This window comes from Nocardia sp. CDC159, from assembly GCF_023740735.1.
GTDB classification, from domain to species: domain Bacteria; phylum Actinomycetota; class Actinomycetes; order Mycobacteriales; family Mycobacteriaceae; genus Nocardia; species Nocardia pulmonis.
This window is the reverse complement of record NZ_JAMRXH010000005.1, coordinates 456,595-504,252: the sequence shown is the minus strand read 5'-3', so window position 1 is coordinate 504,252 and position 47,658 is coordinate 456,595. Positions and strand designations below refer to the sequence as shown.

Genomic DNA, 47,658 nt, shown 5'->3' with positions numbered 1-47,658 from the left:
TTCAACCGGCTCAAACAATTCCGGGAGCTGGCCACCCGCTACGCCAAACGCGCCGCCTACTACCAGGCCGAACTCACCATCGCCGCCATCATCCTCTGGCTGCGATGACTTACAGGACACGCCCTAGGCGGCCTGCGAACGAAGGGCCCCGGCCGCACGGCCGGGGCCCTTCGACAGCTCATCCGTCGATCGCGCGGTGATGTCCGGATTCCAGCGCCTTGGCCGCGCGGCGCTCGTCCCACCGGCTGGGCTCGTCCTTGCGGCGCGGCGGGCGATCGTTGGCGATGAGCACGGCCATCCACGGCAGCGGGATGGAGACGCCGATGATGAGCAGGGAGATCACCCAGTTGTGCCAGATGCCATAGGCGATCGCGGCCAGGATCAGGCACGGGATGCGGAAGCCCATGAGCAGCATGTACCGGCGCACCCGGGCGCGATGCTGCTCGTCCAGCGACGGCGCCGCCTCGGTGATGAGAACGGGGTCGGACGCGCTACCCGGAAAATACCCCGCACCCCGCTCGTTCGCCGCGGTGGTCGGCCGGTGTGGCCGCGGAACAGAGCCGGGGGGTCGGATCTCGAATTCGGGACGAAGCCCGTCGTCGCGGCTCTCGGCATCGGGGGCATCGCCGTCACGCTGCATGCTCCCGAGTCTTCCACTCCCCAGCATCGAACGCACACGGGGTCGCGGCGGGATAGCAGATGTTTGGCATTATTGATGGGTGAGCACCGATACCCTGGTTCACCCGGATACGACCACCGACGAGACGACCGACAGCGATATCCCCAAGTACTTCCACTATGTGAAGAAGGACAAGATCGCCGAGAGCGCCGTCATGGGCACCCATGTGGTGGCGCTGTGCGGTGAGGTGTTTCCGGTCACCCGCTCCCCGAAGCCCGGCTCGCCGGTGTGCCCGGAGTGCAAGCGCATCTACGAGACGCTGCGCAAGGAGTAGGCCATTTTCCCTGGTCACAAAGTTTTCGCCGGTTGACCACTGACCTGAAGTGTAATTTTGGTGCCACTTTGGTCAGGTAACGCCGGGGACGATGAACCCTGCATGTTCCGTCGCACCCTGCGAACTCCTGGCCAGCCTGGTCCCGACGCCGATCGCGCACGGTGATCACGACGGCTCGGTGTCGCACCCGTCGACCTCGGGACAAGTAATCACACAGCTGCTGGTTCGGCGGAACGTTTGGTGATCTCGGTGACGTCGTCGGCGGTGACGGCGAGGACGCGGGCGGTCGCGAGGTCGAAATACAGGCCCGACAGCCGCACTCCGCGCTCGGTCAGCGCCTGTCGCATCAGCGGGTGGTGGCGCAGGGTTTCGAGTTGTACCGCGACGTTCACCATGCTCAGCTGCGCCGGTTCGGCGAAGCCGGCGGCCGCCGCGGCTGCCGCGACGGGGTGTCCGGCTCGGTAGTGCTCCAGGGTGAGTTGGGCGTGGGAGAGCCAGTTGTCCAGGGCCGGTTCGCCCGAGCCGCCGTCGAGCAGTGCTTGTATCGCGCTGCAGTCGGAGTGCCCGCATACCACCACGTTTCGGACGTTCGGCTGTTTCAAGGCCAGGGCGAGCGCCGCCTCCACCGAGGCGTCGGTCCCGTCGGCGGGGACGAGGTTGCCGATATTGCGGACGGTGAACAGGTCACCGGGGTCGCTGTGGGTGATCACATTCGGTGCGATGCGGGGGTCGGCGCAGGTGAGGAACAGCGAGTTGGGCTGCTGCCGATCCCGGGGCGCATCCGGAGGTGGCGGTACGGGTGGGGCCTGGCTGTGATCGGCGGTCCCGGCGTCGACGGTGCGTTCGTGGTGTCGTCCCAACACTTCGTCGATCAGCCTGCGGGCGCGGCCGCGGCGCGGCGGGCCGGTGAGCGCGTGTTCCATGCGGGCGGGTCCGGTCTCCACGAATTCCACGGCGCCGCCCGCCTTTTGGTGTTGGCTGGCCCAGTCGTGAATGGCCTCGTAGGCGGCGTGGTCGAGGAAGTCGACGGTCAGTTCGACCAGGACATCGGCGCGGGCCGGGACCTCGGCGAAGGCCTTGGACAGTCGCGGCAGGGCCAGGAAGGTGCAGGTGCCTTCGATGCTCACGATCCATCGGTCGGTGCCGATGACCGGACCGGCCGTTATCGATACGTGCACCACCCGCCACAGCAGCAGGATGAACGCCAGCGCGAGTCCGATGATCACGCCCTCGAGGAGATTGAGGAATACCACGCCGAGCATGGTCACCGCGTAAACGGCCAGGTCGCCGGTGCGGTGGGCGAGTTTGATGTGTGCGATTTTCACCAGTTGGATACCGACCACGATGAGCAGACCGGCCAATGCCGCTTTCGGTATCTGCTCGACCACGCCGACGAGAGCGACGGAGAACACCAGCACCCAGACCCCGTGCAGGAACGCCGATGCTCGGCTCTTGGCTCCCGCGGCCACATTGGCCGAGCTGCGGACGATCACACCGGTAACCGGCAGACCGCCGAGCAGACCGGAGGTGACGTTGGCCGCTCCCTGGGCCGTGAGCTCGCGATCGAAGTTGGCTCGCCGCCCGGTGTGCAGCTTGTCGATGGCCACCGCCGACAGCAGGCTTTCCACGCTGGCGATCAGTGCGATGGTCAGCACGGCCAGCGCCACCGCGCCCCAGTCGCCGCGGGGAAGTTCCGGCAGGCCGATCGCGTCGAACAGCGAGCCGCTGATCTGGATACGCTCCGGATCGCCGGGCACGACCAGCGACAGCAGAGTGCCGATCAACACCGCGACCAACGGCCCCGGCAGCACGCGGATGCGGCCGGGCACATACCGCCAGCCGAGCATGATCGCAATGACCACCAGTCCGATGAAGAAGGCGGTACCGTGCAAATTCAGCAGCTGGCCGGGTAGCTGGGTGATGTTCTCGAAAGCCGTGCTGTGCGAGGTACCGCCGAGCAGGACATGCACCTGCTGCAAGGCAATGGTGACACCGATGCCGGCGAGCATCGCGTGCACCACGACCGGGGCGATCGCCAGCGCGGCGCGTGCGATACGGCTGAGCCCGAACACGATCTGCACCACGCCCGCCGCGGCGAAGATGAAACCGGACATCTTCCAACCGAATTGGTGAATCACCTCCGCAACGACCACCGTCAGCCCCGCCGCCGGACCGCTGACCTGCAGTACCGAACCGCCGAGTAGACCAACCACGAGCCCGCCCACCGCCGCGGCGATCAGACCGGCCTCCACCGGCGCGTCCGAGGCGATGGCGATACCCAGCGACAGTGGCAGGGCGACGAGGAACACCACGATCGAGGCGGGCAGATCGTAACGGGCGATCGAGGAAAGCCGCTCCGACCAGGACGGCCCCGGCTGCCCGGTCGAAGGTGGCGGCGTATCGGCGACGGTGGACATATCTCTCCCTTCACAAGAACGGACTCGAACCCCCCGGCGGATCGAACATGTTCCGGGCGACGAAATCAGCTGTGGGACAGCATGATTCGCAGTCCGCAGGAAGTCGGTGTCGGGCTGGTTGTCCACGGTGACGAGGGTCGGGTGGGAACGGTGTGGCTGGACATATCTCTCCTTCACCGCACCGGGGCAGCCGGTTCGGCGCAACATGCACTGGCAACGAATGGGGCTAGCACAGCTGAAAAACGAGACGACATACAAGCTTCGTCCTGGGGCCCACGCGACGGGGCCCCGTCCAAGGGTAAAGACCGGGAAAAATCCGTGGAAAGTGAGTGATACGGAAGCTCAGAGTTCGCTACCAAATTGTGACCACTAACAAGATCACTTTTCGTTCGAGCCGCCTTGGGCCGCTCGTCGACGCGGCAAGAGCCGAAACACGTTGCCCAAGAGTCGAATGGCTGCGGCGGCGGGCACGAGGCTCCGTCCGCTCGTGGGCGGATCGCTGCGGACAGATCGAGCGAGAGAGGTGTTGCCGCGACCGGCGCCTGAATCGCCAGCCGCCGTGTTCGTCGACCGCACCGCCGGGCACGTCGTGGACTTCCCGGTCCTGGTTCATCGAGTGCGGACCACTCGTGCCGCGAATTGTATTGAGTGGCAGCGGCATCCGGTGCCGGTGGAACGATCCGAGTGCATGATCGCAAGCCGGTTTAGGTCCGCCTTGAACCGGATCTAATCCAATTCGGCCGCCGCGGCGGTGAACTCTACGATTCGGTACTGATCGGAATTGGATCAGAAACGAGTACGGAGATCGTAATAGTGGTGGTTACCTCCATCGAATTGCCCAATTCCCAGGGGACGGGGCGGTGTCGATGAGTGCGATGTCGAAGATTCGGAAAACGTGGCGGGGCTGCACCGGTCGGCGATCGCGGGCCGCGCTCGGTGCGGTATGCGTGGTGGCGGTCGTCGCGGGCGGTGTGACGGCCGGTTCGGCCGTCGCCGAGCCGGACCGGGCCGCGACCGGAACCGTGCGCTCGCCGAACGGTCGGTGGCCGGTCAATCTGCGGTCCGGGCCGAGCCTGAAGAGTGCGAAGGTCGGCCGGGTTCGGGACGGTGGCCGGGTCACGATCGTGTGCACGGCTCGCGGTGACCGGGTCGAGGGCCGGTGGGGCGCCACCGATGTGTGGGACAAGCTCGACAGCGGCCGGTGGATCAGCGACGCGTTCGTCGATACCGGAACCAACGATCCGGCGGCGCCCGACTGTTCGGGCGGCGATCCCGAGCCGTCGAAGCCCGAGGAGCCGACCGGGCCCGATGAGCCGTCCAAGCCCGACAAGCCGACCAAGCCCGATGAACCGACCAAGCCCGACAAGCCGACGATACCCGAGGACCCGGCAAAGCCGACCCCGGGCGCGGGTGAGGGCGAATCGGCATGGGAGAAGCAGGTCCTCGACCTCGTCAATGCCGAGCGGCGCAAGAAGGGCTGCCAGCCGATGCGCATGGACGATCGGCTGACCCGGGCCGCGCGCCTGCACAACCAGGAAATGCGAGACCGGCGGTACTTCAACCACATCAGCCCCGACCGCAGCCACCCCTATCCCGAGCACCGGGCGAAGGCGCAGGGCTACCAGGGCGAGGTCTCGGAGAACATCGGCATGGGGCAGACCTCTCCGAAGGAAATCATGGACGGCTGGATGTTCAGCTCGGGTCACCGGGAGAACATGCTCAACTGCTCCTGGAAGTCGGCCGGAGTCGGCGCCCTGAAGGGCAACTCCCGCCGCGGCTCCCTGCTCGACACGGGGCCGTGGTGGACCATGATGTTCGGCGCACGCTGATCACCGGACGCGGGCCGTAGCGGCTGACTAGGCCGGTACGGCCGCGGTCCGTCGGCCGGTGTCCGGTCGGCGAATCCGGCGGATGCGGTCGAGCAGATCGAGCAGCGGGCCGGTCATGACGGTGGCGATCACCGCCATCACGGTCAGCGCCAGGAACATCGGGGCCGTCAGAATGCCCGCGCTGTACCCCATTTGGAGGACGATCAGTTCGGTGAGGCCGCGGGTGTTCAACAGCACCCCGACCTGTGCTGCCACGTAGCGGGATTCGCCGCCGAGGCGGGCGCCGAGATAGCCGCCGCCGATCTTTCCGGTCACCGCCAGCACGGTGGTGAGGATCAGCAACACCCAGGGGGTCGACGCCGCGGTGCCGGCGACGACGGTGACGCCGGTGACCACGAAGAACACCGGCACCAGCAGTCGGCCCAGTCCGCTGACGCGCGCCGCCACGGCCGCCCAGGGCGACGAGTCACCCGCAGGAATCGCCAGGCCGAACAGCACCCCGGCCAGAATCATCGACAGACCCAGCCGCTCCGCCGCCTGGGTCGAGCCGACGGCCGCCGCGGCCACGGCCACCGCGCCCAGTCGCGGGAACCGGGTCGCCCACGCACCCGCCCACTCGGTGCGCAGGACGAATCGCAGCAGGATCGCGGCCATGACCGCCGCGACCATGATCGCCGCCACCCGCAGCAGACCCGCCGCACTACCCGTGCCGAGCCCGATCGCGGTGGACAGCAGTAGCCATCCCACGGCATCGAGGGCAACCGCACCGGTCAGCGCGAGCCGTCCCACCGAGGTGGTCGTGAGACCCCGATCGGCCACGATGCGGGCCAGTACCGGCGCGGCGGTGATCGACAGGGCCACCGCGACGAACAGCACGAACGCGGCCGTCGGCGCCGATCCACGCAGCCGCGAATCCGACATCGCCACAACACATCCGGCCAGTAGCGCGCCCAACAGCAGCGAGGGCACCAGCGCGCCGAAGACCACCCACGACACCGTGCGCCGCGCGAGCCCACCCGGCCCACCCCGCAATTCGTGCGTGAGCCGCATCAATACCAGCGCCAGCCCGGCCTCACCGGCGAATTTCAATGCGGTCAGCACCTCGCCCGGCAGCAATCGGTCGAACGCGTCCCCGCCTACCACCGCATGTACCACGGGCCCGATCAGCAGACCCGCGGTGACCTCGCCGATCACCTCGGGCTGCCGGAGCCGCCGTGCGGCGGCCCGGCCGAGCCAGGCCAGCGCGAGAACACCGGCCAGACATCCGAGGACATGCGCGACAACCAGCACAGCGCTGCCCGAATACATCGGCTGCGTCCTTTCGCTTATCCGGCGAACCGAGCGGATTCGGCCATGAGGTCGTACATCACCTCGGTGGCCCCCGCGGCGATGGTGGCGCCCGCGGCATCCCGGAAAACCCTGGCGGGCACCGAATTTCGCTCGTAACCCCGCGCGCCGTGATATTGCAGGCAGACGCGGGCGGCCCGGGCGGCCAGCTCGGTCGCCCGCAGCTTCGCGGTCGAGGCGGTGAAGGTGTCCAGTCGTCCGAGGCTGTGTAGGCGGGCGGCCTCGTAGACGTAACCGCGCACGAGTTCCAATTCGCCGGCCAGCTCGGCCAGGCGATGGCGGATCACCTGATGGGAGGCGAGCGGCGCACCCTTGATCACCCGCGCGCGGGCATGGCCGTCCAGCAGTTCCAGGCAGTGCCGTGCACCGCCCAGGGCCAGCAGGGCGGCCACGAGCCGCTCGAAGTCCAGCGCCCGCATGATGTGCAGCAGGGCGCGGTCCTTGCGCCCGAGCAGGTCGTCGTCCGCAACCGCCACCCCGCGCAGGTCGATCGCCGCGATGCCCGCGCTGTGCCAGCCCAGCATCGGCAGCGGGGAGCGCGTCATCGTCTCCTCGTCGGCCCGCACGATGAACAACGACGTGCCCGCCAGCGCATTCGACAGCTCACCGGTGCCGGTCCGCGCGAGGGTGATCAGGAGGTCCGCGTTCAGACCGTTGGCCACCGGGCTTTTCGTGCCGGTCAGCCGATATCCCTCGGCCGCCGGGTCGGCCCGGGTCGCCAACTCCCGCAGGTCCGAACCGGATTCGGGCTCGCTGATCGCCAGCGCCACGACGAGACGTCCCTGCCGGAGTTGCTCACCGTACCGATGCCGCTGGTCCGGCGTGCCGAACAGCGACAGATAGGACGCGGCCATATAGGCGTGCACCGCGATGGCGGCCCGCACCCCCGCATAACCGGTCCGGCCCAATTCCTCCAGCAGGACGGCGCTGCGCAGGAACTCCGGTCCCGACAATCCGATGCCGAGCAGACCGCGGGCGCCCAGGGCCTGCCACGCCGCACGGTCGATGAAGCCCTGGTCCTCCCAGCGGTCGGCGTGCGGGAGGACGATCTCCGCCAGGGCGTCGCGGACGAATTGCCGAAACTCGCTCATCGCACCCGGACCACGCGATGCTCGCCGAGGATATCGGTGATCTTGCCGGTGATCCGGAAGACGGCATGGGGAGTGCCGGCGGCCGCCCATGTTTGGTCGTATCGCAGCAGATCCGCGTCGACCAGGGTGGTGATCGGTTGTTTGTGCCCGATCGGCGGTACGCCGCCGATCGCATAGCCGGTGGTCTCCTTGACGAAGTCGGCGTCGGCCTTCTTGATCGCGCCGCCCAGCACCTGTCCGACGACCCGTTCGTCCACCCGGTTCGTCCCGCTGACCAGCAGCAGAACCGCCGAACCGCGTTCGGTGTCGCGGAAGACGAGCGACTTCACGATCTGGGACTGCGTGCAGCCCAACGTCTTCGCCGCATCGGCCGCGGTGCGGGTCGAACTCGGCAGTTCCTCGACGGTCAACTCGGGTCGCAGGGCCCGCAGCGTTTCCTGGAATTGCCGGGCGCGGGTGCTCAATGTCATGACAGCACTGCTCCTTCCTGTAGTGCCGCGAGCAATGCGCGGCGATCCACCTTGCCGGTCGGTCCCATCGGTAACTCGTCGATCACCAGGATTCGCGACGGAATCATGTAGCCGGGCAGCGAGTGCGCGAGATGGTCGCGCACCGCCGCATCCGAGAGCTCCCCATCGCTCGCGGTGACGAAGGCGACCAGGGTCTTCTCGCCGCCCTCGGTTGTCACGGTGACGAAACACTGCCCTACGCCGGGGCACCGATCGAGATGCTGTGCCACCTCACCGAGTTCGATGCGAAATCCCCGGACCTTGACCTGATCGTCGTCTCGGCCCTGGAAGACCACCTCGCCGTCCTCCCGCAGGTAGGCGCGATCTCCCGTCCGGTATATCCGTTCGTGGCGATCGCCGATGCGGCAGTCGACGAATCTGCGCGCCGTGAGTTCCGGGGCTCCGAGGTATCCCGGCGACAGTCCGGGTCCGGCCAGACAGACCTCACCAAGTTCGCCGGGCTCGCAGAGGGTTTGGTCTCGAATGAGGTAGAGCCGGGTGTTCTGGATCGGCTTCCCGATGGGCAGCGCGCTCAGCTCGTCCGGCGTGCGACGGATGGGATGGAAGGTGGCGAATGTGGTGCTCTCGGTGGGCCCGTACACGCTGACGATCTTGTCCGGGCCGTAGCGGGCGAGCGCTCGCGCCATATGCTTGACCGAATGGGCCTCGCCGCCGGTCAGGACGGTGCGCACCGGGTCGAGCACGGCCGGGTCCTCGTCGAGGATGGTGTTGAACAGCGCGGTCGTCAGGAATACGACGTCGACGTCGTGGTCGGCCAGCGTGCGCTTCAAGACCGACAGCCGCAGCAGCGACGCCGGATACAGCACGCAGACACCGCCGTTCAGCAGCGCACCCCAGATCTCGAAGGTGGCCGCGTCGAAGGTCACCGGCGCGAATTGCAGGATCCGCGGCCGCGACGACAGATCCGCATAGCGCGCGTCGAACACCAGCCGGGCGACCGCCCGATGCGGCACCGGCACTCCCTTGGGCGCGCCGGTGGAACCGGAGGTGTAGTTGATGTACGCCCACGCGTCAGGGGCCACCTCGGCCGTCGGTTTCCACTGTCCCCCGGTCTCGTTCGGCACCTCGACCGGGACGGTGATCCGATCCGGGCAGCGCCGCGCGAGGGGTTCGGCGGCGTCGGTGACGAGGTGGCGGCTCGCGGTCTCGTCGAGCAGGAGCCGAATGCGCGCATCCGGCCAGCCCGCGTCGACGGGCAGATATGTCGCACCACATTTGATCACCGCGACGAGCGCGGTGACCAGCTCCACCGACCGTTTCACCGCGACGGCCACCACCGACCCGGGCTCGACACCGACCCGGATCAGGCGGGCCGCCAGGCTGTTCGCCCGCTCGTCGAGTTCGGCATAGGTGAGCGTCCGGCGACCGTCGATCACCGCGGTCGATGCCGCGTGCGCCGTGGCCGCTCGCTCGAAGAGCATGTGCAGGGCGAGGTTCGGAAATTCGGCTTCGGTGGAGTTGATCGACCTGTGCAGCGCGAGGGCGTGCTCGGTCCCCGTAATGGTTGTTGTCACCGCACTCCCAATCTGTCGACGATCACATCGAGCAGCGCATCGCGATGCGTCTCCGGGAAGAAATGTCCTCCGGGCATTTCGACGATTTCGAATCCGCCGGAGGTATGCGCCGACCAGCCGGACATGGCGGTCCGGGTATCGATCGGATCCGTTCGCCCGTACAGGGCGGTGATCGGTGCGGAGATCGGCCGGCCCGCGTGCCGGTCGCCCCACAGCTCGGCGAGTTCGATATCGGCCCTGATGGTCGGCGAGAAGATCTTCATCATGGTCGGATTGTCGAGAATTTCGCTCGGTGTACCGCCCAATTGCTTTACCGCGGAGCGGAAATCGCGCTCGTCCATGGTGTGCATGAAGGGTCGGCGCTGCGGACTGCGCGGACTGCGGCTGCCCGATACGAACAGCCGTGTCGGCCGCGCATACCCCGCACCGTTCTGGATCAGCTCGAAGGCCAGTCGCGCGCCGAAACTGTGCCCGTAGAAGGCGTGCGTCCGGTCGCGATACGGCGCGAGGCCGTCGGTGGCGTATCGAATCAGCGATTCCCAATCCCGATGCGCCCGTTGGAATATCCGCCGCCCGCGACCGGGTAGCGCCAGCGACACCAGCTCGATGTTGTCGGATAGTTCCTGCGCCCAGGGCCGGAAGATCTCGTGGCTGCCACCGGCGTAGGGCAGACATATCAGGGTGATGGCCGGTGTTGCCGCGGCAGGCCGCAGCAACACCGCCACCTCTTCACTCGTTGTGCGCACGAACGCCGATTCCTAACCGGCCTGCGCGCTCCGCGCGTGCGCCGCGACGGCCGCGGCGATCTCGCGCATCGTGCTGCGCTCGTACAGCTCCTCGGGCGGCAGCGCGTCCTCGCCGAAGCGCTCCTCCACCTGGGCGATCAGCCGGGTGGCGCTGAGCGAGGTCCCGCCGAGGGCGAAGAAATCCGAATCGGGCCCGGTGACCGCGAGGCCCAGGTTGCGGCAGGTCTCGACGACCCACTGCTCGATATCGTGAGACTCCGCCATCACGCGCCCACCCCCGGGCGCGCGGTGAACTCGTAGCCGTTGACCGTTCGCTGCACGAATCGGTTGTGCCCGAACGTGTCCACGCCCGAGGTCAGCACATTGCCGAACTTGTCGAGGCTGGCCTGGCCGCCGAACTCGGCGAGCGAATCGGAGTAGGGATACACCTTGACCGAGGTCGGCAGGTATCGCGCCGCGAAGCCGAGACGCATCTGATCGGTGGCACCGCTGTGCGGATGCGAGGCGTGCATGAGCGTGGACCAGAAGATGATGAACTGGCCCTGCCGCATCACCTGCGACACCGCCTTCGACTCGTCCGGGCTCCAGTTCGGATCCTTCTGCAGCTGCCGGTAGTCGTAGCCGAAGAAGCCGCGGCGCACGCCGTTCTTCGAGACGTTGTTGATGGCGTCGGGCGAATACTCCATCACCTTCGACTCGTCGTAATTCATCGTCTTGTGCGAACCCGGGATGAATTGTAGACAGCCATTCGCCACCGAGGCCTCGGTGAACGCGGTCCAAACCGTGATCGTGCCACCGAATTCGGCATCCTCGGGCCAGACGATCTGCGGATGCTTGCTCCCGGCGACATTGGAGAAGTTGTCCGCCTGATGCCAGTCGGTGCCCTCGTCGCCCGGATACTTCGGGAAGAATTCGGTGCGCCAGCACAGCGTATCCGGACCCAGAATGCTGGAAACCCGGTCGACGATCTCCGGGCGGGTGATGTGCTCGGCCAGGAAGTCGATATCCAGATGGCGATCGTAGTTGGCGAGGTTGGTGACGCCCGACAGGCTGCTCTTCCCGCTGTAGATCGCGTTCTTGGTATTCAGGAGCTTGGGCCGCAGCGCCCGCAGGTTCTGCTCCATCTCGTCCGGCTCGTACAGATCGAACGGGCCGATGTAGCCCTGTTCACGGAAAGTTTCCAATTCACTTTCGGACAGTGCGAAAGCAGCGAGCTGCTGTGTCATGTCTTCCTTTCCTCCGAATGCCTTCGCCGACCGGCGTCGCCGGATTGCGCGGGCTCGGGCAGTCCCACATATATGCGAAGGCGAGGTGACGAGAGTTCGAATTCCCATCCCCTCGTGAATCATCCCCTCGATGACGTAACAAATAAGAACAGCACGCGGCGCGGTGCGCAACCGTTGCGGGCGAGGTTGAGCATCCTGCGCAGTCCTTCCGGATGGAATCAGTGCAGGTTGTGCAGTCTGGCCAATAGTCTCAGGATGTTCGATCCGGTTGACCAATCTTGCCGCCGACCCGCCTGCGCGCCGATCGATGAAACCGGTTCCACGCCAAAGGAATCCCGGCTTGACCTCGCGTCGTTCATCTGTATCGGCACGAAACTAGCTGGACTGCACGACCTCTCGAGTATGTGCGGTACTGACACGCCGAAATCCGCTCGGGATGGCCAGGTTTCGCTGTGATGTACGCTGCGCTCATGGTCCGGATCGAGTCATTGCCGCTCGCTGCGCGGGCGGCCGCCGCGAATTCCTCTCCCGTTCGTGATCTGCTCGCGCTCACCGCGCGGCCGGACGTGATCTCGTTCTCGGGCGGGATGCCCGCTCCGGAGTTGTTCGACCACACCGGCATCGCCGAGGCGTTCCGGACGGTACTCGCCGACGAACCCGGACGGGCGCTGCAGTATTCGACGACCGAGGGCGACCCCGCGCTGCGCGCGGTGCTCGCCGCCCGGCTCACCGCGCGCGGACTGCCCACCGAGCCGGACGAACTGATCGTGTCGACCGGTTCGCAGCAGGCGCTGACGCTGCTGTGCGGTGTGCTGCTGGAGCCGGACGATGTGGTGCTGGTGGAAGATCCCTGCTACCTGGCCGCGCTGCAGGCATTCCGGTTCGCGGGGGTGCGCGTGGTCGCGGTGCCCTGTGACGACGGCGGCCTGATCCCCGAGGAACTGGCCCGAATCGCGGCCGCGCACCGGCCGAAACTGCTGTACCTGGTGCCGAGCTTCCAGAATCCGACCGGCCGCACCCTGTCGCTGCCGCGTCGGCGCGCGGTCGCGGAAATCGCTGCCGAGCATGGCTTTTGGATTGCCGAGGACGATCCGTACGGCGAGTTGCGCTACGACGGCACCGCCGAGCCCTGGATCGCCGCCCTGGACGCCGCCGCCGACCGCACTGTGCTGATGGGCTCACTGTCGAAGATCATGGCGCCGGGGCTGCGGTTGGGCTGGATGCGGGCCGCGGGCAAGCTGCGTCGGTCCTGCGTCATCGTCAAACAGTCGATGGATCTGCACACCTCGACCGTGGATCAGGCCGCCGCCGCCCGATATCTGCGCGACAACGATCTCGACGCGCATATCGATCGGGTGCGCGCGGCCTACCGCGAGCGCCGCGACGCACTGCTGTCCGGCCTGCCCGAGGCGCTGCCCGCGGGTAGCCGCTGGAATCGCCCCGACGGCGGCATGTTCGTGTGGGTGCGGCTACCCGACGACCACGACGCCGGTCGGCTGCTGCACCGGGCGCTCGAGCACGACGTGGCCTATGTGCCGGGCACACCCTTCTATGCCGAAGCGGTGGACCCGGCCACGTTGCGCCTGTCGTTCACGACCTACGCGCCCGCGGTGATCACCGAGGGGCTGGCCCGGCTCGGGAAGGCCTTCGCGGCGACAGGCGCCTGAGGCGGCTCAGTGGCCGAGCCCCAGTCCGCCGCTGACGGGCAGCACCGCGCCGGTGATGTAGGCGGCGTCCGCGCTCGCGAGGAACTGCACGGCGCGGGCCACCTCGTCCGCGGTTCCCGCGCGGCCCAGCGGGATTGCGGCCAGGATGTCGCGGCGGCGGCGCGGGGAGAGCTCGGCGGTCATCTCGGTCTCGATCAGTCCCGGACTGACGATATTGACGGTGATCCCGGCGTCCGCGAGTTCGCGGGCTAGACTGCGGCCCATTCCGATCAGCGCGGATTTCGTTGCGCAGTAATTGGTTTGGCCGGGTGCGCCCATCAGCCCGACCACCGACGAGATCAGGATGATTCGGCCGTGCCCGCGCTCGATCATCGCGGGCACGGCCCGGCGGACCACGGTGAAGACGCCGGTCAGATTGACCTCGGCAACCGCCGTGAAGTCCTCCTCGGCCAGCTCGCCCAGCAGTCCGTCGCGGGTGACTCCGGCATTGGCGACGAGCACGGTGACCGGGCCGTGCCGGTGCTCGACCGTCGCGAACGCGTTCTCGACGGCCAGCGGGGAGGTCACATCGCAGGGGATGCTCAACAGGTCCGGGATGTCACCGCCGGCGCGACTGCACACCGCGACCCGAGCACCGGCGGCCCGGAAGCGCCGGGCCGTCGCGAGTCCGATACCCCGGCTGCCCCCGGTGACGAAGACGGATTCGGTCATCGGGCCCGGTGCGCGGCGGTGAAGACCGCGGCGCAGTTCTGACCGCCGAATCCGAACGCGTTCGCGACGGCCGTCTCGACCGTGATCTCGCGGGCGAGTCCAGGTACGTAATCGAGGTCGCAGTCCGGGTCCGCGACGTCGAGATTGATTGTGGGCGGGACGATTCCGTCCCGGATCGACAGCGCGCACACCATGGCGTTCAGTGCTCCGGCGGCGGCGAACAGATGTCCGGTCGTCGATTTCGGACTGCTCATCGGCACGGTGCGGGCGTGCTCGCCGAGGGCCCGTTTGACCGCGGCGGTCTCGATCCGGTCGTTGGCGGGCGTCGAAGTGCCGTGTGCGCACAGGTAATCCACCTCGGCGGCGGTGACTTCGGCGGCGGCCAGGGCCCTGGTCATGGCGGCGGCGGCATAGGTGCCCTCCGGCGCGGGCGCGCTGACATGGAATCCGTCGCAGGTGAGGCTGCCACCGGCGAAGGTGGCGTAGGGCAGGGCCGCGCGCCGGGCGGCGTGCGCGCGCGATTCCAGCACCAGCACGACCGCACCCTCGCCGAGGACCATCCCGTCGCGGTCGGCGCTGAACGGGCGGCTGGCATGCTGGGGCTTGTCGTTGCGCCGCGACAACGCGCCCATCGCGGCGAGCCCGGACATCAGCACCGGGGTGACCGGGGCGTCGGCGCCGCCGCAGACGACCACGTCCGCCTCGCCCGACAGAATCAGCCGCCGGGCCTCGATCAGCGCGTACAGCCCACTCGCACAGGCCAGTACGCTGCTGGTGACCGGGCCGTGAATGCCGAGATCGATCGCGACCTCACAGGCGGGCATATTGGCCAGCGAATAGGGCACGAAGTACGAGCGCGGTTCCACGGCGCCCTCGGTGAGCAGCCGCCGGGTGGCGCCCTCGATGGTGTCGAATCCCGCCACCGCGGAATTGAGGACGACGCCGATGCGGTCGGAGTTGGCCGCGGTCACCTCGAGCCCGGCGTCGCGGACCGCCTCGCGTGCCGCCGCGACCGCGAAACCGACGAAACGGGAGGCGCGCACCGCGCGTTTGGCGTCGAACAGCTGCGCCGGGTCGTAGCCCTTCACCTCGCCCGCGAAGCCGGTGGCGCCCGCCTCGGGGTCGAACAGGGTGATCGCGCCGATGCCCGAATTTCCGTGCAGCAGATTGCGCCACGTCGTCTCCCGATCGTTGCCCACCGGGGTCATGGCGCCGATGCCGGTGATCACGATGTCGTTCATCTCCAGATCCCTATCTGTCAGCTGATCGTTCGCCGCACGGCGAATTGCAGGGTGGCCAGTGCGACCGCCTCGTCGCGGCCGTCGGTGACCCGGGCGGTGGCGGTGGCCAGGCGCTGCCCGACGGCTTCGACGGTGACGGCGATGTGCAGATCGCCGGGGGGCGCGGCGGTCAGGTAGCCGATGCTGCACTGGCTCAGTACGGCGCCGGGCGTGCTGCGGCCGAGGCGGGCGTGCAGGGTCACGAAGCCGCAGATGTCGACCGCGCGAAAGATGGCGGGTCCGGTGACCACACCGTCGAAGCGGAGCTCCAATCCGCGCTGCTCGGCAACGAATTCGGCGTGCGATCCATCGATTCGGATCGAGCGTAGGTGGGTGTCACCGGGAAACAGCCGAGATATCATCTCGTCGGCAGCTCGGCATACCGATGGTGAATTGTTCATGTTGTTTTCGATCTTCCCGCGTGCGGTGGTCCCGGAATCGGTGTGCACAGTTGTGGTAACGATTCGTACGGAACGGCAGAGCCCCCAGAAGTAGGGGCGGACGACCCCTGTGCCGTGCGATAGGCACCCGAAACGTACCAGCCCCCAAGGCTTTTCGCCAAGGTGGCGATGGAATGTGATCTGGACCACTTCCGTTTGGAACCGATCGCCGGTGGCGTTAGTCTGGCCGTGCCGCCGGACATATCGGGCAACGTCCGGAGTGTTGCAGCCGACCTGAGGCTGTCTTTTCGTCCGTTCTTCTGCTGCGCTGTGCAAATTCTCTGCCGCGCACCCGAAAATTGTGATTGGAGTTGGGCAATGACGACTGCCGACCTGGATACCGACGAGGTCGTGGTGGTCCGTACACCCGAGGAATTCCACAGAATGCCCCGGGCGTATCAGAAAGCGCTACTGAGTCAGATCATCATTCACACCGAGGGTGAGATCTCCGGCGGCGACGATTACATCCAGATGTTTCTTCCGCTTGCCCCCGACGCCGAGGAGCGCCAGGTGTGCGCCGAGCGGGCGGTGGAGGAGTACGACCACTACAAGATCGGCAAGCGGGTGCTGGCCGAGCTGGGTTACGACTCGAGCCATATGGAATCCCAGCAGCTGAGCGACCGGACGCTGTTCGCGGACAGCCGGTTGCACACCTGCACGACCTGGGCCGAGCGCGGCATCTTCTCGTACTTTGGCGAGGAGGCCATTCTGCTGATGATGCGGGAGTTCGCACAGAGCAGCTACCGGCCGTGGGCCGACGCGGTGCGCACGATCATTCTCGACGAGAAGATCCACATCGCGCACGGGGCGCGGGTGTGCCGCAACCTCGCCCAGGACGAGGAGGGCAAGCAGCAGCTGCAGTGGGCGCTGGACCGGTTGTGGCCCACCTTCGAGGGTCTGTTCGGGTCGCCGACGTCCAAGCGTGCGGAGTTGGCGGTCAAGTTCGGGTTGCGCAAGACCACCAATGGGGAGGCCCTGGAGCTCTACCGCAAGCAGATGGTGGGACGGGCGGAATCGCTCGGGCTCACCCTGGCGATCGCGGGTTAGGGCGCGGCGATGACGGTTTCGCTTGGCATGCCCGCGGCACATCCCGCGGTTCCCGACCGCGCGGAGTCGAAGCGGCGATTACGAGAGTTGCTGGCCCAGCGGCCCGAACTGGCCGAACGCGTGCGGGCGCTGCGCGATATGGGCAGGCGGGTGCGCGGCTGCGAGATCCATCTGACCACCGCGTGCAATATCCGGTGCAAGGGCTGCTGGTACTTCGAGGGCGGTTTCGACGCACAGGTACCCGAGACCAACGATATCGGCCTGATCCGGGAGTTCGCCGCGAAGCTGGCCGCGCGGGGATATACCCAGGCCAGTCTGATCGGCGGCGAGCCGACCATTGTGCTGGACCGGGTTCGGCCGTTCGTCGAGCACCTGCCCTACCTCATCATCTCCACCAACGGCCTGCGCCGATTGCCGATGGACGGCTTCGAGAATGTCGCGGTGGCGGTGAGCCTGTTCGGCGGTGGCCCGCTCGACGACGAACTGCGGGCGCATCGGCCGAACGGATCATCCTTCGCCGGGCTGTTCCAGAAGGCGCTGGGACATTATCGCGACGATCCTCGGGTGACCTTCGTGTACGCGCTGTCGGCGCGCGGGCTGGAATATGTCGAGCCCACGGTGAAGCTCATCCGCGACAACGGCAATCAGGTCAACTTCAATTACTACAGCGAGCACGGATCGGACGATCCGTTGCAGGCCGAGCACGAACAGCGGGTGCTGGCCGAGGCGCTGCGGGTGAAGGCCCGCTATCCGGAGACGGTGGTGAGCCATGAATCCATGATCCGGGCACTGATCACCGGCCGTTCCCATTGGGGCGCCTTCGGTTACGAAGTCTGTCCGAGCATCAGTGTCGAACTCCCGCAGCATGCGGCCAGACTCGGCAACGGTAATCCGGCACTGGACGGATTCGCCGTCTACGGCGCGGATTTCGAGACGCTCCAGTTCTGCTGCACCTCCGGCAACTGCGCCGATTGCCGGGACAGCCAGGCCGTCTACAGCTGGCTGCTGGTCAGCATGAACCACTACCTCGACTCGCCCGAGCAGCTGACGGAATGGGTGGAGATCGCCGAAAGCTATTGGCGGCAATGGTATTGGGCGCAGCGCCGGTCGGACAACTTCGCCCGTATCCACTGAAACCATCGACCGAACACAAGGAGAGATTCTCATGACCGAATCCATCGCGATCGACTTCGACACCGTCTACACCCTGGTGCGCAATGTGCTCGTCGACCTGGGCGTCGACGGCGACGAGTTCCACGCCGACGCGAAATTCGATGATCTGGACGTCGATTCGCTCGACATCGCGGATCTGATGACCGCGATCAAGAAGGAATACGGCATCGAGATCCCGCGCAACGAGCTGGCAGGGGTGACGGTCCGCGGATTCGTCGATCGCGTCCTCGGCTCGGCCGCGTAACCGGCGGGGACAGGGCGTGCGGTGATCGATCTCAGCGATCGTCGTTATCTGATCACCGGAGTGTTGAACCACGAGTCGATCGCCTGGCACGTGTGCGCCGCACTGCAACGGTGCGGCGCACAGACCCTGGTCACCGCCTTCGGGCGCGGCGCGCGCATCGCGCGCCGGGCCGCGGAGCTGCTGCCCACCGTGCCGGAGGTGATCGAGTTCGACGCCGGTGCCGATGCCGATTTCGCCGCGCTGCGAGAGCTGCTCGAGCAGCGGTGGGGGAGCGTCGACGGGGTGCTGCACAGCATCGCGCACGCCTCGCCGGATTCGCTGGGCGGGCAGTTCATGCGGACACCGGCGGCCGATGCGCTGGCGGGGTTTCGAATATCGGCCTACTCGTTCCAGCAACTCGCGACCACGCTCGAGCCGCTGCTGGCCCGCAGCGAGTACGGCGGATCGATGGTGGGGTTGACGATCGATGCGTCGCGGGTGCTGGTCGGCTACGACTGGATGGGGGTGCACAAGGCGGCGCTGGAGGCGGTCGTCAAATACGCGGCGGTGTATCTCGGCCCCTCGGGTATTCGGGCCAATCTCGTCGCGGCCGGTCCGGTGGAGACCGTATCGGCGCACGGCGTCAGCACTTTCGGTGGTATCGCGGACTATTTCGAGCGGGCCGCCCCGCTCGGCTGGGACCGCCGCGATCCCGGCCGGGTGGTGGGCGCGGTGCTGTTTCTGCTGTCGGATCTGTCCCGGTACACCACCGGACAGGTGGTGTATGCCGACGGCGGTGTACATGCCGTGGTCGGCGGCATCGACCTGGAGTGATATGTGAACAATCGACGCTACGCCATCGTCGGGATCGCCCTGCGCGCTCCGGGTGGCATCACCGATCCGGATGGACTTCGGGCGGCCTTGCACGCCGGTGCGGTGCTGATCGAGCCGCCACCGCCCGAGCGCCGGGGCACGGCAATGCCGTCGGCGCGGGATGTGGTGCCCGTAGGCGGCTTCCTGCGCGATGTCCTCGATTTCGACGCCCGCTTCTTCGGCATCTCGCCGCGCGAGGCGCGGGTGATGGATCCGCAGCAGCGGTTGCTGCTCGAGGTGGTCTGGGAAGCGTTCGAGGACGCGGCGCTACGTCCGGGCGATACTCCCGGGACCGGCGTCTTCGTCGGCATCTCCGGACTGGACTATCGGCGCTGGTTCGACGGGGCTCCGTCGGCGCATTGGACCGCCGGGAACGGATTGAGCTTCGCCGCCGGGCGGATCTCGTATCTGCTCGGATTCCACGGGCCGAGTTTCGCCGTGGACACCGCGTGTTCGTCCTCGCTGGTGGCGCTCTACACCGCGTGCCGGGCACTGGACGCGGGCGATTGCGAGCAGGCGGTCGTGGGCGGGGTGAATCTGCTGCTCTCGCCGTGGACCACAGTGGCATTGCAGCGCACCGGTGCGCTGTCGGCGTCGGGGCGGTCGCTGCCGCTGGATCACCGTGCCGACGGCTATGTGCGGGCGGAGGGTTGCGCCGCAATCGTCGTCAAACCGCTCACCGATGCGACGCGCGCCGGGGACCGGGTACTGGCGGTGATCGAGGGCATCGGAGTGAATCACGACGGCGCCACGCCGACATTGGCGGCGCCGAACCCGGATGCGCAGGCCGCGTTGCTGTCTCGGGTGCTCGCGGCGGCCGAGCTCGAACCCGGCGCCATCGGCTACCACGAAACCCACGGCACCGGTACGCGTTTGGGGGACGACTCGGAACTGCGGGCGCTGGTCCGAGTGCATCGGGACCGGGGCGGTACTCCGCTGTACCTGGGTTCGATCAAGGCGAATATCGGACATGCCGAGGCCGCCTCCGGACTGCTCGGCATCGCGAAACTCGTTGTGGGCGTCCGGGATCGGATCCTCTTTCCACAGCCGGGATTCGAACGCTTCCCCACCGGTGCCGTACCGGAGGAGGTTCCACTGCGGGTCTGCCGAGAACCCACGCCGTGGACAGAGGTCTTCGGTGCGTCCGAGCCGCGGCTGTCGATCAGCTCGTTCGGGATGAGTGGCACCAATGTGTGCGCGGTGTTGTCGCCGGGACCGCGGGCGCGGCCGCCGGAGGTGTCGCGGGCGGTGTCCGGCTTCGCGGTGACGGCCGCCGATGCCGCTGCGCTGCAGGAGGTCTCGGCTCGTTATCGGCTGCGACTGCGGGAGGCCGCGGACGGGGAGTATCCGGCGTTCGCCCGGGCGGCGACCCATGGGCGCAGCCGACTGCGCCATACCGCTTGGATCGCCGCGGCCACCCGGGCGGAGGCCGTCGAGGCGCTCGAGGCGCTGGCGGAGGGCAGGACGCACCCCCGGGTCCGCGTGTTGGCGGCGGGCGAACCCTATCCGGTGCGCGAGGTATCGACTCGGCCGGTGTATCCGCTGCCGCTATACCCATGGCGGCGCGGCACTTTCGCGGTGGAGCGGACGACCGAGTCGGGTTCGACCCAGGGTCCGGCGCAGTGAAGCGGCGGTGCCGGCCGCCGGTGCCGACAGGTGTTGTCACCCAGAACGGACAGGCTGACACAAACGGACATCCTGCGCAGTGTGCACTGGTTCCACCTGGAAGGGTTGCGCAGAATGCTCAATCTCGTCCGCAAAGGTTGCGCAATGCGCCGAGTGCTGTTGTGATTTGTTGCGTCACAAAGGGGTTGGTTCGCGAGGGGAAAGTCATTCGCTAGCAATACATCGTCAGCGGGATCTGCTGTGCCGACGACTCTTTCGGGAATTGCTGTATCGGAAATTGCGTGCGCACAGTAAGAGTGGGGAATTCGGAGGTGAATGCACATGAACGAGGATATGCGCACCATTGCGGTGCTGAATCGAAAGTACGGTGCCGGTCAGCTGTTGAACGCCCTCGGTCACATCGCCCTCGGCGCCGGCGCCGGTTTTGCCGATCGCCTGGAACTGGAGCGGTACGAGGACGGAGACGGCACGATACATCCCCATATTTCCCGTCATCCGTTCATCGTGCTGCGGGCCGACAACGGCAACAAGATTCGCCGATTGCGACAGGAACTGGTGGCCCGCGACATTCCCTTCGTGGATTTCGTCGACACGATGTTCCAGGGTGGTTCGGACGTGCAGAAGGCGGCCACCCGGGCGACATCCGAAGCCGAACTCGACTATGTCGGTATCTGTTTCGTGGCGATGGGTTCGGCGGTGAGCGATCTGACCCGCAAGTTCAGTCTGTTCACCACCCTGGATTCGCACGCCACATCTGTCCCTTGAGTTTCGACCGTGAGGAAGACCATGTACTACGCCGTGATGAACAATGTCGACAAGATCACCAAGCCGGTGCTGGACAGCTTCGATCAACTCCCGCCGGATCCATATCTCAAGGGTGACTTCACCTTCCGCTACCGGGCGTACGGCGAGGCGCTGGTCAAGGGCGACCTGGTGCACTGGACCGAGCCGTCGGACTTCTTCCAGAGCGAGACCATCAACGACTATGCGGGCGGTCTGGCACGCAAATTCGCCCCGCTGGGTCCGGAGGTGCGCGAATTCACCGAGCGATTCGTGGCCGAACCGCAGCTGCGGAGCATGATCGACGCCGAGGAATTCGAGATCGGCGTCCACCAGATGCGGGTGGTCGCGGACGGAACCCACACCGGGTACCCCGCCCCGGAGGGCTTCCACCACGACGGGTTCGACTATGTGACCGTCAGCGCCATCGCCGCGCACAATGTCAACGGCGGCGTCTCGATGCTGGCCGATGCCACCGACGAGAGCATCATCGTCTTCGACCGGGTGATGAATCCCGGTGAGACGCTGGTGCTCGACGACAAGGCGATGAAGCACTACGTCTCGCCGTTCACGCCGAAGATTCCCGGCGAGGCCCGCCGCGATGTCATCGTGGTGACCATCAAGATCCATGCCTGACAGCGAAACGCGGCAGGAGCGCGACGATACGGTGCGCGCCGATTTCCGGCGCGCACTACGCGATACCGTCCCGGTGGCCATGGGCTACGTTCCACTCGGGGCGACATTCGGAATTCTGGTCGTCAAGAGCGGTCTGGCCTGGTATTGGGCGCCGCTCTCGGCGGCGCTGATCTTCGCCGGATCGATGGAATTCCTTGCCGTCGGGCTGATCACGGCCGGAACGCCGCTCCTGCAAATCGCCGTCATGACGCTCGCGGTGAACTTCCGGCACATCTTCTACGGACTGTCCTTTCCGCTGGAGGTATTGCGGAGCAAATTCGCCCGACTGTACGGAATCTTCGCGCTCACCGATGAGACCTATTCGCTGCTCGCGACGATGTCGCGGTCGGAGCTCACCGCGCGCAGGCTCACCTTCATCCAGGTGCTGAGCCATTTCTACTGGGTGGGTGGAAGTCTTGCGGGCACCGTGCTGGCATCGGCGCTGCCGCCGTCGATCGAGGGATTGGGCTTCGTCCTGACCGCATTGTTCGTCGTGCTGGCGCAGGAATGCTTCTACAAGCGCACCGGAATCTCCGCGACCGTCATGGGTCTCGCGGCGGGAACGATCGCGCTCACGGTGGGAGAACGGAGTTTTCTCGCGGTAGCGATCACCGTCTTCGTGGTGCTGCTGCTGGGCGGATACGGGCTGGCACGACGAACAGGGAACGCACATGTCCGGTGAGCTGTATGTATTGAGCGCGGTGCTGGTGATCGCCGCGGTCACCTTCGGGCTGCGGGCCTTTCTGTTCGTGGCCCTGCGCAAGGTGGCCGATTCCGAGATCGTGCAGTATCTCGGTCGGGTCATGCCGGGCGGGGTGATGCTGATCCTGGTCTTCTACACCGTGAGCTCGGTCGAATTCGGCACGTTCCCCTACGGCGCCCCGAGCGTCCTGGGCATCCTCGCCACCGCGGCCGTCCACCACCGCTGGCGAAATCCGTTGCTGTCCATCCTCAGCGGAACCGCCGTCTATCTCGTGCTCCATCACCTCATGGGCTGAACCGAATCTCGTTCGTAACGATTGAAAAAGGTAATTCAGTGCCTCGCGGCAGCAATCTATTTCGCACCAAATCGATCGAACAGTCGATCGCCGATACCGATGAACCGCAGGCGCGGCTGCGCAAGGTGCTCACCGTCTGGGATCTGACGCTGTTCGGCGTCGCGGTCGTCATCGGCACCGGCGTGTTCACCCTCGCGGCGAGCACTGCCGGGAATCTGGCCGGACCGGCCGTATCGCTGTCCTATCTGCTCGCGGCGGTGGCCTGCGGCCTGGCGGCCCTGTGCTACGCCGAGTTCTCCTCGACCGTGCCGGTGGCGGGCAGCGCCTACACCTACTCGTACGCGGTCTTCGGCGAATTCGTCGCCTGGATCCTGGGCTGGGATCTCATCCTGGAATTCGCGCTGGCCTCCGCGGTGGTCGCCCGGGGCTGGTCGACCTATCTCGCGCAGTGCGTGGAGTTGATCACCGGGACCACCCTGCCCACCCTCATCCCGCTCCCGCTGGGGCTGCGATTGGATTGGGCCGCGGTGCTTGTCGTCGCGGCGCTGTGCACGATGCTCGCACTCGGCACCAAGCTGTCCTCGCGGGTGAATCAGGTCGTCACCGGGATCAAGATCGCGGTGGTGCTGCTGGTCATCATCGCCGGGATCGCCTACATCGAGCCCGCGAACTACTCGCCGTTCATTCCGCCCGCCGAGGTCCCGAACGCCGGGAACAGCGGTGGCAACCAGTCGTTGTTCTCGTTGTTCTTCGGCGAGCAGACCTCCACCTACGGCATGCTCGGCGTGCTGGCCGCCGCCTCGCTGCTGTGCTTCGCGTTCATCGGCTTCGATATGGTCGCCACGACCGCGGAGGAGGCGCGTAATCCGCAGCGGGACATGCCGCGTGGCATCCTGGCCGCGCTCGCGATCGTGACGACGCTCTACATCGCGGTGTCGCTGGTGGTCACGGGCATGGTGCCCTACACCGATCTGAAGTCCCGCCCCGACGGCACCAAGGCCACCCTCGCCAGCGCCTTCGCCCAGCTCGGAGTCGACTGGGCCGCAACGGTTATCGCGATCGGCGCCCTCATCGGTTTGACCACCGTCATGATCGTGACACTGCTGGGTCAGACCCGGGTGCTGTTCGCGATGTCACGGGACGGCCTGATGCCGCGGCGGATCGCCGTGACCGGTGAGCGCGGCACCCCGGTGCGCGCGACCTGGGTGGTCGGGGCCGTGGTGATGGTGATCGCCGGGCTGTGCCCCGCCGAGAAGCTGGAGGAAATGGTCAATATCGGCACGCTGTCGGCCTTCGTGCTGGTGTCGATCGGAGTGATCGTGCTGCGCCGCAAGCGCCCGGATCTGCAACGCGGCTTCCGTACCCCGCTGGTCCCGCTGGTGCCGATCCTGTCGGCACTGGCCTGCGGCTGGCTCATGGTGAACCTGAGCGTGCTGACCTGGGTCCGCTTCCTGATCTGGATGCTCATCGGGGTCGCGCTCTATTTCTGCTACGGCATCCGCCATTCCGTGCTCGGTGAGCGGCAGCGTGCCGCGGCCGACCGGGAAACCGTCGAATCGAAAATTCTCGTCACGGATTGAGGAGATCCCTGTGATTGCCACCTATTCCATCCAGCAGTGGTTGTTCGCGGACGCGCCGGGCCGCTACGACATCGATCTCGCCGAGAGCGGCGTGCAGTTCCAGCGCCTGAAGGATCTGCACCTGGATCCCGAATGGGAACTGGACTACAGCCTGGACCGCGGCATCGCCGCGCTGCGCTCGGGCGTGGCCGACCTGTACGGGCGTCCGGTGCACGACGATCACGCCGTGATCACCCACGGCGCGCAGGAGGCACTGTATCTGCTGTACCGCTGTGCGCTCGCCCCCGGCGACCATGTGGTGACCACCAGCCCCGGCTGGCAGCAGTCCTGGGAGGTCCCGGCCCACATCGGATGTGAGGTCTCGGTGCTGCCGACCCGCCCGGGGCCGCCGTTCGACGCCGAGGCCCTCGCGCGACTGATCACCCCGCGGACGAAGTTGCTGGTGCTCAACAGCCCCGGCAATCCGTCCGGATACTGCTTCTCCGAGCGGGACTGGTCGGTCATTCTCGACGTCGCGCGGGCACACGACCTGATCGTGGTCAACGACGAGGAGTACCTGCTCGATTTCGCGGAGTCGATCGTGCACCGCTATCCGAAGGCGCTGTCGGTCTCCGGGTTGTCCAAGGTGTACGGCCTGCCGGCGCTGCGAATCGGCTGGGCCTTCGGCATGCCCGAGGTGATCGCGCGGATGGTGAACTACAAGCGCTACACCACGGTGTCGAATTCGTGGGTGTGGGAGCGCGTCGCGGTGGACGTCCTGCACGAGCGGGACCGGCATATCCGCCGCTATCGGGAATTCGTGGACGGGGGTATCGATCGCCTGCGGGCATTCGCCGACGAATACGCCGATCGGCTGCGCCTGGTGCCCCCGGCGAATACGCCCTACGCCTGGTTCGACCTGCACGCCTCGATCAGCTCGCAGGTCCTGGCCGAGCGACTGCTCGACGAACAGCGCGTGCTGGTCATGCCCGCCGAGGTCTTCGGCTCCGCGGCCGGTCTGCGGATCAGCTACGCGCGCCCGGCCGCGGTGCTCGACGAGGGACTGAGCCGGCTGGGAAAGCTGATCGCCCAGCTCGACTGATCCGAAAGGCGTATTCAATGCGATCACTCATCATCGGTGACGAATCCAGCGGCGCGGATCTGGTGGCCGAATTGCGCTCGCTGGGAGCCGAATTCGAGGTCTATCGGCCGGAGCGGCCGTATGCCGTCGACCGGCGGGGGGAGGTGCCGCCGGTGCCGAAGGACCTCGTCGATCTGTGCCTGCGCTACCGGCCGGAATTCATCGTGCCCGGCGCGGAACATTGGGTGGCACTGGCCGATATCGCCGCGGCGCGGTACACGGCCAATCCCAATGCGCCCGACCGGGTCTTCGCGCGCCGGAACAAGACCGGTATGGCCGCGACGCTGCGCGAGGCGGGAATTCGGCATCCGCACACCCTCGAGGTGCGCTCGGCCGACGGTCTGGCCCGGATGCTGGAAACCCTGAACTATCCGGTGGTGGTCAAGCCGTCGGCCAGCGGCGGATCGGATATGTGCTCGATCTGTCCGGACGCGCTGGCCGCCGAGGCGGCGGTGTCGAAGGTGCTCGGGACCACCAATCTGCTGGGCCAGCAGAATTCGGGGGTGACCGTGCAGGAATATCTCGACGGGCCACAGCTTTTCGTCAACACGGTGTCCGCGCACGGTGAGCACACCGTGACCGAGGTGTTCAAATACGTCCTGGACGAGGACGACGGCATTCCGACCATTCGCGCGGCCTACACGTTGAGTGCGGCCGATCCTGACGCCGTGGCCGCCGTCGACTACGTCCTGGACTGCCTCGACGCCCTGGGGTTCGGTTTCGGCGCGAGCCACACCGAGGTGCGGATGACCACGACCGGACCGAATTTCGTCGAATTCAACGGCCGGATGATGGGCCCCTGCATTCCGGGGGAGATCTATCGCGGCGTGCGCGGATACAGTCAGGCGAGCGAGCTGGCGCGACTGCTGCACACCGGCGCGACGGCGTGTGAGAAGTCCGGGCCGCGCTGGAGTGAAAGTCTGCTCGGCTGGTACATGCTCTCGGCCGACCGGCCGGGTCGGCTGGTCGGGCTCGATTATTCGACCGTCCTGGCGCTGCCCGGTGTGCTCGCTGTCGAACGCCGACCCGAACCCGGCATCGACGTCACCACCGACAACCGGGTGACGACCGGGTCGATGGGCATGGTGTTCTTCACCGCGGACAGCGAGCGCCGAGCACTGGAGACGGTGGCCGCGCTGCGGGAAATCGAATGTGCGGGTGGGATATTCACGCTGGCGGAGCTGTGCTGACGGCGGGGGTCGCCGCGCTGGTCGTGCTGGCGGCGGTGCTGCTCCAGGGCGCGGGCAGTTCGGTGATCGGCAATGTGGTGACGCCGGAGTCGTCGGTGTTCACCGTATTCGCCGCCTTCGGCGCGGCGGCGCTGATCGGCATGGCCTCGCGCCTGCGGGGCGGGACGGTCACGACCCGCGCGCCCGGCAGATATGTGCTGCTGGTGAATCTGTACTCCGCCGGTGCGTTCACGCTGTTCTATCTGTCCACCACGCTGACCGTCCCGACCGCCGCGAGTGTGGTGGAGACCTCGATGGCCCCGATGGTGCTGGGCGCGTTGGCCGTTCGCGGCCGGACGGCCTCGCGCACGGTGCTGCCGGTGCTCCTGAACGCGGCGTCGGTGGCCTGGGTGCTGTGGCTCGTCGCGCAGCAGGACGGATTCGGGCCGCGGACGGTCGCGGGGGTCGCGGCGGCGGTCTGCGCCGGACTGTGTGCGCTGGGCGTACTGACCACCAGCCGGCGACTGGGCGAAATCGGTTGTGACACCTCGTATATCAACTCGATTCGATTCCACGGCTGCTGGCTGGCGGGCGGTGCGCTGTTCGCCCTCGACATCGGGTCGCGGCCGGTCGAGTGGGGCGAACTGGCCGTGGCCGGACTGCTGGCCGTGCCGTGTATCACGGTCCCGATCGTCGCGCTGCAGTACGGGATCACCAGGGCCCCGGTGGCCACCTCGGCGGCGCTGGTGTCGCTGTTGCCCGTCGTGGTGTTCGTCGTCGACGCGATCGTGTTCCGGCGCGTCGACGCCGCGATGCTCGGACCGGTGCTCTGCATTCTGGCCGCGGCGTACCTCGGCCTCCGCAAGCCCTCCGCGCCGTCGCGTCCGCCGCAGTCGCGGCCGCTGGAGAACGCGGTCACGGCGGACTGAACCAACTCCGCGATCCACCGACGAACAAGGAAAAGATGATGAGGATCGCCGTAATCGGCGCCGGTGCGGCCGCCACCAGTGTGGTGTCCGCGGTGGCGGCCTCCACGGACACGCCGCTGGAGATCTGCGTGTTCGACCACCATCCGCTGGGTGAAAGCCTGGCGTTCAGCCGACATTCCCAGGCGGGGGTCTGCAATACCTCCGATGCGGTGAACGCCGCCGCGCTGGGGCTGCTCGGCGCCGCCGTTCCCGACGAGGGGCCCGCCTCGTTCCGTCCGCGCAGCGATATCGGCGTCGCGCTGGCGGTGGTCGCGGCGCGGCTGCGGTCCGACGACCGGATCGTCCTGCGCGAACACCTCGGAACCGTGGTGCGCCTCGATCCGTCCGGGGAAAGTATCGACGTCACAACGGATTCCGGTAATCGCTATCGGGGTTTCGATCGCGTCTTCGTCTGCCGCGGCCTGTCGACGCCGCACGTGCCCGAGACACTGCGTGCGCTGTCCGGGCGCGAGGAGGTGTGGTCCAGTCCCTACCCGCTGGACGACTGCGCCGCCGCGCTGCGGGACAGGCGGGTGCTCGTCGTCGGCGCGAGCCTGAGCGCGATCGAATGCGCCACCGAAATCGCCCAGGGCGGTTCCACCGTCACGATCGCCTCGCGAGAGGCGCAGCTGCCGAGCGTGCGCGCCAGCCTGTCCGACGATCCGGAGCTGCTGAATCTGTGCACGACGAGTCTGGCCGTGGCGGCACCGGCGAACGCGGCGGCGATGACCCGGTTCGCCCGGGCCTTCGCCGAGATCCTGGGCACGCCCTTCGGGGCGGCGATCGGCGAGCGGCCGGGCCGCACCGTGATCGATACCCTGCTCGCCGAACTCGAGCATGCGCAGTCCGAACGGCACTGGTCCGCGGCGGTGGTGCCGCTGTGCCGGGCGGTGAATGCCGCGCCGCGGCTGGCGGCCCCCGCTCGGGCCGCGCTCGAGGGAAATGAACTGCGGCGCTACACCAACGGCATCACCACCGGCAGCGCGGCCCTGCTCGCTCGACTGCTGACCGAGCGCAGGATCCGCCACGAACGCCTGGGCGTGCTCACCGCTGGGCGGCGGCGGTCCGGGGCGTTCGAGATGGAGACGCCCGACGGATGGCAGCGCTACGACGCGGTCGTGCTGGCATGTGGTTGGCAGCCGCCGGACACGATCGCCGGGCTGGCGCAGTGCCGGATCGCACACAGTGCGGCGGATCTGCGGCAGCCGGGGCCGTGCGTCATGCGCATCGGGGTGGAGGCCCGTGACCGCGTCGCGCTGCCCAATGCGCTGTTCGCCCTGCACGACCAGATCGCGGTGCTGCGGGCCGGGATGGACAGCCGGTCGCCGAAGCTGGTGCACGGGAGCTGATCGGCGGTTCGGCGGTGCTAGGAAACGTTGCGCAGGGAGCGGGCCTCGTCCTGCTCCGGCCGCGTCGGCGGGGGCTCCGGCGCCCCGGAGCTCCCGCGCGGCACCGTCGAGCGCACCCGTCGCCTCAGCCAGTGCCCCAGCTGGGTGAGGCGGCTGGTGCGGGCGGGCCAGAATTCCTGCACGGCCGCATTGAATTCCGCGCCGAGGATCACCGCGAAGCCCAGGAAGAAGGTGAACAGCAGGAAGGCGATCGGGGTGGCCAGCGCGCCATAGCTGATTCCGGTGCGGGTGATCCAGGACAGATAGCGCCGCAGGCCCTCGCTGGCGGCCATGAAGAACACCCCCGCCACCAGCGCCCCGCCGAACAGCCGATGCCACGGCAGCGACCGGTGCAGGGCGAGCTTGTAGAGCGTGGTCAGCCCGACGATCAGCAGCAGTCCGGTCGCCGGATAGTAGAAGCCGTCCACCAGGCGCAGGCCCGGTTCGCGCCAGCTGTCTGGCAGCAGCCGCCCGATCAGCGCCGGGCCGATCGCCACCAGCGGCAGCACGAACACCGCCACCACCAGGAACAGCACATACAGCCACAGCGCGAACAGCCGCTGCCACACCGGATGTCGCGCCTCGGCCTGACCGTGCGCGGCCACGATGGCGTCGACGAAGGTCGACATGGCCGACGAGCCCGCCCATAGCGACAGCACGAACCCCACCGACACCACCGCGCCCCGCCCGCGCTGCAGCACGTCGGTGAGCGTCGGCGCGATCAGATCGTCGACCACGCTGGAACTGAACAGGTTCCGGCTGAAACTGATGATCTTGCTCTCCACGATGTGCACGGTGTCCGGCCCGAACCAGCCGCCCACGTAGCCGAGGCTGCCCAGCAGTCCCAGCAGCAACGGGGCCAGCGAGAGCGTCTGCCAGAACGCCGCGGCCGCGGATTTGGCGAAGATGGAATCGTCCCAGGCCTTCACCGCCACTCGGATCGCCAACCGCCCGCCGCGCCGGGCGGCCGCCGCGATGCGCTGCCCGGCGACCGCGACCCATTCGGTCGCGGCGACGTGGAGGGGATGGCGGCCGGGTCTGTGCATGATGCCTTCAGCATTGCCCACCCGGGCACCGAATACCGCACGTGTCGGGAAACGTTTGGGCGGTGTTCTCGAGCACAACCCGCCCGGATGCCCCCGACACGCGCGGCCGCGTGGAATGCGACACGTCGGAGGCGGATATCCAGGGCCACACCGCGTCGGACTGGAACCCGGTCGGGGGCACTCGCTAATCTCTCTGGAGTGACTTCGGGTGGTGGCGGTTCGTTACGTGCATGGCAGCGCAGGGCTCTCACCAAATATCTGACGACGAAGCCACGCGACTTCCTCGCGGTCGCGACGCCCGGTGCCGGTAAGACGACCTTCGCGCTGCGCCTGGCCTCGGAGTTGCTCGCCGATCGCACCGTCGACCAGATCACCGTCGTCGCGCCGACCGAACACCTCAAACATCAGTGGGCGGCCTCGGCCACGCGCTTCGGCATCGCGCTGGACTCGAACTTCTCCAACTCCACCGGCGGCACCTCCGGCGACTACCACGGCGTGGTAGTGACCTACGCACAGGTGGCCTCGCATCCGTTCAAGCATCGGGTGCGCACCGAGAACCGGCGCACGCTGGTCGTCCTCGACGAGATCCATCACGCCGGTGACGCCAAGAGCTGGGGCGACGCCGTCGCCGAGGCCTACGGCGACGCCACCCGGCGGCTCGCGCTGACCGGTACCCCGTTCCGCAGCGACGATTCGCAGATTCCGTTCGTCAGCTACGAACCCGACGAGTCCGGCTTCCCCCGCTCGCGTGCCGACTACACCTACGGCTATTCCGAGGCACTGGCCGACGGGGTCGTGCGGCCGGTGGTGTTCCTCGCCTACTCCGGCGAGGCGCACTGGCGTGACAGCGCGGGCGAGGAGTACTCGGCCCGCCTCGGCGAGCCGCTGAGCGCCGAGCAGACCGCGCGGGCCTGGCGTACCGCGCTGGACCCGGCCGGGGACTGGATGTCGAAGGTGTTGGCCGCGGCCGACACCCGCCTGAAGCAGCTGCGCGCGACGGGTATGCCCGATGCGGGCGGCCTGGTGATCGCGACCGATCAGGACAAGGCGCGCGATTACGCCGAACTGCTGGAACATATTTCGGGCAGCAGGCCCACGGTCGTGCTGTCCGACGATCCGACCTCTTCCAAGCGGATCGGCGAGTTCGCGGCCAATACCGAACCCTGGATGGTCGCGGTGCGCATGGTGTCCGAGGGCGTGGACGTGCCGCGGCTGGCGGTCGGCGTCTACGCCACCAGCGCCTCGACGCCGCTGTATTTCGCCCAGGCCATCGGTCGTTTCGTGCGTGCGCGCCGCCCCGGTGAGACGGCGAGCGTCTTCCTGCCGTCGGTGCCGGTGCTGCTGGATCTGGCCGCGCAGCTGGAGGTGCAGCGCGATCACGTCATCGGCAAGCCGCATCGGCAGCAGGAGATGCTCGACGACGAGCTGCTGATCGACGCCAACAAGCAGCAGGACGAGCCCGGCGAGGAGGAGCGCAAGTTCGTCGCGCTGGCGGCCGATGCCGAGCTGGATCAGGTGATCTACGACGGCGACTCGTTCGGCACGGCCACCTTCTCCGGCAGCGATGAGGAGGCCGACTACCTCGGCATCCCCGGTCTGCTCGACGCCGAGCAGATGCGGGCGCTGCTGCGCGACCGCCAGACCCGCCAGATCAAGGAGCGCAGCGCCGCCGCGACGGTGGCTCCGGAGAACCCGAGCGCCGCGGCCGCCGCCGAGCGCGTCGCCACCGCCGATCGGCTCGGCGAACTGCGCCGCGAACTCAACAGCCTGGTCGCCATGCATCATCACCGCACCGGCAAGCCGCACGGGGTGATCCACGGTGAGCTACGCCGGGTCTGCGGGGGACCGCCGACCGCCCTGGCCACGGCCGAGCAACTGACCGAGCGCATCGCCGCCCTGCGGCGTATGTGAGAACTGCGCGCAATGTCCCAAAATTGGCGCTTTCCTGTCGTGCGCAAAGATTAACTGGACCGTAACCAATAAATCCTTCCGGCTGGAAACGGGTCCCGTCTACGTTGTTGTCCAACATTCGTAGAGCCACCAACCTCCGGCTGCACCGAGTTCTCCGGTTCCGGCGGTCGTGGGAGCCGGAAGGAGCAGCCCGTGCCCACGCTCACCCCGCAGCGGGTCGATCACCCGCTGGCCCTGCCCACCGTCGCCGAACTCGCCGAGGTGCGTGCCATTGTGGTCGCGGCCGGTTTGGTGGGGGAGTCGACGCGTTTCGTCTACGTCGGACTGGAGGAGCCGGACAAATACCTGCTCTACGAGCGGCCCGAGGCCACCGAGCGCCGCTTCCGGGTGCTGCTGCACGAGGTGGATCGGCCGAATTCGGTGGATCTGGTGGTCTCACTCGCTACCGGAGAGGTTGTTTCTCAGCGTTTGCTCGATGCGGTCACCGATGGCCAATTGCCGGTGCTGGACGAGGAATTTGGGCTCGTCGAAGAAATTCTGTCCACCGATCCGGAATGGCTGCGGGCGCTGGCCGCGCGCGATCTCGAGGTCGCGCAGGTGCGGGTGGCGCCGCTGTCGGCGGGGGTGTTCGACTACGACGGTGAGCGGGGGCGGCGGATTCTGCGCGGGCTGGCCTTCCAGCAGTCGCACGAGCGCGACCACGCCTGGGCGCATCCGATCGACGGTCTGGTCGCCTTTGTCGACGTCATGAACCGGCAGGTGCTGCGGGTCATCGATACCGGGCCGATGCCGGTGCCCGCCGAATCCGGCAACTTCGACGATCCCGAGGTCACCGGACCGCCGCGCACCACGCAGCGGCCCATCGAGATCACCCAGCCGCAGGGCCCGAGCTTCACCGTCGAGGGCAATCTCGTCGAGTGGGAGGGGTGGTCGCTGCGGGTGGGGTTCGACGCCCGCGAGGGACTCGTGCTGCACCAGATCGGTTTTCGCGACGGCGAGCGGGTGCGCCCGATCATCCATCGCGCCTCGATCGCGGAAATGGTTGTGCCCTATGGTGATCCGTCGCCGGTCCGGTCGTGGCAGAACTACTTCGACACCGGCGAATATCTGGTGGGCCGCTATGCCAACGCGCTCGAACTCGGCTGCGACTGCCTCGGCGACATCACCTACTTCTCCGCGGTGCTCGCCGACGAGGCCGGGCGGCCGCGGATGCTGCGCAATGCGATCTGTATGCACGAGGAGGATTTCGGGGTGCTGTGGAAGCACACCGATCTGTGGACCGGATCGCGCGAGGTGCGCAGGCAGCGGCGACTGGTGATCTCGTTCTTCACCACCGTCGGCAACTACGACTACGGCTACTTCTGGTACCTCTATCTCGACGGCACGATCGAATTCGAGGTCAAGGCCACCGGGATGGTGTTCACCTCCGCCTATCCCGGACCCGGCTACCCCTATGCCACCGAGATCGCGCCCGGACTGGGCGCGCCGTGTCATCAGCATCTGTTCAGCGCCCGGCTGGACATGATGATCGACGGATATGGCAATCGCGTGGAAGAGGTCGAGAGCCAACGGGTTCCGATCGGTCCGTACAATCCGCACGGTAACGCCTTCACCCAGCGTCGCACGGTGCTCGCCACGGAATCGCAGGCGCGGCGGGTCGCCGACAATCGCGTCGGACGGGTCTGGCACATCGCCAATCCCGCGGTGACCAATCGGTACGGGCAGCCCGTCGGCTACACGCTGTATCCGGAGGGCAAGGAGACGCTGCTCGCGGCCGACGGATCGTCGATCGCCAAGCGTGCGGAGTTCGCGACCAAGAGCCTCTGGGTGACCCGCTACGACCCGGCGGAGCGTTATGCCGCAGGTGATTTCGTCAATCAACACCCCGGTGGGGCCGGACTGCCCCGCTATGCGGCGGCCGATCGCGCGATCGACGGCGAGGATCTGGTGGTCTGGCACACCTTCGGGCTCACCCATTTCCCGCGCCCCGAGGACTGGCCGATCATGCCGGTCGATTACGCCGGATTCGTGCTGAAGCCGGTCGGCTTCTTCGACCGCAATCCCACCCTGGACGTCCCGCCCACCGCGCCGGCGCACCAAAGCCCTTGCTGCTCAGGAGAACACGATGAGTAATACCGTCGCGGAGCGATCCGTACTGCGCGGATCGATGGGTGTCGCGGGCATCGTCTTTCTCGTGATCGCCGCCGCCGCCCCGCTGACCTCGGTCGGCGGGGCGCTGCCGGTGATGATCGCGCTCGGCGACGGGGCCGGGTCGCCCAGCGCCTACCTGGTGGCGGCGGTCGTGCTGCTGATCTTCAGTGTCGGCTACACCGCGATGAGTCGGCATATGGTCGACGCGGGCGCGTTCTACGCCTATATTCGGCGCGGCCTCGGCTCGATGTGGGGGCTGGGCGCGGCCGGGCTGGCGCTGCTGACCTACACCGCGATCCAGGCGGCCATCTACGGGCTCGCGGCCGCGACGTGCCGTGGGCTGGTACTGCGCTACGGCGGGCCGGATCTGCCGTGGCCGGTCTACGCGGCGGTGCTGATCGCGCTGGTGGGTGTGCTCGGATATCGCAATATCGAACTCGGGGCCAGGGTGCTGGGCGTGCTGCTCGTCCTCGAGATCGGGATCATCCTCGTGCTGTCGGCCGCGGTGCTGATCCGCGGCGGCGCGCACGGCGTGGACACCGTATCGTTCACGCCCTCGGCATTTCTCAGCGGATCGCCCGGCGTCGCACTGATGTTCGCGATCGCGTCGTTCATCGGATTCGAGGCCACGGCCATCTACGGCGAGGAGGCGCGCAATCCGCGGCGCACGGTGCCGACCGCCACCTATCTGGCGGTGACCGTGATCGGGCTCGTCTACGCCCTGGCCGGTTGGGCCATCGTGCTCGCCTTCGGCGACGACGAGGTGACCGCCGCGGCGGGGGACGATCCGGCGGGGCTGACCTTCACCGCGGCCGCCCGGTTCCTCGGCGGCCCGGCCGCGGATGTGCTGCAGCTCATGCTGGTGACGAGCCTGTTCGCGGCGCTCTTGGCCTTCCACAACGCGATCTCGCGGTACCTGTACGCCCTCGCGCGCGACGGATTCGGCCATATCTCGTTGGGGCACATCCATTTTCGGCATGGCTCGCCGCACAAGGCGTCACTCGCGCAGACGGCCTCGGCGGTGCTGGTGGTCGGCGCGTTCGCGGTGGCCGGTGCGGATCCGGTGCTGCATCTGTTCACCTGGCTGGCGGGGCTCGCGACGGTGGCGATCCTGATCCTGATGGTGCTGACCAGCGTCGCGGTGGTCGTATTCTTCCGGCGCACCGGCCTGGATCGGCGCTGGTGGCACAGCCGGATCGCGCCGGTACTGGGAATGGTGGGTTTGCTGGTGGTGACGGCGATGGTGGTACGCAACTTCGACGTGCTGGTGGGCGGTTCCTGGACCGTCGCCGACATCCTGCTGGCGGTGGTGGGGCTGGTATTCGTATTCGGCGCGATCGCCGGCGGTCGGCGCGCCGAGCGCCATGCCTAGGCTGGTCGATCACGACGAGCGGCGCGAGGCCATCGCCGCGGCGGTATGGCGGCTGATCGCGACGCGCGGTATCGACGCGCTCACCATGCGCGAGATCGCGGCGGAGGCCGGATACGCCAACGGTTCACTGTCGCACTATTTTTCGGGCAAGGACGAGATTCTGCGCTTCGCCTTCGAGCACGTCTACGACGCCACGAATCGGCGCGTCGCGGCCGCGCTCGGTGCGGCCACCGGGCTGGCCGCGGTGCGGATATTCTGCCGCGAGGTCGTGCCCGTCACCGCCGAGACGTTGCTCGAGGCGCGCATCGCGACCTCGCTGTGGCAGCGGGCCATGTACGACGAGCATCTGATGGCGGTGAACGAGCGGGCGCTCGGCGAGTGGCGGGTGCGGTTGATCGAATTCTTGGATCAGGCAAGGGATTCGGGGGAGGTGGCCGCGCGCACCGATACGGCACTGCTGGCCGATCAGCTCATGACGATCATGATGGGGGCCCAGATCGTCGGGGTGCTGACGCCGCGGACCATCACCGCCGCGCGGCAGCTGGGGATGCTCGATGCGCTGCTGGCGAGCGCCCGGCCCTAGGTTCTGTATCGAAGTCTGTGATGGGGTGGCACCGCTGGGCGGTGTCGCCCCATCCGCGTGTCCGGCGGAAGCTGTTGCCTGCGTTGGCGTATGGGTGAGGTCTCCGGTATTTCGGGTTAGCGACCAAGCAAACCTGAATGGTGCCGGAGACCTCGTGGCCAGAGTAGCGGTAGCGGGGCGGGCGGATCTGACCGATGCCCAGTGGGCCCGGTTGGTGCCGTTGTTGCCTCGACCGAAGAAGGCGGGCCGCCCGCCGAAGTGGACGAAACGACAGCTCGTCGACGGGATCCGGTGGCGGACCCGGGTGGGATCGCCGTGGCGGGACGTGCCGGTCGAGTACGGCTCCTGGTCGGCGGTGTATGGGTTGTTCCGGCGCTGGCAGCGGGCCGGGGTGTGGGTGTTGATCCTGAAGTTGTTGCAGGCGTTGGCCGATGCTGTCGGGGCGATCGTGTGGCAGGTGGGTGTGGACTCCACGATCGCGAGGGCTCATCAGCACGCGGCGGGCGCTCGCCGAGACGGTGAGCGCCAAGCCGAGCCACCTGGCGGCGTCGATACCGAGCCGGTCGATCATGCGTTGGGGCGTTCCCGGAGCGGCTGGACGACCAAGCTGCATCTGGCCTGCGAGCAAGGTTGCCGACTGCTGTCGGCACTGATCACGCCAGGTCAAACTGGGGACAGTCCGCAGATGACGGCGGTGCTGGACGCGATCGAGGTGCCCAAACCTGGCGGTGGCCGACCCCGGATGCGACCCGACCCGGTCCTGGCCGACAAGGCGTATTCCAGTCGCAGCAACCGTGAATGGCTGCGGCAACGCGGAATCCGGGTCACCATCCCGGTTCCGGCCGACCAGGCCGGCCACCGCCGTAACCGCGGCTCGTCCGGCGGTCGGCCACCAGCGTTCGACCCGGTGATCTACCGCGACCGCAACGCAGTCGAGCGTGGCATCAACCAGCTCAAACAACGCCGAGCAGTGGCGACACGATATGACAAACTCGCCGTCCGCTACCTCGCCGCCATCAACCATTGGCTGCGAGACCAGTGAGAGCGGGCCGATCGGCGCGCTCGCACCACTTCGATTCAGAACCTAATCGAGGGGGCGTAGGCCGATCATGGTATGTGAGTCGGTGTAGGTGTATGTGCCGTTGTTCTTTTCGGTGAGTTGGCCGTCGCCGGTGATGCCGGTCGGGGCGTCGGTGACGGCGCGGAAGGGGATGTCCCACACCGTGTTGCCGGTGTGGGGGTCCATTGCCCACAGTCCTTCGAAGTTGGAAAGGACGGCGACGCGGCCGTTCCAGGTGTGGATGGTGCCGACACGGGGGGTTGTGGTCTTCCAAAGCTGGTGTCCGGTGCGGAGATCCACGCCGGTGATGGATACGTTGAAGTCGGAGACCAGAGCGGTGTCGCCGAGGGTGGCGACTCGCAGCGGCCTGTTGTCGTGGGGGACCAGGTCGGGGTTGGTCCAGCGGACAGTGCCGTCGCGGCGGTCATAGGCGGTGTCGGCCAGCAGGATGGGAATGGTGTCGTCGGTGGGGCGATCGACTTCGACATCCTGCACTGCCGGGCTGTCGGTGCAGGCGAGGATGCGGCCGGTGCGGTCCAGGATATCGGTGTCGGTGCGGCCGTTTTTACCTTCCGGACGGGACCCGGAGCACGTTGTGCCGGTGCGCACGACGAGAGCGTCGAAAGTTGTACGGGTGTATCCGTGCCATTCGGCGGTCCAGGTCGGATTGCCGGTGCGCAGGTCGAAACCGGCGAGGTCTCCACCGAGTTCGAATACGCCCTGGCCATGTGCGACATCCAAGGGTCGGCTGGTCATGTCCTCATACAGGGCGCCCATCGCGAAGGGGCGGGACCAGTGCGCTTTCGGGTCTGCGAGGGTGCCCGCGTGCACGCGCACGTCGTGGGCTTCGACGTCGCCCTCCGCGACGTAGAGGCGATCGTGGTCGGCGGCGATGCCGAACGGGTACCTCCAGTCGACCGGGGTGCGGGTGACGGCGCCGCTGTCGACGTCGAACCCGACCAGGGCGGGAGTATCGTCCGACACGGAGGTGAAGCAGACCAGCTTGCCGTCGATCGGCATCTCGGCACAACCGCCCAACTTGTCGGCAGGCGCGCGCCAGCGCATCGCGCCGGTGCGCGCATCGATGCCGTACATCTGCGGGTCGCGGAGCGACGACTCGTCCGGTGTGCCGATCACGGTGATGATCGTGTTTCCCGCGTCGATGAAACCGGCAGTGCGGGCGTTGTATTCGGTGCCGTCAACCGGGGTGCGAAACTTCGCGGACGCCTGGCCGGAGAGCTCGGCGGCCGTGACCGACCACGCGAGACCCGGTGCGGCAGCGTTGGTTCCGGTGATCTTGCGGATATTGTCCTCGGGGTGCAGCAGCACCGCGACCGCGCCCGCGCTGGTGGCGACGGCGAGCACCGCGGCGAGCACCAGACCGCGCACACCTGGCGCCCATGCCATCACTTCACCTCCAGATCGGGGTTCGACGCGATCGCCTCGAGCCGGGCGGCGCTGAGCAGCTCGGGCACCGACTTCGCGGTGGAAGACACCTCCACCTCGGTGCCCGAGGGGCGTGTCACGACGACCGTCCGCGTCACCTGAGGCGAGTTCGCCCCGGCTCCCATGCCGGAACCATCGGGTTCCCGAGTCACGATGACCGTCCCGTCCGGCAACGTCCGGGTGCTGGTCCGCGCGTCGCTTCTCGACGGCTGGGCGGATTCCGTTGGGCGCGTTCGTTCGACGGTGATCGCGATGCGCAGCTCCGACTGTTGTCCGGTGGCGGTGACGCGAACCGCCTGGCATACGCCGGGTCCGTCCGATTCGGGTCGCAGGGCGCCCAGCGGCCGGTCGAGGACGAGGCCGTCGAGCGGTATCCGCGCCAGCACCGTATCCAGCCTGCGGGCAGTTGTCTCGTCGATCGGAGTAGACGCCTTTTTCGGCGTTGCCCAGTAGCGGCAGGGTAGGGGCGCGTCCGGCGTCCCCGGCGGAACCGGTGCGGTGACACGGATGCCGGGCGCAGTCGCCAGCGCGACCAGTTCATCGATGGTCATCGGCACCTTCCCGGAGGGCGAGCCGGTGTCCGATGAGTCCTCGGCGGACACCGAAACCCTACTGCCGTCGGGCGTGTAGGCGGTGGCGCTGCGGGCGAGCATGCGCACACCGTCGGTTTCCAACCAGGTGTCGTGGGTGTCGACGGTCGTGCCGTCGGGGAGGATGCGGCGCGCATCGAGCTCGCCCGCCACGCACGCCGGGATCGGCCCGGTGGATTGCTCGACCGAGACAGACAGCGAGCCCGCCTTGCCGTCCCGCATCAGCGTCGCGCGCGCGGTCGTGGAACCACCGAATCGCGCGGCATCCGCCGGGTCGAAGGGGGTGAACATGGGCTGGAAGACCAGCGAATCGTCCAGTGGCGCGAAGCCGACGGCGACGCCGGCGGGCAGCGCGTCCAGCGCCGCCGCCGACATGGCGACGGCCTTGGGCCCGGAGAACCAGGGGTACGCCGGGTTGTCGTAACTGTCTCTTCCCGTCGAGCCCACCGAGAACCCTTCGCCTTCGCCGGGTGATTCGACCGTCGCACAGCCAGGAATCTGCGTCGGGTACGTGACCGGCGGGGTGACGAAGATGGGTTCCTTCTCCGGCGTCGGCTTGGTGGTGGTCACCGGTGCGGTCGTCAGTTCGTGTTCCGGATGGTGCAAGAGTCCGCTGACGATCACTCCCCCCGCCACGATAGACAGGCAAAGCAGCCCTAGCGTCCACGCGGTGACGGCCCGCGACGGCTTGTCCGATGGTGTCTCGATGTCGTCCGACACGATGTTCCCTCCCGATGTCGATAACACAGTATTGGGCGGTCGCGGCGCAGGGTGTACGGGGGTGCACTTGCCTGCCGAGATCTGTTATAGGACAACGGAATTGATGATCAACGAATCCAACTCGGTCGTGACGGCTTACGGGAGCGACCTGAACAGCGCGGCTCCGAGACGATTCGCTACGGCGCATGGTTCGGCCTCGCCGCTCCGGGGACGGTCGTTGCGCACCGTGAACACGATGCTGCCGAAAGCGGCCGGCGTTCCGACGTAGCAACCGAGTTTGTCGGTGTCCTGCGCCGCGCGGTACACGGCCAAGTCCCGGCCGTAGTACTGGGTCCTGCGCACATCGATGTACCGACCAGAGGCGAGCTGATCGTCGAGAAGACTGTCGGAGGCGCTGATGACCAGTTCGTAGGACTGATCGGCGGACTGCCACTTGCACACGCGGTTGGCCGCGTTCCCGGAGTCGCGCACGCGCGTCTTGGAGGCTGTATCCAACCCCGCCGCGGAGAGCGCGGATTCCGACAGCGAGCAAGCGTCCCACACCGAAGCGGCAGCCGACGCCGTTGTGGCGGAAGTAGTTTCAGCGATGATGGTAGGGGCCGCCGTATTCGTGGACTTTGTGATGACCACCTCGGCCGGAGCCGGTTGCGGCGCCGATACCCTCTCCAGCACCAGCCGTCGTGGTGGCGGCAGCCCGGGTCGCCGACCCGGCCCCGATCGGACCCGGAAAGCTGTTCGTCGTGGTGCCGCAGCCCGCGACCAGCATGACGGCCCCGCATGCCACGGCCGCGAGATACCTCCCAGGGGCGACCCGACCCCGCAGCGAGAGCTGTTGAACCTTAAGACTTTTCGGACTCATACCCTGATCGTCGGTCGCACCCCGGACTTCGTTAGCCAAACGAACCGCCCCCAGAACCTGGGGCGCTGACCAACGACCGGCAGCCTGCCCTTGGCGACGCCATCGTCCGCCTGGGTCGCAACGCCGAAAACGACCCGGCCCCCGCCCTGCACCAGGACCCCGCCGCCGACGTCGATCTGGGGCTGGTAAGCACCGGCTCGCGGACCTGCTCGCCGCACTCGGCAACCGCCCCGATGCACTGGTACAGATCGTCTACGACAAGGATGGCAACGTCATCGCGGCCGCCATCATCGGCTCCACGGGCCTCGAACCGGCGTCCACGCTGGCCGCCACCGACCCCCACCCAGTGAACAAATTCGACACACACCCTAGTCCTCAGGCGCGGGCCAGGCGCTCATCGCGCGATCGATCGAGCGTTGCAACTGGGGCAGATCGGCTCCGTCGCGGGCCTGGATGGACAGGCCGAACAGGACGGTGGCGTAGAACTCGGCCAGGTCGGCGGTATCGGTGTCCGGGGGCAGATCGCCCTCGACCACGCCGCGATCTAGGCGGGCGCGGATGTCTCGCTTGGTCTGCGTGCGCATGTCGACGAGGAAATCGCGAACGGCGGTATTGCGGGTGGTGTAGGTCGAACCCGCGAGCACGACCATGCAGCCGCGCGGGGTGGTCTCCTCGACGTAGGCGACCGCGTTGTCGCGCAGCATCGCCTCGATGCTGCGCCGGGCGGTCGGCTCCTCCCGCAGCGCCCGGGCGGTGTAGCCGCCGTGGGTGCCGCCGTAGAGCCGCACCGCCTCGCGGAACAGCTGCTCCTTACTGCCGAAGGCCGCGTACAGGCTGGGGGAGTTGATGCCCATGGCCGCGGTGAGATCGCTCATCGACGTGCCCTCGAAGCCGTGCTCCCAGAAGACCTCCATGGCACGGCGCAGCGCCCGGTCGCGGTCGAAGGCGCGGGGTCGGCCACGTTCGGCCATGGTCGGACTCCTTTCTGTGTCGATCGTTAAATATACCCCTTGACACCGGCTCGGCGGCTCTGCTTGGATATTTTGTACTGATCGACACAGAATTTGAGGAGTGACCAATGATCGACCTGACCGGCAGTGTTGCGCTCGTGACCGGTGGCAGCAGGGGTATCGGCGCGGCCATCGCGCGTCAGCTGGCGGCGGCCGGGGCCGATGTGGCGGTGACCTATCGCGGCGATGCGGAGGGTGCGCGCAAGGTGGTGGCGGAGATCGAAGCGCGAGGTCGCCGGGGCGTGGCCATTCAGGCCGACAGCGTCGATGCCCAACAGGTCACCGCGGCCGTGCATCGCGCCGCCGCCGAACTGGGGCGGCTGGACATCCTGGTGAACAACGCGGGCATCTTCCCGGCCAAGCCGTTCGAGGAGTTCACCGTCGCCGAGATCGATCAGGCGCTGAACATCCACGCGCGTGCGGCATTCGTGGCCGCGCAGGCCGCGGTCGGGCATATGACCGGGGGCGGGCGGATCATCAGCATCGGCTCCAATCTGTCCGAGCGCGCGATCTTCGGCGGTGTCTCGCTGTACAACCTGAGCAAGTCGGCGCTCAACGGGTTCACCCGGGCGCTGGCGCGGGAGCTGGGTCCGCGCGGGATCACGGTCAATCTGGTGCAGCCCGGTTCCACCGACACCGATATGAATCCGGCGGGCGGCGAACACGCGCCGCAGCAGCTGCAATTCAACCCCCTCGGCCGCTACGGCAGCCCCGGCGATATCGCCGCCGCGGTCGCCTTCCTGGCCTCGCCCGCCGGTCGCAGTATCACCGGCACCACGCTCACCGTCGACAGCGGCACCAACGCCTGAGTCAGCGCGCGAAATACCGGCCCGGCGAAATCCCCACGGCGCGACGGAATGCCGCCACATACGCGCTCGCGGTGGCGTAGCCGACCCGCTCGGCGATCCGGCTCAGCGGCAGCCCGTCGGCCAGCAGCGGTAGCGAGGCGGCGAGCCGGATCTGAGTCCGCCACTGCCCGAAACCGATCGCGGTCTCGGCGAGGAACAGGCGCGCCAGCGTGCGCGGGCTCGCGGCCGCGACCGGGGCGAACTGTTCCAGGGTGCGATCGTCGGCCGGATCGCGCAGTAGCGCCTCGGCCACCGCGCGGGCCCGCGGGTCGGCGGGCATGGGGGCGCCGACGGGGATGACCTCGACGGGTTCGACGAGGTCGAAGACGACCGCCTCGGCGCGGCGGCGGCGATCGGCGGCAGTCGTGTCGACCGAGAATTCGGTTGCGGGAGAAGGCGTTTCCTGGACCGCAGCGGGATGGACGCTGCCCGCGGTGAGGTAGTCGAACAGCTCGTGCAGCAGTCGGCCGACGCGGAGCAGGGTAGGGGTGGGGAAGGTGATCGGGCAGAGGTCGGGCTCGATGAAGATGCCGCGCATATCCGCTCGGGCGGCCGCGCCGGTGCGATGCGGGGTCGTGGCGGGCACCCACAGCGCGCGAGTCGGCGGCAGCACCCAGGAGCCGCCGACCTCGACCCCGAGCACTCCGCGTGAGGCCCAGACGATTTGGTGCTGCGGGTGCCGATGGGTGTCGAACCAGTGGCCCGCCGGCAGGGTGCTCGCGCCGAGCACCATGGCGGTCGGGCCGGTGGTGGCGGGCAGCAGGGGCGCGTGACCGTTTGGCGACACGATCTGTCAGCGTAGCGTCTCGCGGTCACGCGCGGGGGTCCCTAGCGTCGTGACCATGACGATGAACCTCGTGCACCGCTGGCTCTGCAGTTCCGCCCGCTGGGAGAAGGCCAGTGCCACCCAGATCATTCCGTGGGCGCTGGAGGGCGTCGACCTCGGTGACGCCACCCTGGAGGTGGGACCCGGCTACGGCGCCAATGTCCGGGCATTGCGGGAGCGGACCACCGAGCTGACCGGTATCGAGATCGATCCCGCCCTGGCCGCCCGGCTGCGTGCGCGCCACGCCGGGCGGATGCGAGTGGTGGAGGGAGACGGCGCGGCAATGCCGTTGCCGGACAACAAGTTCAGCGCGGTCGTGAGCTTCACGATGCTGCACCATGTGCCCTCGCCCGACCAGCAGGACGCCGTCTTCGCCGAGGCGTTCCGGGTGCTGCGGCCGGGCGGGGTCTTCGCCGGGAGCGACGGGCTGGATCGGTTCGCGTTCCGGCTGGTGCATCTGGGTGATACCTGTGTTCCGGTGCCGCCGGAGACGTTGCCCGAGCGGCTGGCCCGTGCGGGGTTCACCGATGTAAGGGTCGAAAAAGGGTTGGGCAGCTTCCGATTCCACGCCTACCGGCGGTAGCCCCACTGCCTCGCCGCTCCGGCGGCGAATCCATGTGGCCGGGTGGCGCGGACCGGTGGGATCGTCATCCGGTGAGGGTGGCGAAATAGGTCGCGGGGTCGAGGGAATCGATCGATGTCCAGCGCGGGGGCGGGGCGTCGGTGATGGGGTCGGCGGTGAGGTCGCGGTGGTATGCCTGCAGATCCAGGGCGAGGCGGGGATTTTCGTCCACCTGGCGGGCCAGGGCGTAGCAGGTGGCCAGGAAGTGCAGGCAGCGCGGGGTGCGGGCCGAGCAGGAGCAGTCGCTGTCGCGCAGGCGCGGTGCGAGGGCGAGGCCGGCGGCGGTGAGCGCGTCGTGGTGGGCGTCGGTGAGTTCGACCGCGGTGGCGGGCAGTAGTTCGGCGATCGCGGTGATGCTCGCGCGGGGCAGTGGTTCGAATTCCAGGTGGGTCACCGAGGCCTGGCCGCCCCGGTGGATGCTCGCCCGGACGGTGGTGCCCTCGATCTCGGTGACGACGCCGCCGTGGCGGGCGATGCTGCGGGCGCGGGGCAGCAGCGGCTCGGGCCGGGTGAGGCTGAGCGGTTCGGCCAGGCGGACCCAGTCCATGCCCCAGCGGGTGTATCCGAATTCGTTGTCGCGCATGTCAATTGCCTCGCTTCCGGCGCAGGATCTCCAGCAGCTGATCGTCGTCGAGGCGGGCCAGTGCGGCGACGATATTGGCCTGGGCGCCGCCCAGATCCGCGAGCGCGGACTTGCGCTCGTGCATCGCGGCGATGTGTTCCTCGACGGTGGTGCCGGTGGTGAGCGTGGTGACGGTGACCGGGCGGGTCTGGCCGATCCGATGCGCGCGGTCGGAGGCTTGGGCCTCCACGGCCGGATTCCACCAGCGGTCGAAGTGGATGACATCGGCGGCGCGGGTCAGGGTCAGACCGGTGCCCGCCGCGCGCAGGCTCAGCACCAATACCGGTGGGCCGTCGGGGGATTGGAACCGGCTCACGATCTCGCCGCGCTCGGCGGCGTCGAGCCCACCGTGGAAGAACGGCGCCCGCACCCCGAACCGCTCGGCGCAGTGGCGGACCAGCAGTTCGCCGGTGCGCCGGTACTGGGTGAAGATCAACGTGGGCGAGCCGGCTTCGAGATTGTTCGCCACGATGTCGAAGCAGACGTCGAATTTGCCGGAGCGACCTTCCAATTCGCCCAGCTCGCCGTCGACCAGGCCCGGATGGTTGCACACCTGCTTCAGGCCGGTCAGCGCCGCCAGCACCCGGCTGTGCCGCTGGGCGCCGGTGCCGAAGCCCTCCGCCTCGGCGCGCGCCAACAGTGCGTCGTAGCGGCGCTGCTGCTCGTCGGTGAGATCGCAGATCAGATCGCAGTGGATCTTCGGCGGCAGCGCGGCGGCGACCTGTATCTTCTTGCGCCCCAATACGAATGGCTCCAGGGTGTCGCGCAACCGCAGCACCGCGTCGAAGGAGCCCTCGTGAATCGGCCGCACGAACCGGCGGCGGAATTGGGCCTTGTGCGTGAAGGACTGCGGGAGGACCAGATTCAGCAGCGCCCACAGCTCGTCGAGGTGGTTCTCCACCGGCGTTCCGGTCAGGGCCACCCGCGCGGCCGCGGATACGGCCCGTGCCGCCCGCGCGACCTGGGTGCGCGGATTCTTGAGCACCTGCGCCTCGTCGAATACCGCGGTGGTCCAGTCGATCCCGCTCAGCGCCCGGCCGTGCCCGCGCACGGTCGGATATCCGGTGACCACGATCGTTCCCGCCGCGGCCGCGAGGTCACCGCCGCGCCAGGCCATCGGCCGCAGCTCCGGGGCGAACCGCTCGATCTCGTGCACCCAGTTGCCGACCAGCGAGGTCGGGCAGACCACCAGCTGCGGCCCGGTCGCCGCCCGGCCGAGCAGATAGCCGATGGCTTGCACCGTCTTTCCCAGACCCATCTCGTCGGCCAGCACCGCGCCGCCGTGCGCCGCGGTGGTCTCCCGCAGCCAGGCGATGCCCCGCGCCTGATACGGCCGCAGTTCGACCTTCAGTCCCTGTCGCAGCTCGGCCGCGACGGCCTGTGCGTCGGCGCAGGCCCGCACGGCCCGCTCGGCCGAAACCACCGCGGTCCCCGCGGCATTGGGCACCGCGTGCCCGGCGATCGGCAGCAGCGCGGGCGCGAGCTCACCGGTCAGGGCGCCGCGCCACGCCGTGAGCGAATCGCCGGGCTCGGGGACGGCGGTCGCCGCGAGCTGTTCGGGTTCGGCCAGCAGGCAGGGCACGGGGGACACGGTGAATCCGCCGTCGAGCGACGGGACGACCAGTTCCACGGTTGCCTCGTCGCCTCGGGACTGCCCGGAACCGGCGGACCCGGCGTGGGTCTCGGGTGCGGCCGGGCCGTGGCCGGTCCAGGTCCACAGCGCGAACAGATGGCGGTCGGGCAGGTAGGTGGCGTGCGTGGTGGGCAGGGCGGCCCCCTTCGAAATCTTCGTACGGCGTACCGAGTAGAGTAACTTCGTGCAGTGTACCGATATTCCGGCGGGAGGGCTCGTGACCAATGACACAGCCGATGCGCAGGCGGAACGGCTGCTGCGGTTGCTCTGGCGTGAGGTCGCGCCGCCGCGCTCTGGGGGCCGCGGTCCCAAGCAGGCGGTGAGCGTGGACGAGGTGGTCCGGGCGGGCATCGGGCTGGCCGACCGCGAGGGCTACGACCGGGTGTCGATCCGGGCGGTGGCGAGCGAGCTGGGGCTCGGGCCGATGAGCCTGTACACCTACGTGCCGGGTAAGGATGGCCTGATCATGCTCATGGTCGACGCGGTCGCGGCCGAGGATGAGCCGATCGATCCCGCACTACCCGTCCGAGAGCGGATGGCCGCGATCGCGCGGGGTGTGCGCGCCGAACTGCTGGCGCATCCGTGGCTGCTGGAGGTGCCGCCGTGGCGACAGGTGTTGGGGCCCGGGCGGTTACGCCGCTACGAGCGGCAGCTGGCGGCCCTGGCGGGGCTGGGGCTGTCGGATCTGGAGATGGACCGGGTGATCGCGGTGCTGTCGCAGTTCGCGACCGGGAATGCCCGCACGGTGGTGGCGGCGCGGCGCGAGACGGAACAGATGAGCGACGCGCGGTGGTGGGAGGTCTACGGGTCGTTGCTGATTCGGCTCATGCCCGCCGAGCGGTTCCCGCTGTCGACGCGGGTCGGGGCGACGGTCGGGGAGCACTATCGGGCACCGGGCGAGCCGGACGGTGACTTCGAATACGGCCTGGCCCGGCTGCTCGACGGCATCCTGGCCTGAACGCACGAGGCGGGCGGCCCTCGAAAGGGC

Annotated in this window: 45 protein-coding genes; 25 read left to right on the top strand and 20 right to left on the bottom strand. The window is 67.9% G+C overall.

What is annotated here, in order from left to right; all coding sequences use genetic code 11:
- Positions 1 to 178 precede the first annotated feature (178 nt).
- Entirely contained in the window at positions 179 to 472 is a 294-nt protein-coding gene (locus tag NDR87_RS14860; protein WP_372494158.1) for a DUF3099 domain-containing protein, read from the bottom strand.
- A 247-nt stretch (positions 473 to 719) separates the two neighbouring features.
- On the opposite strand from NDR87_RS14860, the gene NDR87_RS14855 reads away from it, so the two are divergent.
- Positions 720 to 953 (top strand): DUF3039 domain-containing protein, encoded by a 234-nt coding sequence (locus NDR87_RS14855; RefSeq protein WP_251911860.1) that lies wholly within the window; start codon positions 720 to 722, stop codon positions 951 to 953.
- 209 nt (positions 954 to 1,162) lie between these two features.
- On the opposite strand, the gene NDR87_RS14850 is transcribed toward NDR87_RS14855, so the two are convergent.
- Positions 1,163 to 3,370, bottom strand: coding sequence for a bifunctional SulP family inorganic anion transporter/carbonic anhydrase (locus NDR87_RS14850; RefSeq protein ID WP_251911861.1), 2,208 nt, complete (start codon positions 3,368 to 3,370; stop codon positions 1,163 to 1,165).
- A gap of 866 nt (positions 3,371 to 4,236) precedes the next feature.
- Between NDR87_RS14850 and NDR87_RS14845 the strand changes: the two genes are divergently transcribed.
- Complete coding sequence (locus NDR87_RS14845) at positions 4,237 to 5,199, top strand: CAP domain-containing protein (protein ID WP_251911862.1); 963 nt, start codon at positions 4,237 to 4,239, stop codon at positions 5,197 to 5,199.
- A 27-nt stretch (positions 5,200 to 5,226) separates the two neighbouring features.
- Here the strand turns inward: NDR87_RS14845 and NDR87_RS14840 are convergent, their stop codons facing one another.
- From NDR87_RS14840 to NDR87_RS14810, 7 genes are read right to left on the bottom strand one after another with little or no spacing between them, the layout of a single operon-like run.
- Positions 5,227 to 6,507: a cation:proton antiporter gene (locus NDR87_RS14840; protein WP_251911863.1), complete on the bottom strand. Its 1,281-nt coding sequence runs from the start codon at positions 6,505 to 6,507 to the stop codon at positions 5,227 to 5,229.
- A 17-nt stretch (positions 6,508 to 6,524) separates the two neighbouring features.
- Positions 6,525 to 7,637, bottom strand: a complete 1,113-nt coding sequence (locus NDR87_RS14835; protein WP_251911864.1) for an acyl-CoA dehydrogenase family protein — start codon at positions 7,635 to 7,637, stop codon at positions 6,525 to 6,527.
- Positions 7,634 to 8,107: a YbaK/EbsC family protein gene (locus NDR87_RS14830; RefSeq protein ID WP_251911865.1), complete on the bottom strand. Its 474-nt coding sequence runs from the start codon at positions 8,105 to 8,107 to the stop codon at positions 7,634 to 7,636. The genes NDR87_RS14835 and NDR87_RS14830 overlap by 4 nt, the downstream gene beginning before the upstream one ends.
- Positions 8,104 to 9,681, bottom strand: coding sequence for an amino acid adenylation domain-containing protein (locus tag NDR87_RS14825; RefSeq protein ID WP_251911866.1), 1,578 nt, complete (start codon positions 9,679 to 9,681; stop codon positions 8,104 to 8,106). Before NDR87_RS14825 ends, NDR87_RS14830 begins: the two co-directional genes overlap by 4 nt.
- Positions 9,678 to 10,427, bottom strand: coding sequence for an alpha/beta fold hydrolase (locus NDR87_RS14820; protein ID WP_251911867.1), 750 nt, complete (start codon positions 10,425 to 10,427; stop codon positions 9,678 to 9,680). The genes NDR87_RS14825 and NDR87_RS14820 overlap by 4 nt, the downstream gene beginning before the upstream one ends.
- 12 nt (positions 10,428 to 10,439) lie before the next feature.
- A complete protein-coding gene (locus NDR87_RS14815; protein WP_251911868.1) occupies positions 10,440 to 10,691 on the bottom strand; it encodes an acyl carrier protein in 252 nt (83 codons plus the stop codon).
- Positions 10,691 to 11,653: a chlorinating enzyme gene (locus NDR87_RS14810; protein WP_251911869.1), complete on the bottom strand. Its 963-nt coding sequence runs from the start codon at positions 11,651 to 11,653 to the stop codon at positions 10,691 to 10,693. Before NDR87_RS14810 ends, NDR87_RS14815 begins: the two co-directional genes overlap by 1 nt.
- Positions 11,654 to 12,123: 470 nt before the next feature.
- On the opposite strand from NDR87_RS14810, the gene NDR87_RS14805 reads away from it, so the two are divergent.
- Positions 12,124 to 13,320 carry a PLP-dependent aminotransferase family protein gene (locus NDR87_RS14805; RefSeq protein WP_251911870.1) on the top strand — a complete coding sequence of 399 codons (1,197 nt, stop codon included), beginning with the start codon at positions 12,124 to 12,126 and terminating at the stop codon, positions 13,318 to 13,320.
- Positions 13,321 to 13,326: 6 nt separating this feature from the next.
- Here the strand turns inward: NDR87_RS14805 and fabG are convergent, their stop codons facing one another.
- From fabG to NDR87_RS14790, 3 genes are read right to left on the bottom strand one after another with little or no spacing between them, the layout of a single operon-like run.
- Positions 13,327 to 14,031: a 3-oxoacyl-ACP reductase FabG gene (gene fabG / locus NDR87_RS14800; protein WP_251911871.1), complete on the bottom strand. Its 705-nt coding sequence runs from the start codon at positions 14,029 to 14,031 to the stop codon at positions 13,327 to 13,329.
- Positions 14,028 to 15,272: a beta-ketoacyl synthase gene (locus NDR87_RS14795; protein ID WP_251911872.1), complete on the bottom strand. Its 1,245-nt coding sequence runs from the start codon at positions 15,270 to 15,272 to the stop codon at positions 14,028 to 14,030. The genes fabG and NDR87_RS14795 overlap by 4 nt, the downstream gene beginning before the upstream one ends.
- A gap of 17 nt (positions 15,273 to 15,289) precedes the next feature.
- Positions 15,290 to 15,712 (bottom strand): hotdog domain-containing protein, encoded by a 423-nt coding sequence (locus tag NDR87_RS14790; RefSeq protein ID WP_251911873.1) that lies wholly within the window; start codon positions 15,710 to 15,712, stop codon positions 15,290 to 15,292.
- Between the two features lie 357 nt (positions 15,713 to 16,069).
- Between NDR87_RS14790 and NDR87_RS14785 the strand changes: the two genes are divergently transcribed.
- The 14 genes from NDR87_RS14785 to NDR87_RS14720 all read left to right on the top strand — a co-directional run bounded on the left by NDR87_RS14785 (position 16,070) and on the right by NDR87_RS14720 (position 29,332).
- Positions 16,070 to 16,798: a Phenylacetic acid catabolic protein gene (locus NDR87_RS14785; RefSeq protein WP_251911874.1), complete on the top strand. Its 729-nt coding sequence runs from the start codon at positions 16,070 to 16,072 to the stop codon at positions 16,796 to 16,798.
- 9 nt (positions 16,799 to 16,807) lie between these two features.
- Positions 16,808 to 17,932, top strand: a complete 1,125-nt coding sequence (locus tag NDR87_RS14780; RefSeq protein ID WP_251911875.1) for a radical SAM protein — start codon at positions 16,808 to 16,810, stop codon at positions 17,930 to 17,932.
- 31 nt (positions 17,933 to 17,963) lie between these two features.
- Complete coding sequence (locus tag NDR87_RS14775; protein ID WP_251911876.1) at positions 17,964 to 18,215, top strand: acyl carrier protein; 252 nt, start codon at positions 17,964 to 17,966, stop codon at positions 18,213 to 18,215.
- A 21-nt stretch (positions 18,216 to 18,236) separates the two neighbouring features.
- A complete protein-coding gene (locus NDR87_RS14770; RefSeq protein WP_251911877.1) occupies positions 18,237 to 19,028 on the top strand; it encodes an SDR family oxidoreductase in 792 nt (263 codons plus the stop codon).
- A 3-nt stretch (positions 19,029 to 19,031) separates the two neighbouring features.
- On the top strand, positions 19,032 to 20,693 hold the full coding sequence (locus NDR87_RS37735; RefSeq protein WP_251911878.1) for a polyketide synthase: 1,662 nt from the start codon (positions 19,032 to 19,034) through the stop codon (positions 20,691 to 20,693).
- A gap of 321 nt (positions 20,694 to 21,014) precedes the next feature.
- Entirely contained in the window at positions 21,015 to 21,458 is a 444-nt protein-coding gene (locus NDR87_RS14760; RefSeq protein ID WP_251911879.1) for a DUF2000 domain-containing protein, read from the top strand.
- A 9-nt stretch (positions 21,459 to 21,467) separates the two neighbouring features.
- Complete coding sequence (locus NDR87_RS14755) at positions 21,468 to 22,109, top strand: 2OG-Fe dioxygenase family protein (protein WP_251911880.1); 642 nt, start codon at positions 21,468 to 21,470, stop codon at positions 22,107 to 22,109.
- Positions 22,102 to 22,830, top strand: coding sequence for an AzlC family ABC transporter permease (locus NDR87_RS14750; protein WP_251911881.1), 729 nt, complete (start codon positions 22,102 to 22,104; stop codon positions 22,828 to 22,830). Before NDR87_RS14755 ends, NDR87_RS14750 begins: the two co-directional genes overlap by 8 nt.
- Complete coding sequence (locus NDR87_RS14745) at positions 22,820 to 23,146, top strand: branched-chain amino acid transporter permease (protein WP_251911882.1); 327 nt, start codon at positions 22,820 to 22,822, stop codon at positions 23,144 to 23,146. Before NDR87_RS14750 ends, NDR87_RS14745 begins: the two co-directional genes overlap by 11 nt.
- A gap of 38 nt (positions 23,147 to 23,184) precedes the next feature.
- On the top strand, positions 23,185 to 24,726 hold the full coding sequence (locus NDR87_RS14740) for an amino acid permease (RefSeq protein WP_251911883.1): 1,542 nt from the start codon (positions 23,185 to 23,187) through the stop codon (positions 24,724 to 24,726).
- 10 nt (positions 24,727 to 24,736) lie between these two features.
- A complete protein-coding gene (locus NDR87_RS14735; RefSeq protein WP_251911884.1) occupies positions 24,737 to 25,807 on the top strand; it encodes a pyridoxal phosphate-dependent aminotransferase in 1,071 nt (356 codons plus the stop codon).
- Between the two features lie 17 nt (positions 25,808 to 25,824).
- A complete protein-coding gene (locus NDR87_RS14730) occupies positions 25,825 to 27,036 on the top strand; it encodes an ATP-grasp domain-containing protein (RefSeq protein WP_251911885.1) in 1,212 nt (403 codons plus the stop codon).
- A complete protein-coding gene (locus tag NDR87_RS14725) occupies positions 27,030 to 27,944 on the top strand; it encodes a hypothetical protein (RefSeq protein ID WP_251911886.1) in 915 nt (304 codons plus the stop codon). The genes NDR87_RS14730 and NDR87_RS14725 overlap by 7 nt, the downstream gene beginning before the upstream one ends.
- Positions 27,945 to 27,982: 38 nt before the next feature.
- A complete protein-coding gene (locus tag NDR87_RS14720; protein ID WP_251911887.1) occupies positions 27,983 to 29,332 on the top strand; it encodes an FAD/NAD(P)-binding protein in 1,350 nt (449 codons plus the stop codon).
- 17 nt (positions 29,333 to 29,349) lie between these two features.
- On the opposite strand, the gene NDR87_RS14715 is transcribed toward NDR87_RS14720, so the two are convergent.
- Positions 29,350 to 30,438 (bottom strand): YihY/virulence factor BrkB family protein, encoded by a 1,089-nt coding sequence (locus tag NDR87_RS14715; protein WP_251911888.1) that lies wholly within the window; start codon positions 30,436 to 30,438, stop codon positions 29,350 to 29,352.
- Positions 30,439 to 30,615: 177 nt separating this feature from the next.
- On the opposite strand from NDR87_RS14715, the gene NDR87_RS14710 reads away from it, so the two are divergent.
- The 5 genes from NDR87_RS14710 (at position 30,616) to NDR87_RS14690 (ending at position 37,476) form a co-directional block, all read left to right on the top strand.
- Entirely contained in the window at positions 30,616 to 32,328 is a 1,713-nt protein-coding gene (locus NDR87_RS14710) for a DEAD/DEAH box helicase (protein WP_251911889.1), read from the top strand.
- Positions 32,329 to 32,520: 192 nt separating this feature from the next.
- Entirely contained in the window at positions 32,521 to 34,461 is a 1,941-nt protein-coding gene (locus NDR87_RS14705; RefSeq protein WP_251911890.1) for a primary-amine oxidase, read from the top strand.
- A complete protein-coding gene (locus tag NDR87_RS14700; protein WP_251911891.1) occupies positions 34,454 to 35,851 on the top strand; it encodes an APC family permease in 1,398 nt (465 codons plus the stop codon). The genes NDR87_RS14705 and NDR87_RS14700 overlap by 8 nt, the downstream gene beginning before the upstream one ends.
- Complete coding sequence (locus tag NDR87_RS14695; protein ID WP_251911892.1) at positions 35,844 to 36,434, top strand: TetR/AcrR family transcriptional regulator; 591 nt, start codon at positions 35,844 to 35,846, stop codon at positions 36,432 to 36,434. Before NDR87_RS14700 ends, NDR87_RS14695 begins: the two co-directional genes overlap by 8 nt.
- A gap of 154 nt (positions 36,435 to 36,588) precedes the next feature.
- Positions 36,589 to 37,476, top strand: coding sequence for an IS5 family transposase (locus NDR87_RS14690; RefSeq protein ID WP_251911893.1), 888 nt, complete (start codon positions 36,589 to 36,591; stop codon positions 37,474 to 37,476).
- Between the two features lie 42 nt (positions 37,477 to 37,518).
- Here the strand turns inward: NDR87_RS14690 and NDR87_RS14685 are convergent, their stop codons facing one another.
- The 4 genes from NDR87_RS14685 to NDR87_RS14670 form a co-directional block, all read right to left on the bottom strand.
- Positions 37,519 to 38,901, bottom strand: coding sequence for a PQQ-binding-like beta-propeller repeat protein (locus tag NDR87_RS14685; RefSeq protein WP_251911894.1), 1,383 nt, complete (start codon positions 38,899 to 38,901; stop codon positions 37,519 to 37,521).
- Positions 38,901 to 40,166, bottom strand: a complete 1,266-nt coding sequence (locus NDR87_RS14680; RefSeq protein WP_251911895.1) for a hypothetical protein — start codon at positions 40,164 to 40,166, stop codon at positions 38,901 to 38,903. Before NDR87_RS14680 ends, NDR87_RS14685 begins: the two co-directional genes overlap by 1 nt.
- Before the next feature lie 219 nt (positions 40,167 to 40,385).
- A complete protein-coding gene (locus NDR87_RS14675; RefSeq protein ID WP_251911896.1) occupies positions 40,386 to 40,922 on the bottom strand; it encodes a DUF3558 family protein in 537 nt (178 codons plus the stop codon).
- Between the two features lie 555 nt (positions 40,923 to 41,477).
- A complete protein-coding gene (locus NDR87_RS14670) occupies positions 41,478 to 42,080 on the bottom strand; it encodes a TetR/AcrR family transcriptional regulator (protein ID WP_251911897.1) in 603 nt (200 codons plus the stop codon).
- 107 nt (positions 42,081 to 42,187) lie between these two features.
- Between NDR87_RS14670 and NDR87_RS14665 the strand changes: the two genes are divergently transcribed.
- On the top strand, positions 42,188 to 42,928 hold the full coding sequence (locus NDR87_RS14665) for an SDR family NAD(P)-dependent oxidoreductase (protein ID WP_251911898.1): 741 nt from the start codon (positions 42,188 to 42,190) through the stop codon (positions 42,926 to 42,928).
- Position 42,929: 1 nt separating this feature from the next.
- On the opposite strand, the gene NDR87_RS14660 is transcribed toward NDR87_RS14665, so the two are convergent.
- On the bottom strand, positions 42,930 to 43,754 hold the full coding sequence (locus NDR87_RS14660) for a helix-turn-helix domain-containing protein (RefSeq protein ID WP_251911899.1): 825 nt from the start codon (positions 43,752 to 43,754) through the stop codon (positions 42,930 to 42,932).
- A gap of 55 nt (positions 43,755 to 43,809) precedes the next feature.
- Here NDR87_RS14660 and NDR87_RS14655 point away from each other — a divergent pair, with 55 nt between their 5' ends.
- A complete protein-coding gene (locus tag NDR87_RS14655; protein ID WP_251911900.1) occupies positions 43,810 to 44,376 on the top strand; it encodes a class I SAM-dependent methyltransferase in 567 nt (188 codons plus the stop codon).
- Between the two features lie 64 nt (positions 44,377 to 44,440).
- Here NDR87_RS14655 and NDR87_RS14650 read toward each other — a convergent pair whose 3' ends face one another.
- Both NDR87_RS14650 and NDR87_RS14645 read right to left on the bottom strand, forming a co-directional pair.
- Positions 44,441 to 44,998, bottom strand: coding sequence for a hypothetical protein (locus NDR87_RS14650; RefSeq protein WP_251911901.1), 558 nt, complete (start codon positions 44,996 to 44,998; stop codon positions 44,441 to 44,443).
- A 1-nt stretch (position 44,999) separates the two neighbouring features.
- Positions 45,000 to 46,766, bottom strand: coding sequence for a DEAD/DEAH box helicase (locus NDR87_RS14645; protein WP_372494159.1), 1,767 nt, complete (start codon positions 46,764 to 46,766; stop codon positions 45,000 to 45,002).
- A 121-nt stretch (positions 46,767 to 46,887) separates the two neighbouring features.
- Between NDR87_RS14645 and NDR87_RS14640 the strand changes: the two genes are divergently transcribed.
- Positions 46,888 to 47,628, top strand: coding sequence for a TetR/AcrR family transcriptional regulator (locus NDR87_RS14640; RefSeq protein WP_251911903.1), 741 nt, complete (start codon positions 46,888 to 46,890; stop codon positions 47,626 to 47,628).
- Positions 47,629 to 47,658 lie beyond the last annotated feature (30 nt).

What these genes read in the sequence shown, in the direction of transcription:
- NDR87_RS14850 (WP_251911861.1), bottom strand. Translation starts at nt 3,370, where the DNA reads ATGTCCACCGTCGCCGATACGCCGCCACCTTCGACCGGGCAGCCGGGG.
- NDR87_RS14845 (WP_251911862.1), top strand. Translation starts at nt 4,237, where the DNA reads ATGAGTGCGATGTCGAAGATTCGGAAAACGTGGCGGGGCTGCACCGGT.
- NDR87_RS14840 (WP_251911863.1), bottom strand. Translation starts at nt 6,507, where the DNA reads ATGTATTCGGGCAGCGCTGTGCTGGTTGTCGCGCATGTCCTCGGATGT.
- NDR87_RS14835 (WP_251911864.1), bottom strand. Translation starts at nt 7,637, where the DNA reads ATGAGCGAGTTTCGGCAATTCGTCCGCGACGCCCTGGCGGAGATCGTC.
- NDR87_RS14830 (WP_251911865.1), bottom strand. Translation starts at nt 8,107, where the DNA reads ATGACATTGAGCACCCGCGCCCGGCAATTCCAGGAAACGCTGCGGGCC.
- NDR87_RS14815 (WP_251911868.1), bottom strand. Translation starts at nt 10,691, where the DNA reads ATGGCGGAGTCTCACGATATCGAGCAGTGGGTCGTCGAGACCTGCCGC.
- NDR87_RS14810 (WP_251911869.1), bottom strand. Translation starts at nt 11,653, where the DNA reads ATGACACAGCAGCTCGCTGCTTTCGCACTGTCCGAAAGTGAATTGGAA.
- NDR87_RS14805 (WP_251911870.1), top strand. Translation starts at nt 12,124, where the DNA reads ATGGTCCGGATCGAGTCATTGCCGCTCGCTGCGCGGGCGGCCGCCGCG.
- fabG (WP_251911871.1), bottom strand. Translation starts at nt 14,031, where the DNA reads ATGACCGAATCCGTCTTCGTCACCGGGGGCAGCCGGGGTATCGGACTC.
- NDR87_RS14795 (WP_251911872.1), bottom strand. Translation starts at nt 15,272, where the DNA reads ATGAACGACATCGTGATCACCGGCATCGGCGCCATGACCCCGGTGGGC.
- NDR87_RS14790 (WP_251911873.1), bottom strand. Translation starts at nt 15,712, where the DNA reads ATGAACAATTCACCATCGGTATGCCGAGCTGCCGACGAGATGATATCT.
- NDR87_RS14785 (WP_251911874.1), top strand. Translation starts at nt 16,070, where the DNA reads ATGACGACTGCCGACCTGGATACCGACGAGGTCGTGGTGGTCCGTACA.
- NDR87_RS14780 (WP_251911875.1), top strand. Translation starts at nt 16,808, where the DNA reads ATGACGGTTTCGCTTGGCATGCCCGCGGCACATCCCGCGGTTCCCGAC.
- NDR87_RS14775 (WP_251911876.1), top strand. Translation starts at nt 17,964, where the DNA reads ATGACCGAATCCATCGCGATCGACTTCGACACCGTCTACACCCTGGTG.
- NDR87_RS14760 (WP_251911879.1), top strand. Translation starts at nt 21,015, where the DNA reads ATGAACGAGGATATGCGCACCATTGCGGTGCTGAATCGAAAGTACGGT.
- NDR87_RS14750 (WP_251911881.1), top strand. Translation starts at nt 22,102, where the DNA reads ATGCCTGACAGCGAAACGCGGCAGGAGCGCGACGATACGGTGCGCGCC.
- NDR87_RS14745 (WP_251911882.1), top strand. Translation starts at nt 22,820, where the DNA reads ATGTCCGGTGAGCTGTATGTATTGAGCGCGGTGCTGGTGATCGCCGCG.
- NDR87_RS14730 (WP_251911885.1), top strand. Translation starts at nt 25,825, where the DNA reads ATGCGATCACTCATCATCGGTGACGAATCCAGCGGCGCGGATCTGGTG.
- NDR87_RS14720 (WP_251911887.1), top strand. Translation starts at nt 27,983, where the DNA reads ATGAGGATCGCCGTAATCGGCGCCGGTGCGGCCGCCACCAGTGTGGTG.
- NDR87_RS14700 (WP_251911891.1), top strand. Translation starts at nt 34,454, where the DNA reads ATGAGTAATACCGTCGCGGAGCGATCCGTACTGCGCGGATCGATGGGT.
- NDR87_RS14695 (WP_251911892.1), top strand. Translation starts at nt 35,844, where the DNA reads ATGCCTAGGCTGGTCGATCACGACGAGCGGCGCGAGGCCATCGCCGCG.
- NDR87_RS14685 (WP_251911894.1), bottom strand. Translation starts at nt 38,901, where the DNA reads ATGGCATGGGCGCCAGGTGTGCGCGGTCTGGTGCTCGCCGCGGTGCTC.
- NDR87_RS14670 (WP_251911897.1), bottom strand. Translation starts at nt 42,080, where the DNA reads ATGGCCGAACGTGGCCGACCCCGCGCCTTCGACCGCGACCGGGCGCTG.
- NDR87_RS14665 (WP_251911898.1), top strand. Translation starts at nt 42,188, where the DNA reads ATGATCGACCTGACCGGCAGTGTTGCGCTCGTGACCGGTGGCAGCAGG.
- NDR87_RS14655 (WP_251911900.1), top strand. Translation starts at nt 43,810, where the DNA reads ATGACGATGAACCTCGTGCACCGCTGGCTCTGCAGTTCCGCCCGCTGG.
- NDR87_RS14650 (WP_251911901.1), bottom strand. Translation starts at nt 44,998, where the DNA reads ATGCGCGACAACGAATTCGGATACACCCGCTGGGGCATGGACTGGGTC.